The organism is Pseudomonas sp. H2_A10 (assembly GCF_054680085.1).
In genome coordinates, this window is sequence record NZ_CP162821.1 from 3,491,338 (window position 1) to 3,548,222 (window position 56,885).

Sequence of the window (56,885 nt, forward strand, 5' to 3'; positions counted from 1 at the left end):
GACGCTCAAGGGAGGTGTGCATCTGCTGCGGCGTGCCCTCGAACAGGCGGCCGCAGCCGGCGGCGAACAGGGTGTCGCCGCAAAACAGCACGCCCTGGTGATAGAAGGCGATATGACCGAGGGTGTGTCCGGGCACGCTATATACGTCGAAGTTCCAGCCGAGCACCGAGAGGCGATCGTTGTCCTGCAGGGCGACGTCCCGCGCCGGGATCTGTTCGTTGGCCGGGCCGTAGACCGTGGCGCCGGAGGCCTTTTTCAGCTGTTCGACACCGCCGACGTGGTCATGGTGGTGGTGAGTGATCAGGATGTCGCTGAGAGCCCACTCGGGGTTTTGTTTCAGCCAGGCAAGCACCGGCGCGGCATCGCCGGGGTCGACCACGGCGCAGCGTTGGGTGGCAGGGTTGCGTAACAACCAGATGTAGTTATCGGTGAAGGCGGGCAGGGCACTGATCTGTATCATTCTTCGATTCGCCAAGCTGAACACATTGGTGCATCTTAGAACGTCTAGGCGAGTTGGAGAATGCAATGACTGATAAAGCGTTCGCCCAGGCCGATCCTGAGTGGCTGGCCCTCATCGGTGCGGCCCGTGAATGGCTGTCCGGGCCTGTCGGGCAATTTCTGTTGGACGAAGAACGCCGCATGCTCGAAGACGAGCTGGAGCGTTTCTTTGGCGGTTACCTGGTGCATTACGGCCCTTCCGCGCAAACGCCGCCCTCTGCGCCGCAGGTGCAACGCAATGTGCGCCTGGGCGCGCCATTGCCGGGGGTGGAGATCGTCTGTGAAGAACAGGCCTGGCCTTTGAGCGAGCATGCGGCCGACGTGGTGGTGTTGCAGCATGGCCTGGACTTCTGCTTGTCGCCCCACGGTTTGCTGCGCGAAGCGGCGAGCAGCGTCCGGCCGGGTGGCCATTTGCTGATTGTTGGCATCAACCCCTGGAGTTCCTGGGGCCTGCGCCGCGTGTTCGCCCATGATGGCTTGCGTCGGGCGCGCTGCATCGCGCCGTCGCGGGTAGCGGACTGGTTGAACCTGCTGGGCTTCGCGCTGGAGAAACGCCGCTTCGGGTGCTATCGTCCGCCGCTTGCCTCGACCACGTGGCAGGGCCGCCTGGCCGGCTGGGAACGCCGCGCTGGCGCCTGGCAGCTGTCGGGCGGCGGCTTCTATCTGTTGGTGGCGCGCAAGATCGTGGTCGGGCTGCGGCCGGTGCGCCAGGTCGCGCGCCAGCCCATGGGCAAGCTGGTGCCGATGCCGATGGCCAAGGTCAACCGCAAGCAAAGCCAACCGTAAACCTCTTTCTGATTTCAGACCTGCCTGCTTTGATGGATGTAACCGATGACCGATAGCGTTGAACTCTTCACCGACGGCGCCTGCAAGGGCAACCCCGGCCCTGGCGGCTGGGGCGCCTTGCTGGTATGCAAGGGCGTCGAGAAGGAACTGTGGGGCGGCGAAGCCAATACCACCAACAACCGCATGGAGCTGATGGGCGCCATTCGCGGCCTGGAAGAACTCAAGCGTCGCTGTAGCGTACTGCTGGTGACCGACTCGCAATATGTGATGAAGGGCATCAACGAGTGGATGGTCAATTGGAAGAAGCGCGGCTGGAAAACCGCAGCCAAGGAACCGGTCAAAAATGCCGACCTGTGGCAGTTGCTCGATGAACAATGTAATCGCCATGACATCACCTGGAAGTGGGTGCGCGGCCACATCGGCCATCCCGGCAACGAACGCGCCGACCAACTCGCCAACCGTGGCGTGGACGAAGTGCGGGGCTACAAGCAGAGCTGACGTCGGCTGACGTGTTAACATCGCGCCCTTTGACGCACACCACACTGCACACCACACCGTTGAGAGCTGAACCCTGATGGCCATCCGATCTGTTGTACTCGATACCGAAACCACCGGCATGCCGGTGACCGACGGCCACCGGATCATTGAAATCGGCTGTGTTGAACTCATGGGTCGGCGCCTCACCGGGCGCCATTTCCACGTTTACCTGCAACCGGACCGCGACAGTGACGAAGGCGCGATCGGCGTCCACGGCATCACCGACGAATTCCTCAAGGGCAAGCCGCGTTTTGCCGAAGTGGCCGATGAGTTCTTCGAATTCATCAACGGCGCCCAGTTGATCATCCATAACGCGGCGTTCGACGTCGGCTTCATCAATAACGAATTTGCCCTGATGGGGCAGACCGATCGCGCGGATATCTCCAAGCACTGCTCGATCCTCGATACCTTGATGATGGCCCGTGAACGTCACCCAGGCCAACGCAACAGCCTCGATGCCTTGTGCAAGCGTTATGGCGTCGACAACTCCGGCCGTGAACTCCACGGCGCCTTGCTCGACTCCGAGATTCTCGCCGACGTTTACCTGACCATGACCGGCGGGCAGACCAGCCTGTCCCTGGCCGGTAATGCCTCCGACGGCGCGGGTTCGGCGGAAGGCTCGGGCAACCGTCCTTCGGAAATCCGTCGTTTGCCGGCCGATCGCAAGCCGACGCCCATCATTCGTGCCAGTGAGCAGGACCTGGCCGAGCACGCGGCACGGTTGGAAGCGATTGCAAAGTCGGCGGGTGCGCCGGCGCTCTGGACTCAACTGACCCAACACTGAGAGTGAGGTCAAGACGGTGGGAGGGAGCTTGCTTGCTCCCACAGTCGATCTCCCTTGCCGATGAAATCTTCATTCGCCACATCCGCGCCTAGCTTCTACCCTTGAGTGCATAGCCCTCAGGACTCCACGCCCTCATGTACAAAGACCTGAAGTTCCCTGTTCTTATTGTGCATCGCGACATCAAGGCCGACACCGTTGCCGGCGACCGGGTTCGAGGCATCGCCCGCGAGTTGGAACAAGAGGGCTTCAGTATTTTTTCCGCCGTGGACTACGCCGAAGGCCGGCTGGTGGCGTCCACCCATCATGGTTTGGCCTGCATGCTGATCGCCGCCGAAGGCGCCGGCGAAAATACCCACCTGCTGCAAAACATGGTTGAGCTGATCCGCCTTGCGCGGGTGCGGGCGCCGAACCTGCCGATCTTTGCCCTCGGCGAGCAAGTCACCCTGGAAAACGCTCCGGCCGATGCCATGAGCGAGCTCAACCAGTTGCGCGGTATTCTCTATTTGTTCGAAGACACCGTGCCGTTTCTAGCCCGGCAAGTGGCCCGCGCCGCACGCACCTACCTTGATGGCCTGCTGCCGCCATTCTTCAAGGCCTTGGTGCAGCACACCGCCGACTCCAATTATTCCTGGCACACCCCCGGCCATGGCGGCGGCGTGGCTTATCGCAAAAGCCCGGTAGGGCAGGCGTTCCACCAGTTTTTTGGGGAAAACACCCTGCGTTCGGACTTATCCGTATCAGTGCCCGAACTGGGGTCGCTGTTGGACCACACCGGGCCTCTGGCCGAAGCCGAGGCGCGTGCCGCACGCAACTTCGGCGCCGACCACACCTTCTTCGTGATCAATGGCACATCGACCGCCAACAAGATCGTCTGGCACTCCATGGTCGGCCGCGATGATCTGGTGCTGGTCGACCGCAACTGTCACAAATCGGTGTTGCACTCGATCATCATGACCGGCGCCATACCGCTGTACCTATGCCCTGAGCGTAACGAATTGGGCATCATCGGCCCCATCCCCTTGAGCGAATTCAGCCCTGAGTCGATCCGCGCCAAGATCGACGCCAGCCCCCTGGCCCGTGGCCGTTCGTCGAAAGTGAAGCTGGCCGTGGTCACCAACTCCACCTACGACGGCCTGTGCTATAACGCCGAGCTGATCAAGCAGCAACTGGGCAACAGTGTCGAGGTATTACACTTTGACGAAGCCTGGTACGCCTATGCGGCGTTTCACGAATTTTTCGCCGGGCGCTACGGCATGGGCACTTCGCGTACCCCGGAGAGCCCGCTGGTGTTCACCACCCATTCCACGCACAAGCTGCTGGCGGCGTTCAGCCAGGCTTCGATGATCCACGTGCAGGACGGCGGCGCGCGCCAGCTGGACCGTGACCGTTTCAACGAAGCCTTCATGATGCATATTTCCACCTCGCCCCAATACAGCATCATCGCCTCGCTGGACGTGGCCTCGGCGATGATGGAGGGCCCGGTCGGCCGTTCGTTGCTGCAGGAAATGTTCGACGAAGCCCTGAGCTTTCGCCGCGCCCTGGCTAACCTGCGTCAGCATATCGCCGCCGAGGACTGGTGGTTTTCCATCTGGCAGCCGCCCTCGGTGGCGGGTGTCGACCGCGTTATTACGGCGGACTGGCTGTTGCAGCCGCAGGATGATTGGCATGGCTTTGGGGATGTGGTCGAAGACTATGTGCTGCTCGATCCGATCAAGGTCACCCTGGTGATGCCCGGCCTGAATGCCGGTGGTGCCTTGAGCGATTGCGGGATTCCCGCGGCGGTGGTCAGTAAATTCCTTTGGGAACGCGGGCTGGTGGTGGAAAAGACCGGGCTGTATTCCTTCCTCGTGCTGTTTTCCATGGGTATCACCAAAGGTAAATGGAGTACCTTGCTCACCGAGTTGCTGGAATTCAAGCGCAGTTACGACGCAAATGTCAGCCTGGCCAGTTGTTTGCCTTCGGTGTTTGCCCAGGGCTCGACACGCTACCAGGGCCTGGGGTTGCGCGACCTCTGCGACCAGCTGCACAGCTGTTATCGCAGTAACGCCACCGCCAAACACCTCAAGCGCATGTACACGGTATTGCCGGACATTGCGATGAAACCGGCCGACGCCTACGACCAATTGGTCAGGGGCGAAGTGGAGGCAGTGTCCATTGATGCCTTGCCAGGGCGCATCGCAGCCGTGATGCTGGTGCCCTATCCGCCGGGCATCCCGTTGATCATGCCGGGCGAGCGCTTTACCGAGTCGACGCGCTCGATCATCGACTACCTGGCGTTTGCGCGCACGTTCGATAACAGTTTTCCCGGTTTTGTCGCAGACGTTCACGGGCTACAACACGAAGATGACGGCAGTGGTCGTTGTTACACCGTCGATTGCATCAAGGGTTAAGGATGTTTATGCAAGCTGTAATGAACCCGAAGTATCCAGGGCTCAGTGTGCGGGTCGCCGATGAAGGCTTCGACGCCTATGTGTGGGGCAATGATTTCAGTTTCGAGGTCAGCGCCTATGGAGTGCCGCAGATGGGCGCGCGCGTCGATAAGTGGCCAGTGGAACGCATTGTGCCGTACCGCAAGTGCTATGGGATTGACCCGGAGGAATTCGCCAGCTTTCGCGACGCCCCAGACAGTGCCATCTTCATGGCCTTCCTGGACGACTGCCCGGTGGGGCATATCGTGGTCAGCACCAATTGGAACGGTTTTGCCCATGTCGATGAACTGGCCGTGGCCTTGCCCGCGCGTCGCCACGGCGTCGCCAAGGCATTGCTGGACGTGGCGCAGTTCTGGAGCCGCAAGAAAAACCTGCCGGGCATGATGCTCGAAACCCAGAACAACAACCTTGGCGCCTGCCGTCTGTATGAACGTTGTGGCTATGTGATGGGCGGCATCGACCACTTGCGCTATCGCGGCATCGACCCGCAAACCCGTGAAGTGGCGATTTTCTGGTATCGCCTGTTCAAGACCGAAGCCGACCGGGGTTAGCTCACCAGCAGGCTTTCGGCCTTCTGGGTGACGATCTCCAGCAGCGCATTCAAGGCGGGTGAGGCTACGCCCTCCTTGAGCGTCAACGCATACAGGCTGACCATGATCGGCGGCGACACGGGGCACGCGTCCAGCCCGGCCTCGCGCGCGCCAAAGGCCGTAAACGGGTCGACAATCGCCAAGCCTTCTCCCGCCTCCACCATGCTGCGCATCATCTGGTAGGTCTGTACCCGTGTCTGCACCACCGGCAACGGTCGCAAGGCTTGCAGCTTGGCATCCAGCAGGCGGCTCAGCGGGTCGTGGCCCTCCAGCCCGATCATCGACTGCCCGGCCAGGTCCGGCAGCGCAATGTACTTCTGCTTGGGTTTGAGCCAGCCATGGGGCGCCAGCAATTGCAGTTTGCCCTGGGCCAGCACCGTGCTGTGGATTTGTGGATGTTCCGGATCATGCAGGCCCAGGCCCACATCGGCTTCGTGCAACAACAGGCTTCTGACGATTTCCCGGGTCGGCTGGCTCGACAGGTTGCACGGAGTGTCCTGGAAACGCCGGCGCAGCACGGCGATGCTTTGCGGTAGCAGTTGATTGGCCAGCGGCGGGGTGCACAGGGCGCGCAAGGTGGGGGCGTGATGGTGTTTGAGGCGGCCGGCCAGGCGTTGCACCGGCTCCAGCGCTTCGTACACATGGGCGATTTCTGCCTGCAGCTCCAGGGTTTCCCGGGTCGCCTGCAAACGTCCGCGCACGCTGGCGAACAACATGAAGCCCAATTGCAGCTCAGCCTCCTTGAGCGCTGCGTCCACATCGCCCACGGAGAGTTGCAACCATTCGGCGGCCGTGCCGAGGTGTCCGGTCTGCAAGATGGCCTGAATCACTTCGATATGACGTAAACGCATGGCCGGAGTCTATGTGCAGCGCGGTGGGTATTCAATGGCGCGAACCCGCCTGTGAAAAAAAGTGTGCGTAAAAAAGACGGTGTGGGTCGCTCAAGCCTATGGCGTTCGGTCGCGACCCCACTAAAATGGCGGGTCTGATCATCAACGACCAATGCCGGGTACCGGCACATACAACAAAAACAGGTCTGGTCTCATATGCTGATTCCCTCGACGTTCTTCGGGGTAACGGCCAAGCAACTGATGGTCCTGGTGACCGTGGGATGCGTGGCTGCTTATCTCTTGCGTAATCAAGACGACACCCCGCCGGAAAACCTCGCGCTTGAAGCGTTTATCCGTTCCCAGGAACAGGTGAGCGAGCAGGTGGGGACAGTGTTGGGGCTCACGCTGCTCAGGCAGGTGCAGGCGTACCCCGCGTACAACACGTCGGGCTACACGCGTTCGATGTACGCCGTGGAAGGGGAGCGGGGGCATTTGACGGTGACGCTCAAGCAGGATGAGCAGGGCATTGAACTCACGCAGATCCGCAGTCCCTGATCACGCCAGCCCAGTCAATGCCATCAATGGCCAGGACTGAGCAGGTCGTTAAGGCGAGATCTTATGACGCGAGGGTGGTTTGCGACTCGCGGACAAGAATAGTGCCCGACTGAATCAGTTTGAATTCATCGCCTTCCAGTTTTTCTACACGATCGCCAATGGCCAGCTTGTAGGTAGTGGTGGGCGCCGAGCCAGCCACGTCGCCTTGCGCCGGGTTGGATTCCTGGAATTCATGCACGGAATACACGCGGCCTTCCGCGTCTCTGGCATGGAACTGTCCGACAAGTACTGCTGCCATCTGTTTAGAACCTCTGGAGATAAAACACTCGATATATGGTTGTGTAGACCGTCATAAAGAGGCGTAGTTTGCCTACGGAAAAAAAATACTATTCGTTGAGGTTTTTGGACGTTTCCTACAGGGCATAGCCTGAGCCAAACGTCTGAAAGGTTCTCAAAACCTGCTGGTGATCACGCCACGAAGCCTCTATAACTACAAGCTCCTTTAATCAGACGTCGGGAACCCCCAATGAGCAAGGTCTACACGATTGCCGTCCTGGTTGGCAGCTTGAGAAAACAGTCGATCAACCGCAAGGTCGCCCTGGCATTGGCCGAACTGGCCCCTGCCAATCTGAAATTGAATATTGTGGAAATTGGCGATTTGCCGCTCTACAACGAGGACATCGACGGTGATTCACCGCCGGCAGCCTACAGTACTTTCCGCCAGCAAGTGAGCTCATCCGACGCGGTGCTGTTCGTGACCCCGGAATACAACCGTTCGGTACCGGCCCCGTTGAAAAACGCAATCGATGTAGGCTCGCGCCCTTACGGGCAAAGTGCCTGGAGCGGCAAGCCGGGCGCTATCATCAGCGTGTCGCCGGGTGCGATTGGCGGTTTCGGCGCCAACCATCACCTGCGCCAGTCCCTGGTATTCCTGGACGTGTGGTGCATGCAGCAGCCCGAAGCCTACCTGGGTGGCGCGGGCAGTGTGTTTGATGAGTCGGGCAAGGTATCGGAAAAGACCAAGCCGTTTTTGCAGGCGTTCATCGATGCCTACGGCCAGTGGGTGGAAAAACACAAGGGCTGACAGACGCAGGCGCCAAATGTGGGAGGGGCCTCCCACATTTGAATCAGCTTTGAGTCAGCGCAGCCAGTTGGTGCGTGCCAGCTCGATCACTTCATCCCCGCGCCCACTCATCACCGCCTTGAGCATATACAGGCTGAACCCCTTGGCCTGTTCCAGCTTGATGCTCGGCGGCATCACCAGTTCCTGGGTGGCGGTCACCACGTCCACCAGCACCGGGCCGTCATGGGCCAGGGCGCGGCGCAAGGCCGGTTCCAGCTCTTCGGATTGCTCCACGCGGATACCGAGAATGCCCATGGCGTTGGACATGGCCGCAAAATCCGGGTTTTTCAGCTCGGTGCCGGCCTCCAGATAACCGGCGGCCTTCATTTCCATGGCGACAAAACCCAGGGATGAGTTATCGAACACGATGACTTTTACCGGCAATTTCAACTGCGCCAGTGAGATGAAGTCGCCCATCAACATGGCGAAACCGCCGTCGCCCGACATCGAAATCACCTGCCGGCCCGGGAACGCAGCCTGCGCGCCAATGGCCTGGGGCATGGCGTTGGCCATGGACCCATGGTTGAACGAGCCGATCAGGCGGCGCTTGCCGTTCATTTTCAGATAGCGCGCCGCCCACACCGTGGGCGAACCGACGTCGGCGGTGAAGATTGCATCCTCGTCCGCCAGTTCGCTGAGCAACCGCGCCACATATTGCGGATGAATCGGCCGATTGGCCTTGGACGGTTGGGCCAGGTCATCCAAGCCCTGGCGGGCTTTTTCATAATGCTTCAAGGAGGTGTCGAGAAAGCGGCGATCCGTCTTGCGGGTCAGGCGCGGCAACAGGGCGTCGAGGGTTTCACCTACATCGGCGGCGATCCCTAGGTCCAGCGTGGCGCGACGGCCGAGGGCCTGCGGGTTGCGGTCGACCTGGATGATTTTCGCGGCGGTGGGGTAGAACTGGCGATAGGGGAAGTCAGTGCCGAGCATGATCAGCGTGTCGCAATTGAGCATGGCGTGATAGCCCGAGCTGAAGCCGATCAGGCCGGTCATGCCCACGTCGAACGGGTTGTCCCATTCCACATGCTCCTTGCCGCGCAGGGCATGCACCACTGGGGCGCCCAGCGTATCGGCCAGCGCCACCACTTGTGCATGGGCGCCGGCGCAACCGCTGCCGCACAGCAACGTGACTTTGTCACTGCCCTTGAGGATTTCGCTCAATTGCACCAGGTCGGCTTCGGCCGGCAACGTGCGCGGCGCGTTCAGTACCGGCCAAGGCTTGAGCGTGTCTTCGACTTCCAGCAACGACACGTCCCCCGGAATCACCACCACCGCCACGCCGCGATTGAGGATCGCCGAGCGCATGGCACGGTGCAGCACGTGGGGCATCTGTTCGGGGTTGGTCACCAGTTCGATAAAGTGGCTGCACTCCTTGAACAATTCCTGGGGATGGGTTTCCTGGAAATAGTTGAGACCAATCTCTGAGGAGGGGATCTGCGCGGCAATCGCCAGCACCGGCACATGGTTGCGATGACAGTCGAACAGGCCATTGATCAGGTGCAGGTTGCCCGGCCCACAACTGCCGGCGCATACCGTCAGCTCACCGGTGGTCGCGGCCTCGGCACCGGCGGCGAACGCGGCGACTTCTTCGTGGCGCACGTGCATCCATTCGATGCTGTCCATGCTGCGCAACGCATCGGTGAGGCCATTGAGGCTGTCGCCGGTCAGGCCCCAGATGCGCTTGATACCCGCCTGTTCAAGGGTGGTCGCCAGTTGCTGGGCCAGGTTGATTTTCGCCATGAGGCACTCCAATCGTCAGTGAGGTTAAGAACAGCTGATCAATAGGGGACAGTTCGATCACGGCGAATGCTGCGCCTTTAATGTGAAGATTGCTTCATGGCCGCACGATATTGCCGGGTGCGGCGCGCGGTAAACCACTGGTCGCACGCCAGGGCCAGCCAAGGGGCGACGTTGGGGTTGGGGCGGCGGCCACGGCTCAAGCGGCGCATCTGGTCACGCACCACGGCCAGGGTGGCGAGTGAGGCGAGGGGCTTGCGCTTCCAGTCGATAGGCTTGAGTTGCGGGTCGAGGTCGCGACCTGCGCGCCACTGTTTGATCAACTGCGGTTCCAGGGTCAGGGCGGTGGCGATCCCGGCCATGGCGATGCCGCTATCGAGTACTTGCTGCACGATTGGTAGGCGTCGGATGCCGCCGGTGACCATCAGCGGCATGCGAGCGACACTGGCCATTTGCGCGGCAAATTCGAGGAAGTACGCTTCTCGGGCCAGCGTGCGGCCGTCCCGCGCTTCGCCTTGCATGGCCGGCGCTTCATAGCTGCCGCCGGACAATTCCAATAAATCGATGGGCAATGGATTGAGCATCTCTACCACCGCGCGCGCATCGGCCTCATCGAAGCCGCCGCGTTGGAAATCCGCTGAATTGAGTTTTACCGACACGCAAAACGCCGGGCTGACGCTAGCGCGCACGGCGTGGATCACTTCCAGCAACAGCCGCGCGCGGTTCTCCAGCGTGCCGCCCCAGCAGTCGGTGCGGTGGTTGCTCAGCGGGGAGAGGAACTGGCTCAGCAAGTAGCCGTGCGCCCCGTGGATCTGCACCCCGCTGAACCCGGCTTTCTCGGCCAGGCGCGCACTGGTGGCGAAGCGCTGGATCACGTCCTGGATCTCGTCTTCGCTCATGGCCTTGGGTGTGGCGAACATCTTGGAAAAACTGCCCAGGTCAAGGGCGAGGGCCGATGGCGCGAGGGCTTGTTGACCCAGGTTGGCCATGGTCTGGCGCCCTGGGTGGCTCAGCTGTACCCAGAAGTGCACGCCCTTGGCCCTGGCCACGTCGGCCCATTCGCGAAAGCTGCCCAAGTGTTGTTCGTTTTCCAGCGCAACGCCGCCGGGGCCGGTCATCGCACGCCGGTCGATCATCACGTTGCCGGTGATCAGCAGGCCGGGTTCGCCGTCCGCCCAGGTCTTGTACAACTGCTTCAATTCGCGGGACGGTGCCTGATTGATATCGGCCATGTTTTCTTCCATCGCCGCCTTGGCGATGCGGTTTGAAATGATTTGGCCATTGGGCAGTTGCAGCGCTTCAAAGGGTGACATGGGTTGACTCCTTAGCGGGGGAGGCCCCAGGCTAAGCTTAAAGTTAACTTTAATGTCAAGCAGGTGTTGTGATGAATATTGGTGAGCTGGCAAAACAGAGCGGCCTGGCAGCATCGCGTATCCGCTTTTATGAAGCCGAAGGGCTGATCAGCCAGGTGGGCCGCCAGGCCAACGGTTATCGGCGCTATGCGCCCGAAGCCTTGCAGACGCTGCAATTGATCCAGAGCGCGCAACAGGCCGGGTTCACCTTGCAGGAACTCAAGGCGTTGATGCCGGCTCCCGGCGAGCACAAGCGCGAGGAATTGATTGAGGCATTGGAGCGCAAGGTGGCGCAGATCGAAGTGATGCAGGCGCAGTTGGCGCACAACAAGGCGCAATTGCTGGGCGTGATCGAAGCGGTACGGGCGCAGCCGGAAGGCGTGCCGTGCTCCATGGGGCAGAAACAGGTGCTGGCGTCGATCAAGATCAACCCGCCATCCTGAACGTGAGGAGTTTGCACTGTGAGAGGGGGCTTGCTCCCGATGACGGAGTTTCAGTTACCGGATAAGTAGCTGAACCACCGCTATCGGGAGCAAGCCCCCTCGCACATTTGTTACTCAGCGTCGGCGAAAGAGTGGTAGCGGTTCGTCCGTTGCGGCCTGATAGGTCACCGAGAAGTCCTTGAGGCTTTCCAGCGCTTCGTACGGGTCTTTGTCGGCGCGCAGGGCGAAGGCATCGAACCCGCAGCGGCGCAGGTAAAACAGTTGGTCGCGCAGCACATCGCCAATCGCACGCAGCTCGCCTTTGTAACCGTAGCGGTCACGCAGCAGGCGTGCGTTGGAGTAGTTGCGCCCATCGGTAAAGGCCGGGAAGTTCAGGGCGATGACTTGGAAGTGCTGCACGTCATCACCGATTTCTTCGGCTTCTTCATCCGCGTCCAGCCACACACCCAGGCCACCGTCACGGGCCTTGAGGGCGTGGCCGTGTTCGCGCCACAGCGCCAACGGCACGATCAGGTCGTCGCAGTTGGAAATACCGTCGAAGCTCGCGTCCTTGGGCAGCAGGTGCCAGGTTTCGTCGACGACTTCGTTGTTCTTAATGATTCGCTGCATAGACGCGCTCCTTGAACAGGTCAATGCCGATGCGCTGGTAGGTATCGATGAAACGCTCATCTTCGGTGCGCTGTTCGATGTACACATCGATCAGTTTGCCGATCACCTCGGGCATGGCTTCCTGGGCGAAGGACGGGCCGAGGATCTTGCCCAGGCTCGCGTCGCGGCTGGCGCTGCCACCCAGGGACACTTGGTAGAATTCTTCGCCTTTCTTGTCCACGCCCAGGATGCCGATGTGGCCGACGTGGTGGTGACCACAGGCGTTCATGCAACCGGAGATGTTCAGGTCCAGCTCGCCGATGTCGAACAGGTAGTCCAAGTCGTCGAAACGGCGTTGGATCGATTCGGCGATCGGGATCGACTTGGCGTTGGCCAGGGAGCAGAAATCACCCCCCGGGCAGCAGATGATGTCGGTCAGCAGGCCGATGTTCGGCGTGGCGAAGCCGCCTTCACGCAGTTCGCCCCACAGGGTGAACAGTTGGCTCTGCTCAACGTCTGCCAGGATGATGTTCTGCTCGTGGGAGGTGCGCAGTTGGCCGAAGCTGTAGCGTTCGGCCAGGTCGGCCACGGCGTCCAGTTGCTTGTCGGTGATATCGCCAGGGGCGACGCCGGTGGGCTTGAGCGACAGGGTCACGGCCACATAGCCCGGCTTTTTGTGCGCCAGGGTGTTGCGCACACGCCAGCGGGCAAAGCCTGGGTGCTGTTGGTCGAGCGCGGCGAGTTCGGCGTCCTGGTTGCTCAGGGCCTTGTACTCGGGGTCGACGAAATGCTTGGCGACGCGATGCACTTCGGCTTCGGTCAGGGTGGTCTGGCCGCCGCGCAGGTGTTCCATCTCGGCGTCTACCTTCTGGGCGAACACCTCGGGGGTCAGCGCCTTGACCAGGATCTTGATCCGGGCCTTGTATTTGTTGTCGCGACGGCCGTAGCGGTTGTAGACCCGCAGGATCGCGTCGAGGTAGCTCAACAGGTCCGGCCATGGCAGAAACTCGTTGATGAACGCGCCGACCACTGGCGTACGGCCCAGGCCGCCACCCACCAGCACACGGAAGCCCAGTTCGCCTGCGGCGTTGTACACCGGCTCCAGGCCGATGTCGTGGACTTCGATGGCCGCACGGTCCGAGGTCGAGCCGTTGATGGCGATCTTGAACTTGCGCGGCAGGTAGGCGAATTCCGGGTGGAAGGTGGTCCATTGACGGACGATTTCGCACCACGGGCGCGGGTCGATCAGTTCGTCGGCGGCAACGCCGGCGAATTGGTCGGTGGTCACGTTACGCAGGCAGTTGCCGCTGGTCTGAATGGCGTGCATCTGCACGGTCGCCAGCTCAGCCAGGATGTCCGGCACATCTTCCAGTGCCGGCCAGTTGAACTGCACGTTCTGGCGGGTACTGATGTGGGCGTAGCCTTTGTCGAAGTCGCGGGCAATCTTGGCCATCATGCGTGTCTGGCGCGAAGTCAACTGGCCGTAGGGCACGGCCACCCGCAGCATCGGCGCAAAGCGCTGCACATAAAGGCCATTTTGCAGGCGCAGAGGGCGGAACTCTTCTTCGCTCAGTTCACCTGCCAGATAGCGTCGGGTCTGATCACGGAACTGCTTGACGCGGTCCTCGATGATGCGCTGATCGTATTCGTCGTATACGTACATATAGGTCCTGTTCTCGGCAAATCTGCGCGCACGGCCGCGCACTCCCAACGGAGCCGGCGCACGATACCAGTTTGCGTTTATGCGCAAAAGTGATGTTTGAGTATATGCACATAACCAAAATGACTAATGAGAAGGTTTATCGCGATACCCACATTTGTCATGCGGGCAATCCTGGACTTTACTGTGCTCGTGTCTTAGTGCAATCACCTATAAAACCGACAAGAGGCGATGCGATGAGCAATCCGACTAAAGCCCGTAAACCCGACAGTACCGTGGACGCCTGGGCCATCCTGTTCTTGATCATCCTGGTAGTGGGAACCGCTGTGTTCTGGGTCAGCCATCAATAAGCAGGGTTGCCTGAACCTCGATTGACAGCCGCATTGCCACTATCATGGCGGCTTCTTTTGAAGGTTCAAGCCAGCATGTTGAAGGTTCTGATTGCGTCTGTGGGGTTGTGGGGAGCGACCTTCGGGTTGATGGCCCATGCGACATCGGTGGTGTTTCTCAACCCAGGCACGTCGACGGAAACCTTCTGGGTCGGCTACACGCAGTTCATGCAGGCCGCGGCCAAGGACCTCGGCCTGGATTTGCGTGTGCGTTATGCCGAGCGCGATAACCAGAACACCTTGAGCCAGGCGCGTGAAGCTCTTCAAGGCGGCCGGCGGCCCGATTACCTGGTGCTGGTCAATGAGCAATACGTGGCGCCCCAGGTCCTGCGCATGGCGCAGGGCAGCGGGGTGAAGTTGCTGATGGTCAACAGCACGCTGACGGCCGACCAGGCGCACCTGTTGGGCGCCCAAAGCGGCATTGATGTGATCGGCAGCCTGGTCGCCGATGACGAACGGGCCGGCTACCTGATGCTCGTTGACCTGTTGCGTCAGCACGGCCCCATTGCACCGGGCGAATCCCTCGACCTGTTGGCGTTTTCCGGGGTCAAGACCACGCCGGGCGCGCAGCTGCGCGAGCAGGGCTTGCGCCGGGCGCTGGCCGAACATCCCCAGGTGCGACTGCGCCAGTTGGTTTACGGCGAGTGGACCCGCGAACGCGCCTTTGAGCAGGCCACGCAGCTGTTCAAGCGCTATCCGCAGACCACGCTGGTGTGGTCTGCCAATGACCAGATGGCGCTGGGTGCCATGCAAGCGCTTGAGGACAGCGGGCGATCGCCGGGCAAGGACGTCCTGTTCAGCGCGGTCAACAGCTCGCCGCAGATCCTGCAGGCGCGCCTGGACGGGCGCTTGTCGAGCCTGGTCGCCGGGCATTTCACCCTGGGCGGGTGGGCCATGGTGCTGATCAACGATGATGCCAAGGGCATAGATATCCGCCGTCATCGGGACCACGAACCGCAGGTGGCGCTGTTCGAACTGATAGACCCGGCCCAGGCGCGACAGCTGCTTGAACTCCAGGCCAAACACCACTATCGCGTGAACTTCAAGGCGCTTTCGGCGCAGGTCAAGCCCGAGGGTTATCGTTACCCGTTCGGCTTGGAATTGTTGATGCGTTAAGCGTGCGCCTGTGTGCCTTAAACCCCGGCCAGGTGCAGCACCAGTTTGACGATACCGAATAGCGTCAGGGCAAACACCCCCGTGAATAGAATGCCCAGCATCACAAAGTGGCTGGGCTTGCCGTGGGTAAAGTCGCGGGCGCGGTTCTTGCCGCTTTGCACGCCGAAGGCGGCGGCCACCACGCTGTGCAGCATCTGCCAGAAGGAAGGCGGTTTGTTATTGACTGGATCGTCCATAAGTCCCTCGACACCCGGTGTGTGAGGGACAGCATAGACAATCCTGGCGGGCTTAGTTGTCGTAGCCCAGGTTGGGCGCCAGCCAGCGCTCGGTCACGGCCAGGTCCTGGCCTTTGCGCGCGGTGTAGCTCGTGACTTGGTCTTTGTCGACTTTACCCACCGCAAAGTACTGCGCCTGCGGGTGGGCGAAGTACCAGCCGCTCACCGCCGCCGCCGGGAACATCGCGTAGTGTTCGGTCAGGAACACACCGCTGCGACCGGCCTGCATTTCGCGGGCCTCGGGGTCGAGCAATTGGAACAGCTGGGCCTTCTCGGTGTGATCCGGACACGCCGGGTAACCGGGGGCAGGGCGGATGCCGCTGTATTGCTCTTTGATCAGCGCCTCGTTATCCAGCTGCTCGTCTTTGGCGTAGCCCCAGTAATCTTTACGCACTTGCTGGTGCAACCATTCGGCGCAGGCTTCGGCCAGGCGGTCGGCGAGGGCCTTGACCATGATCGAGTTGTAGTCGTCGCCCGCGTCCTGGTAAGCCTTGGCCACTGCCTCGGCGCCGATGCCGGCGGTGGTAATGAAACCACCGATGTAGTCGGTGATGCCGCTGTCCTTGGGCGCGACGAAGTCGGCCAGGGAGAAGTTCGGTTTGCCGTCGGTCTTGATGATCTGTTGGCGCAGGTGGTGCAGCCTGGCAATCGGCTGGCCGTCGTCACCGTAGACTTCCAGGTCATCGTCCCGCACCTGGTTGGTCGGCCAGAAACCGAACACGGCACGTGCGCTGATCAGCTTTTCATCGATCAGCTTGCGCAGCATTTCGCGGGCGTCGGCATACAGCGCGGTGGCGGCTTCACCCACCACTTCGTCAGTGAGGATGCGCGGGAATTTACCGGCCAGGTCCCAGGAGATAAAGAACGGTGTCCAGTCGATGTACTCGGCCAGAACGTTGAGGTCGATGTTGTCCAGCACCTTGGCGCCGGTAAACGTCGGCACAACCGGGGTATAGCTGCTCCAGTCGAACTGCGGCTTTTTGGCGATGGCCGCCGGGTAACTCAGGCGTTCGGTGCGGGCGCTGCGGTTGGAGGTGCGCTCGCGTACGTCGATGTATTCCAGGCGGGTTTTCTCGACGAAGCCGGCCTTCAGTTCCTTGGACAGCAACTGCGTGGCCACGCCCACTGCGCGCGAGGCGTCGGTGACGTAGATCACCGCATCGTTGCTGTACTTGGGCTCGATCTTCACCGCCGTGTGCGCCTTGGAGGTGGTCGCGCCGCCGATCATCAGCGGCAGGTGGAAATCCTGGCGCTGCATCTCACGGGCCACGTGCACCATCTCGTCCAGGGACGGCGTAATCAGCCCGGACAGGCCGATAATGTCGCACTTCTGCTCTTTGGCGACTTGCAGGATCTTCTCTGCCGGTACCATCACGCCCAAATCGACGATGTCATAACCGTTGCAACCGAGCACCACGCCGACGATGTTCTTGCCGATGTCGTGTACGTCACCCTTTACCGTGGCCATCAGGATTTTGCCCTTGGCCTGCGGCTTGTCGCCTTTTTCCAGTTCGATGAACGGGATCAGATGGGCCACGGCCTGTTTCATGACACGGGCGGATTTGACCACCTGCGGCAGGAACATTTTGCCGGCGCCGAACAGGTCGCCGACGATGTTCATGCCGGACATCAGCGGACCTTCGATCACTTCGATCGGGCGCGCGAACGACAGCCGCGACTCCTCGGTGTCCTCGACGATATGCGTGGTGATGCCCTTGACCAGCGCGTGTTCCAGGCGCTTGTTCACCGGCCAGCCACGCCATTCTTCGGTTTCGGCTTCCTTGACGCTGCCGTCGCCCTTGTACTTGTCGGCGATGGCGAGCAGGGCGTCGGTGCCGTCCGGGGTGCGGTTGAGCACCACGTCTTCCACCGCGTCGCGCAGCTCGGCCGGGATCTGGTCGTAGATCTCCAGCTGGCCGGCGTTGACGATGCCCATGGTCAGGCCGTTGCGAATGGCGTACAGCAGGAACACCGAGTGGATCGCCTCGCGCACCGGGTTGTTGCCGCGGAACGAGAACGACACGTTGGACACGCCGCCCGAGGTCAGCGCGTACGGCAGTTCGTCACGGATATAGGCGCAAGCGTTGATGAAGTCGACGGCGTAGTTGTTGTGCTCCTCGATGCCTGTGGCGACCGCAAAAATGTTCGGGTCGAAGATGATGTCTTCCGGCGGGAAGCCGACTTCATTCACCAGGATGTCGTAGGAGCGTTTGCAGATCTCTTTCTTGCGTGCTTCGGTGTCGGCCTGGCCGGCTTCGTCGAAGGCCATCACCACCACCGCGGCGCCGTAGCGCTTGCACAGCTTGGCATGGTGAATGAACTGCTCCACGCCTTCCTTCATGCTGATGGAGTTGACGATGCCCTTGCCCTGGATGCACTTGAGGCCGGCTTCGATCACGTCCCACTTGGAGGAGTCGATCATGATCGGCACGCGGGAGATATCCGGCTCGCCGGCGATCAGATTGAGGAAGGTCACCATGGCCTTCTTCGAATCGAGCATGCCCTCGTCCATGTTGATGTCGATCACCTGGGCGCCGGCTTCAACCTGCTGCAGCGCGACTTCCAGGGCTTCGGTGTAGTTGTCCTCGCGAATCAGGCGGGCGAACTTGGCGGAACCGGTGATGTTGGTGCGCTCGCCGACGTTGACGAACAGCGAGCTGCGATCGATGGTGAACGGCTCCAGGCCCGACAGGCGGCAGGCCTTGGGAATGTCCGGGATCGGGCGCGGGGCATAACCGGCCACGGCCTTGGCGATGGCTTCGATGTGGCCTGGGGTGGTGCCGCAGCAGCCGCCGACAATGTTCAGGAAGCCGCTCTGGGCGAACTCTTCGATGACCTTGGCGGTTTGCGACGGCAGTTCGTCGTACTCGCCGAATTCGTTGGGCAGGCCGGCGTTGGGGTGCGCCGAGACGTGAGTGTTGGCCTTGTTGGACAGCTCTTCCAGATAAGGGCGCAGTTCGCTGGCGCCGAGTGCGCAGTTCAAACCGACCGAGATCGGCTTGGCGTGGGCCACGGAGTTCCAGAACGCTTCGGTGGTCTGGCCCGACAGCGTACGGCCGGAGGCGTCGGTGATGGTGCCGGAGATCATGATCGGCAGTTCGATGCCCAGTGCTTCAAACACCCCTTGCACGGCGAAGATCGCAGCCTTGGCATTGAGGGTGTCGAAGATGGTCTCGATCAGGATCAGGTCGGCGCCGCCTTCGATCAGGCCTTTGGTGGCTTCGGTGTAGTTTTCCACCAGCTCATCGAAGGTCACGTTGCGGTAGCCGGGGTTGTTCACATCCGGCGACAGCGAGCAGGTACGGCTGGTCGGGCCGAGCACGCCGGCGACGAAGCGTGGCTTGGCCGGGTTCTCGGCGGTCTTGGCGTCGGCGATCTTGCGTGCCAGGCGTGCGCCTTCGACGTTCAGCTCGTAGGCCAGCTCTTCCATGCCGTAGTCGGCCATGGAAATGCGCGTGGCATTGAAGGTGTTGGTTTCGAGGATGTCGGCGCCGGCATCCAGATAAGCCTTCTCGATGCCGCCGATCACGTCCGGACGGGTGATCACCAGCAGGTCGTTGTTACCCTTGACGTCGCTCGGCCAGTCGGCGAAGCGTTTGCCACGGTAATCGTGCTCTTCCAGTTTATAGCTCTGGATCATCGTGCCCATGCCGCCGTCGAGGATCAGGATGCGTTCCTTGAGGGCGTGGTGAAGGGCTTGCAGACGAGCGCTACGATCGGACATGGGACTACTCTGGTCAGGCATTACGGAGGGGGTGGATCATAGCAAACCTGTGCGGATTTGCGGCATGTGCGGGTTTTGCATGAATATCGCTCATGTTGGGCGGAGTCATGGCCCGGTAGAATCACCGCCACTTTTTTACCGCACGTATTGATCGGGACCGGATACATGTCACTTCGTCTTATCGTCAGCGCCTTCCTGGCCTTGATTGCCAGCGCTGCCCAGGCTGAAGGTCCCGCGCCGGCGATCTCCTACACCCGCGATATCCAACCGATCTTCACCGAAAAGTGCGTGGCCTGTCACGCCTGCTACGACTCCGCCTGCCAGCTCAACCTGGGCAGCGCCGAAGGGGCGGCGCGCGGCGCGAGCAAAGTCCCGGTGTACGACGGCGAGCGTAGCCAGGCCACGCCGACTACCCGTTTGTTCTATGACGCCTTCGGCAAACAGGCGTGGCGGCAGAAGGGCTTTTATTCGGTGCTCGACGCCCAGGGCAGCCAGGCCGCGCTGATGGCGCGCATGCTGGAGTTGGGCCATAACGCGCCGTTGCAACCCAACGCCAAGCTGCCCGAAGACATCGTGCTGGGCTTGAATCGCGAAAACACGTGCGCCATGCCCGCCGAGTTCAACGCCTACGCCGGCAGCCATCCCAAAGAAGGCATGCCGTTGGCGGTCACCGGCCTGACTGACCAGCAATATCAAACCCTGCAACGCTGGCTGGCCTCCGGCGCGCCCATCGATGAACAGGGCCTGGCGCCGAGTGCCAGCGAAGCCTTGCAAGTGCAGCAGTGGGAAAACCTGTTCAACCAGCCAGGCGCCCGTGAAAGCCTGGTGGCGCGCTGGCTGTACGAGCATTTGTTTCTCGCCCATCTCTACTTTGAGGGCGGCGAGCCGGGGCATTTCTTCCAGTGGGTGCGCTCGCGTACGCCAAGCGGGCAGCCGATCGACTTGATCAATACCCGCCGTCCGAATGACGACCCCGGCACCCGCGTGTATTACCGCCTGTGGCCGGTGCAGGGCGTGATCGTGCATAAAACCCACATCACTTACCCGTTCAGTGCGCAGAAGATGGCGCGCATCAAGGCGCTGTTCTACGCCGGCAACTGGCAGGTCAGCGCCTTGCCGGGCTATGGGCCGGGGCGTCGGGCCAACCCGTTCGACACGTTCGAAGCTATCCCGGCCAAGGCCCGTTACCAGTTCATGCTGGATAACGCCGAATATTTCGTGCGCACCTTCATTCGCGGGCCGGTGTGCCGGGGGCAGATCGCCACGGACGTGATCCGCGACAATTTCTGGGCGCTGTTCCAAGACCCTGACCATGATTTGTATATCACCGATGCGCGGTATCGCGGCCAGGCGACGCCGTTGTTGGCCATGCCGGGGCAAAACGACGACGTGGGCAGCGTGCTGAGCCTGTGGCTGGCTCTACCGCGACAAGCGCAACGAATATGAAGCGCTGCGCCGCGACAGTTACGCCGATTTGCCACCGCCGAGCTGGTCAAGCCTGTGGGCGGGTAACGACAATGCCTTGCTGAGCATCTTCCGTCACTTTGACAGCGCGTCGGTGACCAAGGGCCTGATCGGCGAAGTGCCGCAGACGATGTGGTTATTCGATTACCCCCTGTTGGAGCGCACCTATTATCAGTTGGCGGTGAATTTCGATGTGTTCGGCAACGTCTCGCACCAGGCCCAGACCCGCCTGTACTTCGACCTGATCCGCAACGGCGCGGAGCAGAACTTCCTGCGCCTGATGCCTGCCGACACCCGCGACGGGTTTATGGACGACTGGTACCAGAACAGCGGCAAGATCAAACTCTGGCTGGACTACGAAGCCATCGACGACGACAAGCCGAGCGGTCTGCACCTGGATGAAAAAGACCCCAAGCGCGACTTTGCCAACCAGTTGCTCACCCGTTACGGCGATTTGAATGCCAGCCCGGACCCGATCAACCGTTGCGCGGGCGCCTATTGCTCACGCAACGGTATCTCCGCGACGTTGCAGGATGTGGAACAGGCCCTCAGTCGCCTGACCTCGCGCCCGGCGGCGGGGCTCAAGGTGATCGATCAATTGCCCGAAGCGACGATGTTGCGTATCGAGACCGCCAGCGGCCAGCGCATGGTCTACAGCCTGCTGCGCAACCGTGCCCACAGTAACGTGGCGTTCCTGCTGGGTGAGGCCTATCGCTATCAGTCGGGCCTGGATACCTTGACCGTTTACCCGGGCGTGCTCAGCAGCTACCCCAACTTCATGTTCAATATCCCGGCCCGGGAAGTGCCTGCATTCGTTGCGCAGATGGAACAGGCCAAGGACGCCAAGCAGTTCGAAGCCATCGTTGATCGTTGGGGCGTGCGCCGCAGCCATCCGCTGTTCTGGCAGTATTTCCATGATTTGTCGCAGTACATCCGCGAGACAACGCCTGTGGAAGAGGGGGTGTTGGACATGAATCGTTATGAAAACCTCTGACAGGCAGGTCGACGCTTTTCCGACAAAAATACTCGGACTTTGTACCTGCGTAATATTTTGGCGTAAACTGCCGGCAAGCCTGTGAGGAGTTTCCATGACTGCCATAACCATTACCGACGCCGCCCACGATTACCTGGCCGACCTGCTGTCCAAGCAGAACACCCCAGGAATCGGTATCCGCGTCTTCATCACCCAGCCCGGCACCCAGTACGCCGAGACCTGCATTGCCTACTGCAAGCCTGGTGAAGAGAAGCCTGAAGACACCGCCCTGGGGCTGAAAAGCTTCACCGCGTACATCGACAGCTTCAGCGAAGCCTTCCTTGATGACGCCGTGGTCGACTACGCCACCGACCGTATGGGCGGCCAGTTGACCATCAAGGCGCCCAACGCCAAGGTGCCGAATGTCAACGCCGACAGCCCGGTCAACGAGCGCATCAACTACTACCTGCAGACCGAGATCAACCCGGGGCTTGCCAGCCACGGCGGCCAGGTCAGCTTGATCGACGTCGTCGAAGACGGCATCGCTGTCCTCAAGTTCGGCGGCGGCTGCCAAGGCTGCGGCCAGGCCGACGTGACCTTGCGTGAAGGCATCGAGCGCACCTTGCTCGAGCGTATTCCGGAGCTCAAGGGTGTACGTGACGTGACCGACCATACGCAGAAAGAAAACGCCTACTACTGAGTAAGGCGTTCACTGCGAAAATAAAAAACGGCGCCCCGTGAGCGCCGTTTTTTATACTTTTAATTCAGTGGGTTACGTTGTTTATCTCAGACGGAAGATTAGGTGTGGGGCTTGCTTCCGATAGCGGTGCCTCAGTCGCCTCGACCGCTGGCTGATACACGCATCTGGTAAAAAAGCTAAGGTCGATAAAGATGCGCATGCCCAGCCCGATACAGCGATGACTCGCTGAAACTGTCATTGGCCAGCACCCGACCCACCACAATCAGCGCCGTGCGCCGAAAGCCCTTGGCGGCGACTTTGCCGGCGATATCAGCGAGCGTGCCGACCGCCCAATCCTGGTCCGGCCACGTCGCGCGGTGCACCACGGCAATCGGGCAATCCGCGCCGTAATGCGGCAACAGCTCGGTGACGATCTTTTCCAGATGATTGACCCCCAGGTGAATCGCCATGGTCGTGCCGTGGCGGGCCAGGCTGTCGAAGTCTTCGCCGACCGGCATGCTGGTTTTATCGGCGTAGCGCGTCAGGATCACGCTTTGGGCGATGTCCGGCAGGGTCAGTTCGGCCTCCAGCAACGCAGCGCAGGCCGCCACTGCGGTGACGCCGGGGATGATCTGGAAGGGAATGTCCCATTCGCGCAACTGGCGGATTTGCTCGCCAATCGCGCCGTACAGGCTCGGGTCGCCGGAATGCACACGTGCCACGTCCTGGCCTTTGGCATGGGCGGCCTTGATCAGGTCGATGATTTGCTCCAGGTGCAATTCGGCGCTGTTGACCACCTGTTCCGCCTGATGGCCGTCCAATACCGCTGCGGGCACCAGGGAGCCGGCGTAAATGATCACCGGGCAACTGCGGATCAACCGTTGGCCCTTGATGGTAATCAATTCCGGGTCGCCGGGGCCGGCGCCGATGAAGTAGACGGTCATGGAGAGTTCCTGTCGAAAAACGGGCGAGCATGAAGGATGCTCATGATCGGAAAGCGCGATTATCGGGATTTTAGCCGGCGCAGGCCAACGCAAAGGTGGCCTGGGCGGTTTTCCGGCGGGTGATCAACAAGCGGGCAGGGCCGCCGCAGAGCTGTTCGGCCAGGGCCAGGGCGGCGCTTTCGGCGATGCCGTAACAGCCGGTATGGGCGAAGGCAACTGCGGATTTATGGCTCAGCCGCGCTTCATAAACGGCCAGTTGCCCGGCGCTGAAGCACCGCAAGGGCAGGTCGAGCCATCGGGCCAGGGCGAGTAGCCCCGGCTCGTTTTGTTTACGGTCGATGCTGGCCAGTGCCGTGACACGGTGACGCTCGATGCCGCCCTCGGCGAGGGCCGCATCAAACAGGCTCAACAGGGTGGCTGCATCACAACCGCGCTGGCAGCCCAGGCCGACCACGTAGGTCATGCCGAGTAGCGATCATCGCGGTTGCGACGGAACAGCCAGGCGCTGATCAGGCCCAGGGCCAGCCAGAACGCCATATTGGTCAGCTGCGAGGCGATCTTGAACTGCGCCTCCAGGGCTTGCGGCGCGAGCATTGAATGCACTAGCGGCTGCGGCGCGCCGAGTATGTGCGGCACCGCGAGGATGGCTGCGCCCAGCACTTTGAGCAGCCCATTGCGGCCGAAAACGATCAGCGCAATACCGGCGGCAGTAGAGGCGGCGGTGCCGATCCACCATGCCTGGCGTAGCGCCAAGTCAGCGGCGGCAGTGCCCGGCAACTCCGGTGGCAGGCCGAGGGTTGGCGCCAGCACAAAGGTCGCGTAACCCGCCAGGCCCCACAGCAGGCCCTGGGCGGTGCGAGTCGGCGTGCGCAAGGTGTAAAGGCCAGCCAGCATCAGCGCAAAACCGACGGCTACCACCAGGTTGGCGCCCGTGGTCGAGAGCACGCGCTGCCAGCCGTCTTCCGGCTCCCAGGCTTCGGCGTCATGGGTGTGCGCGGCAGCGCCGGCGGCGTGCTCATGCACAACCTCTGTGGCGGCCGGGGCTTTTTCAAAGGTTTCCCCCTGCAGAATCAGCGGGGCAACCCAGAAGCTTTGCAGCAGGGTCAGCAGCAGGGCGGCCAACAGGCCGCTGAACCCTGCGGTTTGCGCAATACGCTTGATCATGTCGGCAGGTCTCAATGGCACGGGAACGCGGCGCTGTGGCGGGTATCGTGGGCAGCGTTGTGCACCGCCTCAATGTGCGAGAAACCGGCGAAATACACCAGGCACGCACCGAGGATCGACGCGCCGATAGCGGCGCTCAGGCGTTGGCTCAGGGTGGAGGTGCTGCTGGCGGTGTGCGAGGTGCTGCTGATGATCGACATGGCGCGTCCCTTTCAGGTGTCAGGGTGAAACGAGCGCATGAAAACCCCGCGAGCCAGGCCCACAGGGTTCTGAACAGCGCCCGCCCACCGCGGGTTTGTTATCTGAAGTTTTCGGGCCGGTCTCCGGGCTTGCGAGGGACACTGGGTCTAGAAAGCATCGCCTTCCCATGCCGTACAGGCACAGTGGATCTGACGCTTCGCTCGCTTACCGTTGCGGGGGCAGCACCGGACTTGCCATACGGATATGACGTACCGGTTTCCCGTTTCACCCTGTGAAGGGCACCCGAAACAAGGCTTGTAGGAAAGCATGCAGAGCGGCGGTAGTCAAATTGACCGAGCCCCTGTAGCCTTGCACCCTTCGAGGTTCTTCGGCCCAGGCCGAAGCTAAGAAGGGAACGCGGTTCAAGCCGCGGCTGCCCCCGCAACTGTGAAGGGTTTACCGACTGCCATGCCACTGCCGATCAGGCGGGAAGGCGCAGCCGGCGCCGGTCGTACGGCCCGCAAGCCCCAAGCCAGGAGACCTGCCTCGCAACCGATTTTCCAATTCAACCGGGCGGGGTGATCCGGTGACGAAATCCGCTGCTGCGCGCTGTCGCAGGGCCAATCGTCCCGTATGCCCGCCCCAAAAGGGCATCCGATGAAAACACTGGCCAAACTTCCCGTCACCATCGTTACCGGCTTCCTCGGCTCGGGCAAAACCACCTTGCTGCGCCATATGCTCGACAACGCCCAGGGCCGTCGTATCGCGGTGATCGTCAACGAATTCGGCGAGCTGGGTATCGACGGTGAAATCCTCAAGCAGTGCTCCATCGGTTGCACCGAAGAAGAAGCCAACGGCCGTGTCTACGAATTGGCCAACGGCTGCCTGTGCTGCACGGTGCAGGAAGAGTTCTTCCCGGTGATGCGCGAACTGGTGGCCCGTCGTGGCGACCTCGACCATATCCTCATCGAAACCTCGGGCCTGGCCCTGCCAAAACCGCTGGTGCAAGCGTTCCAGTGGCCGGAAATCCGCAGCGCCTGCACGGTTGACGCGGTGATCACCGTGGTCGACAGCCCGGCCGTGGCCGCCGGCACCTTTGCCGCGTTCCCGGACCAGGTCGACGCCCAGCGCAAACTCGACCCGAACCTGGACCACGAGTCGCCGCTGCACGAGCTGTTCGCCGACCAACTGGCCAGCGCCGACCTGGTCATCCTCAACAAGTGCGACCTGATCAGCCCTGAAGACCTGGCCCGCGTGCGCCTGGAAGTCGCCGAAGAGCTGCCGCCGGCCGTCAAGGTCATTGAAGCGAGCAGCGGTCGCCTGCCGCTCGACGTGCTGATCGGCCTGGGTGCCGGCTCCGAGGAGCACATCGATGGTCGCCACAGCCATCACGATCACCACCATGAAGGCGAAGACGATCACGACCACGATGCGTTTGATTCGATCTCCATCGACCTGCCGCAAGCCGACGAAGCGCTGCTGCTCGACGCCCTGACCCAACTGGTGGTGCAACACGGCATCCTGCGCATCAAAGGGTTCGCCGCGATCCCCAACAAGCCGATGCGCCTGCTGATCCAGGGCGTGGGCACGCGTTTTGACAAGCATTTCGACCGCGCCTGGGGCGCAGACGAAGCGCGCATTACGCGCCTGGTGCTGATCGGCCAGGAGCTGGATGCCGCCGCCCTTGAAGCGCAATTGCGCGCCGCGCTCAGCGCTTAACCCATGCACCTGCTCAGGACTCAGCCCGGTGGTTTCGTCGCGGACGACAATATTGCCGACCTTGGTCAAACCCCCGCCGAACTGGTGATCCTGTGTAGCGGCGATTCGAGCCTGGCGCTGCTGGCCGAAGCGGCGCAGCAACTGCCCGAGGATTACCCCAGCCTGCGCCTGGCCAACCCGATGCAGGTGCAGAACCACGCCTCGGTCGACCTCTACGTTGACGAAGTGCTGCGCCACGCCAAGGTCATCCTGATTTCGTTGCATGGCGGCATCGCTTATTGGCGTTACGGCATCGAACGTCTGGTGGCGTTGGCCGAGCGCGGCGTCACGCTGATCCTGGTGCCGGGCGATGATCGTCCCGACCCCGAACTCAGTGGTCTCAGCACGGTCAACGCCGAGCAACGCGAGCGCCTGTGGCAATTTCTGCGTCAGGGCGGCTTGGGCAATGCGCTGGATTTCTATCGCTGCCTGGCCAGCGGTTATCTGGGCCGTGATTACCCGTGGGCCGAGCCGCAACCCCTGGCGCGCACCGCGATCTATCACCCGCGTAAAGCCAACGCCCGGCTCAATGACTGGCAGGCCGATTGGCATGCCGAACGGCCCGTGGTCGCGGTGTTGTTCTACCGTTCGCATTTGCAGGCGGCGAATACCGGTTTTATCGACGTGTTCTGCCAACGCTTGCAGGTGGCGGGCCTGAACCCGTTGCCGATGGCGGTGGCCAGCCTGAAAGAGCCCGGTTGCCTGACGGTGGTCGAGGACCTGCTGGACGAGGTCGGCGCGGCGCTGATTCTCAACACCACCGGCTTTGCTCAATCAAGCCCCGAAGCTCCGCACCTGCGCCCGTTTCGCCGCAATATCCCGGTGATCCAGGCCATTTGCGCCCAAGACAACAGGCCCGGCTGGCAGGCCAGCGAACAGGGCCTGGGCCCGCGCGATTTGGCCATGCACATCGCTTTGCCGGAGCTGGATGGGCGCATCATCAGCCGCCCCATCAGCTTCAAAGACCTGGCCTGGCGCAGCGAGCGTAGCCAGTCGGACGTGGTGTGCTACCGCGCAGCGCCCGAGCGCATGGATTTTGTCGCCGAACTGGCACGGCGCTGGGTCGAGTTGGCGCGGGTACCGAATGCAGACAAGCGCATCGCGCTGATCCTTGCCAATTACCCGACCCGCGACGGGCGCATCGGCAACGGTGTGGGCCTGGACACCCCGGCGGCGGCGCTGAATATCCTGCGGGCGCTGCAAGCCGAAGGGTATTCGCTGCCGGATGCATTGCCGGACAGCGGCACGGCATTGATCCATGAGCTGCTCGGTGGCGTCACCAATGATCTGGACAGCCTTGACCTGCGCCCTTGCCATCAAAGCCTGGGCCTGGATGACTACGAGGCGATGTTCCTGCGCTTGCCCGAGGCCAATCGCCAGGCCGTGCTGGAGCGCTGGGGTACGCCCCACAACGACCCGATGTTTCGGGATGGCCGCCTGATGATTGCCGGGCTGCGCCTGGGCCTGACTTTTGTCGGCATTCAACCGGCGCGGGGTTACCAGGTGGATGCCAGTGCGGTGTACCACGACCCGGACCTGGTGCCGCCGCATGGTTACCTGGCGTTCTATTTTTGGTTGCGCCACACCTACGGCGCCCATGGCGTGATCCACGTGGGCAAGCACGGTAACCTCGAGTGGCTGCCGGGCAAGGGCGTGGGCTTGTCGGAAAACTGCTGGCCCGACGTGCTGCTGGGGCCGCTGCCGAATATCTACCCGTTTATCGTCAACGATCCGGGCGAGGGCGCCCAGGCCAAGCGGCGCACCCAGGCGGTGATCATCGACCACCTGATGCCGCCGCTGACCCGCGCCGAAACCTATGGCCCGCTGCGTAACCTGGAGCTGTTGGCGGACGAGTACTACGAAGCTCAATTGCTCGACCCGCGCCGCGCCCGTGAGCTGCAAAAAGACATTCTCAAGCTGGTGCGCGAAACCCGTATCGACCAGGAGCTTGAACTGGACGGCGACGCCGATGCCGATGCCGCCATCTGGCTGCCGCGCCTGGACACCTACCTGTGTGACTTGAAGGAGTCGCAGATCCGCGACGGCCTGCATATCTTTGGCGAGTCGCCCCAAGGCCGTCTGCGCATTGATACCTTGCTGGCCTTGCTGCGTATTCCCCGTGGGGATGGCCGTGGCCCGCAATCGAGCGTGCTGCGGGTGTTGGCCAAGGCGTTCGAGCTGGGCTTCGACCCGCTGGACTGCGCCCTGGCCGAGCCCTGGACCGGACGCCGCCCGGGCGTGTTGCAAAAGATCGATACGCAACTGTGGCGTACCGCCGGTGATACTCGCGAGCGCCTGGAGTTGTACGCCGCGCGCTTGATCGAACAGGCGCTGGAAGGCCCGGTGGAGCAGTTGCAAGCGCCCGGTTGGGAGGATGTGAACGCGGTGATCGAAAGCCTGCGCAGCGTCGTGGCCCCGCGCCTGGATGCCTGCGGCCCCGCCGAAATGCGCGGCCTGCTGGACGCCCTGGGTGGTCGTTTCGTACCCGCGGGGCCGAGCGGCGCGCCGAGTCGCGGGCGCCTGGATGTACTGCCCACGGGGCGCAATTTTTTCACGGTCGACGTGCGCAACCTGCCCACCACCACGGCATGGCGTATCGGTTTTCAGTCGGCCAACCTGGTTCTTGAGCGGCACTTGCAGGATCACGGCGACCACCTGCGCCAACTCGACCTCGTCGGTGTGGGGCACAGCCACCATGCGTACCGGCGGCGACGATATCGCTCAGGCCATGGCGCTGATGGGCGTGCGTCCGGTCTGGGCCACGGGCAGCCAGCGAGTGGACGACTTTGAAATCCTGCCGATCAGCCTGCTCGACCGCCCGCGTGTCGATGTGACGCTGCGCGTGTCCGGGTTTTTCCGCGATGCGTTCGCCAACCTGATCCGCCTGTTCGATGCGGCGGTGCAAGCGGTGGCTGCCCTGGATGAACCGGATGACATGAACCCGTTGGCCGCCAAGGTGCGCAGCGAGCGCGAAGCCTTGCGTTTGTCGGGCCTGGACGAAGACGCGGCCGCGAAACAGGCCGGCTGGCGTATTTTCGGCGCCAAGCCCGGTGCCTATGGCGCGGGCGTGCAAGGGGCGATTGACGGCCGCCTGTGGCAAAGCCGCGAGGATCTGGCCGAGGTCTATCTGAACTGGGGCGGTTACGCTTACGGTGGTTCCGACGAGGGCACCGCCGCCCGTGGGCAATTTGCCCAACGCCTGAGCCAGGTGCAGGCTGTGCTGCAAAATCAGGACAACCGCGAGCATGACCTGCTCGACTCCAACGATTACTACCAATTCCAGGGCGGCATGCTCGCCGCCGTGGAGACCCTGAGCGGCGACAAGGCCGCCAGCTACCATGGCGACCATAGCCAGCCGGACCTGCCGAAGATCCGCACCTTGAAGGAAGAGCTGAACCGGGTGATCCGTTCCCGCGCGGCGAACCCCAAGTGGATCGACGGCGTGAAGCGCCATGGTTATAAAGGCGCCTTCGAGATGGCGGCGACGGTGGACAACCTGTTCGCCTTCGATGCCACTACCGCGCTGATCGACGATCATCAATACGCCTTGCTCGCCGACGCCTACCTGCTCGACCCGGATACCCGGGCGTTTGTGCAACAGCACAACCCTGCGGCACTGCGCGACATGACCGAACGCATGCTCGAAGCCCAGCAGCGCGGCCTGTGGCAGGAGCCGGGGGCGTACCGCGAGGCCTTGGAAAACCTGTTGCTGGATATAGAAGAAGACAGCTGATGACTGACATTCCCCATTTTCCGCTGTCCGCCGTGGTCGGCGCCGATGACCTGAAGCTGGCGCTGTGCCTGACTGCCATCGACCCGAAGATCGGCGGTGTGCTGATCGAAGGACCGCGCGGCATGGCCAAGTCGACCCTGGCCCGTGGGCTGGCCGACCTGTTGGCCAGCGGCCAGTTCGTGACATTGCCCTTGGGCGCCACCGAGGAGCGCCTGGTGGGCACCCTTGATCTCGACGCGGCACTCGGCGAAGGCCGCGCACAGTTTTCCCCCGGTGTATTGGCCAAGGCCGATGGCGGCGTGTTGTATGTCGATGAGGTCAACTTGCTGGCTGATCACCTGGTCGACCTGCTGCTGGATGTCGCTGCCAGCGGCACCAACCTGATCGAGCGTGACGGTATTTCCCACCGGCACGCGGCGCGCTTTGTGCTGATCGGCACCATGAACCCGGAGGAGGGTGAGTTGCGCCCGCAACTGCTCGACCGCTTCGGTTTCAATGTGGCGCTGGGCGGGCAGACGTTGCCGGCCGAGCGCGGGCAAATTATCCGCCGTCGCCTGGATTTCGACAGCGACCCGGTGGCGTTCTGCGCGCAGTGGGCCGCGCCGCAGGCAGCCTTGCGTGAACGGTGCACGGCCGCGCGGGCACGCTTGGGCGGCATCGCGATGGACGACCAGGCCCTGGCGCGGATTACCGAGCGCTGCTTTGCCGCCGGTGTCGACGGGTTGCGCGCCGACCTGGTCTGGTTGCGCGGCGCCAGGGCTCACGCGGCATGGCGTGGCGCAGATGAAATTGGCGAAGAGGATATCGAGGCCGTGGCCGAATTTGCCCTGCGCCATCGCCGCCAGGAGCACTCGCCACCGGCCAGCCCGCCAGAACAAGGGCAATCACCCAAGCCGTCGGACACCTCTCCCGGCCAAGGCCAATGGGGCGATATGCCCGCACCGGCCTTGCCCACCGGCGCCCGCCGCGATGTGCCCACCTGGCCAAAAAAAGCCCTAGGCATCCGCCCCCGGCCTGACACGGGGGCGGATGCCCGTCCCAAGGCGGGGCGCTTGAATGCTGGCAGGCAGGGCAAGGCCCGCAGCGCACAACAGGGGGCGGTCAACTGGCCAGGCACCTTGCTTGGCGGTCGGCCGCAGGCCCGTGAAGACCTGTTGTTTCACCTGCGCAGTCGTTCGGCCCAGGCGTTGTGGCTGGTGATTGTCGATGCGTCGGCCTCGACTCGCCGGCACCGCGCATTGACCGATGCCAAGGGCTTGTTGGCCCAACTGTTTGATGATGCCTACCGCCAACGCGCGCGCATGGCGTTGCTGACGGCCAGCGGGCCGTCGCCGAAATGGCAGGTGCAGGGGCTCAAAGCCGCGAAAAGCTTGACCGGCTGGCTGGATCAGCTGGGTGCCGGCGGCGGTACGCCGTTGCTGGCGGCGTTGAGCGAGGCGCAGCAGTGGTTGGCGGCGCGGCGCAAGCGCTATCCCGCCGAGCAGCAACAGCTGTTGGTGATTACCGATGGGCGACTCAAGGACATCAGCGGGCTGCCGTTACTGGCGTGTGCGGGGGTGCTGGTGGATATCGAGCGTGGGCCGATCAGGTTGGGGCGGGCCCAGGCGTTGGCGGCGGGGTTGCAGTTGGATTATCGGCATATCGATGAGATGTAGTGCCTGTACCGCCGCCATCGGGGCAAGCACTGCAAGACCATCAGCCCGCCCCCGGCACATTCGGCCAAAGATCCGCTACCAGGAACAAGCGCTCCGCTTCCTGCCAATCCTCGCCGGTGCGCACCATCCGTACCAGCAACTGCGCGGGTGCCATCGGGTCGAGATCGGTCAGCCATGCCTGCATGCGCTCTTCGCTCCACACCTCATCCGCCAGGTAATGCGCCGGCGCCAGCCATGCATGCCGGGGCAGGGGTTGCCAGCGCCCGGGCGGGCTGGCACTGACAAAGGCCTTCCAGTCCCGTTGATGCAACCAGCGCCCGCGCAAATGCTGCGGGTGGGCGCCGTGAGGCGAGGTGGCAAGGCCCGGCCAGGGGTAGAGCAAATACCCGCCCAGCCACAAGTGCGCATCGAACTGCTGGATATCCAGCGCCGCCAGCACTTCGCGGCTCTCCGGGCGGGCCGAAATCGGCAGTTGGTGCTGCGCCAGGTGCGCCAGTTTACGGTCGAGCCGGTCATGGCAGCCGGGGCCCAGCCACTGGGCGGTGTCCAGGCCGTCGCCGTTCTGCGGCCCGAGGTAGAGTTTGATCGCCAGTTCCAGGTGGTGCACGCCATCACGGTCCCGCAGCAGCATGTCCAACTCGCCCAGGGTGTGCCCGGCGCGGCGGATCGGCAGGTTGGCGGCCAGCAACTCCACACCCGGCGCATGCTGCACCGCGAACTGCCACAAACGCTCGTAATACAGGCCCAGGCGGCGCGTGCGTGACAGGCTCAGCCACTGCTGCAAGGCGCGGCTGTCCTGGTCCAGTTGTCGCAGCCAGTGCTCGAGCCGGTCGGGCGCCTGCACCCAGTCGCTGCCGGCCAGCGGGTGGCGCTGCGGCCAGGGCGTGTGCGCGAGCATCGGCGGGGCGAGCATCACCCACGCCAGGTCGCGCACTTCGGGGTGGCGCAATTGGCGGGGCAAGGTGTGCAGATCGGGGAATAGAGTCATGGTCCGAGCATAGCCTTTCAAGCCGGGAGCGGAGGCCGCAGGACCCCTGAGAACCATTGTCATCAAGGCTTCACGGCGACAAAGGATTTTGCCTCAAGCGGCCTTTCGCCCATAATCGTTTCTTTTTTGCCACACCCCACATCCCGCAGGAGCCCCATGGAGCAATTTCGCAATATCGGCATTATCGGTCGCCTGGGCAGTACCCAGGTGCTGGACACCGTCCGCCGGCTGAAAAAATTCCTGCTGGAACGCCACCTGCATGTGATCCTCGAAGACACCATCGCCGAGATTCTCCCCGGCCACGGCCTGCAAACCTCGTCGCGCAAGATGCTCGGTGAAGTCTGTGACATGGTCATCGTGGTGGGCGGTGACGGCAGCCTGCTCGGCGCGGCGCGGGCGTTGGCGCGGCATAACGTGCCGGTGCTGGGGATCAACCGGGGCAGCCTGGGGTTTCTGACCGATATCCGCCCCGATGAGCTGGAAGTGGAAGTGGCCAAGGTGCTTGACGGCCATTACCTGGTGGAAAACCGCTTCCTGTTGCAGGCCGAAGTGCGCCGTCATGGTGAAGCCATCGGCCAGGGCGATGCGCTCAATGACGTGGTGCTGCACCCCGGTAAATCCACGCGCATGATCGAGTTCGAGCTGTATATCGACGGCCAGTTCGTGTGCAGCCAGAAGGCCGATGGCCTGATCGTCGCCACGCCCACCGGGTCGACTGCCTATGCGCTGTCGGCCGGTGGCCCGATCATGCATCCCAAGCTCGATGCCATTGTGATTGTGCCGATGTATCCCCATATGTTGTCCAGCCGGCCAATTGTGGTCGACGGCAACAGTGAGCTGAAAATCGTGGTGTCCAAAGACATGCAAATCTACCCGCAAGTCTCCTGCGACGGGCAAAACCATTTCACCTGCGCCCCCGGTGACACCATCACCGTGAGCAAAAAAGCGCAGAAACTGCGGTTGATCCACCCACTGGATCACAACTACTACGAAGTGTGCCGCACCAAGCTTGGCTGGGGCAGCCGCTTGGGGGGTGGAGGCGACTGATGCTCGATCCCGCGCGTAGCTACGACCTGATTGGTGACGTGCACGGATGCGCCCATACCCTTGAGCACCTGCTCGACCAGATGGGTTATCACAAGCAGGGCGGCACCTGGCGCCATCCGTCGCGCATGGCGGTGTTCCTCGGCGATATCATCGACCGTGGCCCGCGCATCCGCGAGGCGCTGCACATCGTGCATGACATGGCCGAAGCCGGCCAGGCGCTGTGCATCATGGGTAACCACGAGTTCAACGCCCTGGGCTGGGTCACACCCGCACCGCCCGGCAGCGGCCGCCAGTTCGTGCGTGAGCACACGCCGCGGCATGAACGGTTGATCCACGAGACCCTGACGCAGTTCGAGCACCACCCGACTGACTGGCATGACTTCCTTGGCTGGTTCTACGACATGCCGCTGTTTGTCGACGCCGGGCGTTTTCGCGTGGTGCACGCGTGCTGGGATGAGGGCTTCATCCAACCGCTGCGCGCGACCTTCCCGGATGGCTGCATCGACCAGCACTTCCTGCAAGCCGCCGCCGTGCCGGGCAGTTTTGCCTGTAACGCATTCGACCGCCTGCTGCGCGGCACGGATATGCGCCTGCCCGATGGGCTCACACTCACCGGCGGCGATGGCCTGACGCGTTCGTTTTTTCGCACCAAGTTCTGGGAAGACGACCCGAAAACCTACGGCGACATTGTGTTCCAGCCCGATGCATTGCCGGAGCCGGTGGCGCGTACGCCGTTGTCATCGACGCAAAAAAATTCCCTGCTGCGCTACGGCGTCGACGAGCCCTTGTTGTTCGTCGGCCACTACTGGCGCAGCGGCACACCGGCGCCGATCCGCCCGAACCTGGCCTGCCTGGATTACAGCGCGGTGCTGTACGGCAAGCTGGTGGCGTATCGACTGGACCAGGAAACCCGCCTGGACCCGCGTAAATTCGTATGGGTCGACGTTGAGCGGCCTGAGGTCATTAAATGAGCACCGTGGCTGTATTGCGCTTGCCCCTGAGCGTCGACCTGGGTGGTTTCGTCAACTTGCTGCAACGCATGCAAGTGCCCCACCGTGTCAGTGAGGAGGCGGGGGAACAAGTGTTGTGGGTGCCCGAGAGCATCAGCGATGACGTGCGCGTGTTGTACCAGCAGTTTCCCGCCGGTGATCCGGACCGGCAATTGGACATTCCCGAACAGGCGCCGTCGACTCGACCCGGCTTTGCCCAACAGGTGCGGCACAGCCCGGTGACGGCGCTGGTGCTGCTGGCCAGCCTTATCGTCGGCGCGGTGACCCTGCTCGGCGAGAACCTGCAAGCCATGGCCTGGCTGACGTTCCTGCCATTCCGGGTGATGGGGGAGTACATCCAGTTCACGCCGTTCGCCGACATGTTGGCGTCGGGGCAGTGGTGGCGGTTGGTCACGCCGATGCTGATCCACTTCGGCATCCTGCACCTGGCCATGAACGGCATGTGGTACTGGGAATTGGGCCGGCGCATCGAAAGTCGCCAGGGTGGTATCAACCTGCTGGGCCTGACGCTGTTGTTCAGTCTGGTCTCCAACTACGCTCAATACGCCTATGGCGGCCCTGGCCTGTTCGGCGGTTTGTCCGGCGTGTTGTATGGCCTGCTCGGGCATTGCTGGATTTTTCAATGGTTGTCGCCCAACCCGGCTTACCGCCTGCCCCGTGGGGTGCTGGTGATGATGCTGGTGTGGCTGGTGCTGTGCCTGTCGGGGCTGGTCTCGATGATCGGCTTCGGTGAAATCGCCAACGCGGCCCATGTGGGCGGCTTGGCTATCGGTTGCCTGACCGGTTTGCTCGGCGGTGTGTACAACCGTCGCAAGTCGTCTATTTGATAAGGAAGAGCCGCATGTCCTCTTTTGCTGAAATGATCGAAAACATCACGCCCGACATCTATGAGAGCCTCAAGCTCGCCGTGGAAATCGGCAAGTGGTCCGATGGGCGCAAGCTCACCGCCGAACAGCGCGAGCTGTCGCTGCAAGCGGTGATCGCCTGGGAAATCCAGAACCTGCCGGAAGACCAGCGCACCGGCTACATGGGCCCGCAGGAGTGCCAGTCCAAATCGACCACCGTGCCGAACATCCTGTTCAAGTCGGATGCGATCCATTGATTGAGATTGGTCGCGGTGCAGTCAGCAAAATGTCGGCGCAACTCGGTGAGCCGACCGTTCAATACGCGTTTCGTCTGGGCGATACCGAGGTGCCGGTCAACCCGCTGATCGGTACCCATATACGCCTGGAGTACCTCGGTGCCATCCATTGCAGCCATTGCGGCCGCAAGACCAAGACCAGCTTCAGCCAGGGTTATTGCTACCCGTGCATGACCAAGCTGGCCCAGTGCGACCTATGCATCATGAGCCCCGAGCGTTGCCATTACGACGCTGGCACCTGCCGCGATCCAGGCTGGGGCGAGCAATTTTGCATGACCGACCACGTGGTGTACCTGGCCAACTCGTCAGGCATCAAAGTCGGTATCACCCGCGCCACCCAGTTGCCCACGCGCTGGCTGGACCAGGGCGCGAGCCAGGCGTTGCCGATCATGCGTGTGGCCACGCGCCAGCAATCGGGCTTCGTCGAAGACGTGCTGCGCAGCCAGGTGGCCGACAAGACCAACTGGCGCGCACTGCTCAAGGGCGATGCCGCGACGGTGGACCTCAAACAGGTGCGCGATGAACTGTTCGCGTCCTGTGCCGATGGCCTGTTGCAATTGCAGGAACGCTTTGGCCTGCAGGCCATCCAACCGGTTACCGACATCGAGCCGCTGGAAATCCGCTACCCGGTGGAGCAGTATCCGGCCAAGATCGTCAGCTTCAACCTGGACAAGAACCCGATTGCCGAAGGCACGCTGCTGGGGATCAAGGGCCAATACCTGATCTTCGACACCGGCGTAATCAATATTCGTAAGTACACGGCCTACCAGCTCGCCGTGCATCAGTAAAAGGATGCCACCCATGCGCACCGAACAACCGAAGATGATTTACCTGAAGGACTATCAGGCGCCGGACTACCTGATCGACGAGACGCACCTGACCTTCGAGTTGTTCGAGGACCACAGCCTGGTCCACGCGCAGTTGGTGATGCGCCGTAACCCCGAGCGCGGCGCCGGTTTGCCGCCGCTGGTGCTGGACGGTCAGCAACTGGAGCTGTTGAGCGTCAATTTGGCCGATCTGGAATTGACCGACGCTGACTATCAGTTGACCGACAGCCACCTGACCGTGCACCCAAAAAGCGCCACGTTTACCCTCGACACCACGGTCAAGATCCACCCGGAAAGCAACACCGCACTGGAAGGCCTGTACAAGTCCGGCAGCATGTTCTGCACCCAGTGCGAGGCCGAAGGCTTTCGCAAGATCACCTATTACCTCGACCGCCCGGACGTGATGAGCACCTTCACCACCACGGTGATCGCCGAACAGCACCGCTATCCGGTGCTGCTGTCCAACGGCAACCCGATCGCCAGCGGCCCCGGCGAAGACGGCCGCCACTGGGCGACCTGGGAAGACCCGTTCAAGAAGCCGGCCTACCTGTTCGCGCTGGTCGCCGGTGACCTGTGGTGCGTCGAAGACAGCTTCACCACCATGACCAATCGTGAGGTGGCGCTGCGCATCTACGTCGAGCCGGAAAACATCGACAAGTGCCAGCACGCCATGACCAGCCTGAAAAAATCCATGCGCTGGGACGAAGAAACCTACGGCCGCGAGTACGACCTCGACATCTTCATGATCGTCGCGGTCAATGACTTCAACATGGGCGCCATGGAGAACAAGGGCCTCAATATCTTCAACTCCAGCGCCGTGCTGGCCCGCGCCGAAACCGCCACCGATGCCGCGCACCAGCGCGTCGAGGCGATTGTTGCCCACGAATACTTCCATAACTGGTCGGGCAACCGCGTGACCTGCCGCGACTGGTTCCAGCTGTCGCTCAAGGAAGGCTTTACCGTGTTCCGTGATTCGGGCTTCTCGGCCGATATGAACTCAGCGACGGTCAAGCGCATCCAGGATGTGGCGTACCTGCGTACCCACCAGTTCGCCGAAGACGCCGGCCCCATGGCCCACGCCGTGCGCCCGGACAGCTTTATCGAAATCTCCAACTTCTACACCCTCACCGTGTACGAAAAGGGCTCGGAAGTGGTCGGCATGATCCACACCTTGCTCGGTGCCGAAGGCTTCCGTAAAGGCAGCGACCTGTACTTCGAGCGCCACGACGGCCAGGCCGTGACCTGCGACGATTTCATCAAGGCCATGGAAGATGCCAACGGCGCTGACCTGAGCCAGTTCAAGCGCTGGTACAGCCAGGCCGGCACCCCACGCTTGGCGGTGAGCGAGTCCTACGACGCCGTGGCCAAGACCTACAGCCTGACCTTCCGCCAGAGCTGCCCGGCAACCCCGGACAAGGTGGAAAAACTGCCGTTCGTGATCCCGGTGGAATTGGGCCTGCTGGACGGGAAGGGCGCGGGCATTGCCTTGCGCCTGGCCGGTGAAGCCGCCGCCGCTGGCACCTCGCGGGTGCTTTCGGTGACCGAAGCCGAGCAGACCTTCACCTTTGTCGATATCGCTGAACAGCCGCTGCCTTCGCTGCTGCGCGGTTTCTCGGCACCTGTGAAACTGAGCTTTGCGTACAGCCGTGATCAACTGATGTTCCTGATGCAGCACGACAGCGATGGCTTCAACCGCTGGGATGCCGGCCAGCAACTGGCGGTGCAGGTGTTGCAGGAGTTGATTGGCCAGCATCAGGCCGGCCAGCCGCTGAAGCTTGACCAACGCTTGATCGACGCGCTGCGCACGGTGTTGAGCGATGAGCGCCTGGATCAGGCGATGGTCGCGGAAATGCTGTCGTTGCCCGGCGAAGCCTACCTGACGGAAATCAGCGAAGTGGCGGATGTCGACGCCATCCACGCCGCCCGCGAGTTTGCCCGCCAGCAACTGGCAGAGCACCTGTTCGAAGCGCTGTGGCTGCGTTATCAAGCCAATCGTGAACTGTCCAAGCAGACGCCTTATGTCGCAGCGGCCGAACACTTTGCCCGGCGTGCGTTGCAGAACATCGCGCTGTCGTACCTGATGCTCAGCGGCAAGCCTGAAGTGTTGGCGGCCACCCTGGACCAGTTCGACACCAGCGACAACATGACCGAACGCCTGACCGCGCTGGCGGTGTTGGTGAACTCGCCGTTCGAAGCGGAAAAGGCCAAGGCACTGGCGGTATTCGCCGAGAACTTCAAGGACAACCCGCTGGTCATGGACCAATGGTTCAGCGTACAGGCCGCCAGCACCCTGCCGGGCGGCTTGGCGCGGGTGCAGGCGTTGATGGAGCACCCGGCGTTCACCCTCAAGAACCCGAACAAAGTGCGCGCATTGATCGGCGCGTTTGCCGGGCAGAACCTGATCAACTTCCATGCGGCCGATGGTTCGGGCTATCGCTTCCTGGCCGACCTGGTTATCCAACTGAACGGCTTCAACCCGCAGATCGCATCGCGCCAATTGGCGCCACTGACCCGCTGGCGCAAATACGACAGCGCGCGCCAGGCGCTGATGAAGGCCGAGTTGGAGCGCATTCGTGCTTCGGGCGAGCTGTCGAGTGATGTGTTCGAAGTGGTCAGCAAGAGCCTTGCGTAAGCATGCGTAAATGCACTTGAACCTGTGGTGAGGGCGCTTGCTCGCGTGACGGCCGGGCAGGCGATCAAGTTGCAAGACAAGTAAGCGGTTCAAATGTGGGAGCGGTGCATCAGGTCAGTACCGGGGCGCCAGTCAACTCGTCACGGGAGCAAGTGCCCTCGCCACAGGCTCAACCTGGCACCTGAGATACGTAGATACCCATGCTTGCATGAGCGTAGCCATTGAAAAAACGGTCATGACAGGCCGTTTTGTTCTTTAACCGAAAGGCCTACCTTGCTGCTGACACTTTCTGTCAGGGCGCTCTGCTAAGCTGCGGCACTTTTGGCTTTTTCGGTGGGATCAACGTGTCGCGTACCGCTCGCTTACTGACCTTGCTGCAGGCCCTGCGGGGTAAGAAACGTCCTGTCACCGCCGCCGCGCTGGCGGCGCAGTTGGAGGTGTCCGAACGTACGCTGTACCGCGATATCGCCGAGTTGACCGCCCTGGGAGCGCCTATCTTCGGGGAGGCCGGCGTGGGTTACGTGTTGCGCAATGGCCTGTTTTTACCGCCGCTGATGCTCAATGCCGAGGAAACCGAAGCCGTGGTGCTGGGCTTGCGTTATGTGGACCAACGTGGGGACGAGGTGCTCAGTCGCGCGGCTGCCAACGCGTTGGCCAAGATTGCCGATGTACTTGACCCCGCCGCCCAGGAGGCCTTGCGCAACCCGACGCTGTTGCCCGGCCCGCCGGGGTTTGGTTACCCGGAAAACCGCGTGCCGCTCAATGTGTTTCGCGAGGCCATTCGCACTCAGGCCAAGCTGCATATCGATTATGCGGACGCCAGCCAGACCCAGAGCCAGCGACTGATCTGGCCGCTGGCCCTGGGCTTTCTCAATGAAGTGCGGGTGATCGTGGCGTGGTGTGAGTTGCGCGGCGCTTATCGCACCTTTCGCACCGACCGTGTGGCGAGTGCGCAGGTTCAGGGCGAGCGTTATCCGGGGCGGCGTAGCGACTGGTTGCGAGCCTGGCGCAAGCTGATGGAGCAGAACGAATCCGCGCCGTTCACTCCTGACAAAAACTGACACACCCTTGGCATAGCATGGCGCTATAAATCACCAACAAGGAGTTGTGCCATGTCCCTTCCCGAATTGACCCCCGCCATCGCGGCCTATCTCGTGGCGACCAATACCCATGACACCTCGGCCGTCGCCCAGTGTTTTGCCGACGACGCCAATGTGTTCGATGAAGGCCAGCACCAGGTCGGAACCGCCGCCATTGCGCGCTGGATGGAAGACACCGCGCGGCGCTACCAGCCCCGGGTGGAGGTGCTCAAAGTGCAGCATCGCACCGGCAAGGTGTTGGTCAGCAACGTGGTCTCCGGCAATTTCCCCGGCAGCCCTTTGGAGCTGCGCTACACCTTCCGTCTCAACGAGCAGGGCAAGATTTCACGGCTGGATATCTCGCTGTAGGTCATAATCGCGGGCATGACTTTCGACTCGCCCCTCGCCGCCTATCAACACGCCATCGCCCAACAGGGCTTCGTCGCCGACGCTGCCCAGCGCCGGGCGGTGGACGCCCTGCAAAGCTGTCATCAGGCCCTGCATCAAGGTCATGCGCCGATCAACGGCGTTTACCTGTGGGGGCCGGTGGGGCGCGGCAAAACCTGGTTGATGGACCAGTTCTACCAAAGCCTGCGGGTACCCGCGCGTCGTCAACACTTCCACCACTTCATGGCGTGGGTGCATCAGCGCTCGTTCCAACTGACCGGCACCCCCGACCCGTTGCAGGCCCTGGCGCGTGAACTGAGCCAGGCTGTGCGTGTGCTGTGTTTTGACGAATTGTTCGTCAATGACATTGGCGACGCGATCATCCTTGGTCGCCTGTTCCAGGAGATGTTCGCGCAAGGCGTGGTGATGGTCTGCACGTCCAACCAGCCGCCGGACCAGCTGTACGCCGGAGGTTTCAACCGTGAGCGGTTTTTGCCGGGTATCGCGGCGATCACGCGGCACATGCAGGTGGTGGCGGTGGATGGAGCTGAAGACCACCGGTTGCATCCAGGCATCGGCCTGCAGCGCTATTGGGTGAATCAGCCTGACGCGCTGGCCGGCGTATTCAAGCAATTGGCCGCAGGGCAGGGGGGCGGCAGCGGGCCGGTGGTCGTCGGCCATCGTTGCATCACTGCCGTGCACGCCAGTGACAGCGTGCTGTGGTGCCGCTATGCCGACCTGTGCGAGCAGCCCTTGGCGGCGATGGACTTTATGCTGCTGTGTGATCGCTTCAAGGCGATTTTGCTGGGTGAAGTGCCCGACCTGAGTGCGCAACAGCGCCCGGGCCGAATTGCCCGTGGTACCGAAGATGGCGTTCAGCGTGTAGCGGCGGGCGACCGCGAATTGCCGCAATTGTCGGTGCACGATGACAGTGTGCGCCGGTTCATTGCCCTGGTGGATGAGTGCTACGACCGCAAGGTGCCCTTGTTTATCGAAGCGCGGGTACCGTTGGAACGCCTCTATACCGAGGGCTACCTGGCGTTTCCTTTCCGACGCACCCTGAGCCGCTTGCAGGAAATGCAGCTACAGCGTTTCGGCTGAGTGCTGTGCGAAAAACACCGGGCGTGTGCAGCCGGCGCGTTTTTATCGGCGTATCTTTCGTGCTTTCGGGCCGACATTTGTAGTTAATCTCCTTCATCCGCTGCCGACTCCGCGCTTACAATCGAGGCCCCAAAGGGAGACGATTCCCTTGTTGTGATCGAGGAAGGCAATGGAAACCCCAGATATCCTGGTGCTGCAAGCCAGCTACACCAACCCTGTGCATGCCGAGGCGATTGGCCGCGTGCTCAATAACTACGCTGAAGACCCGATGGGCGGTGGCCATAGCCTGCCCGCTGATTTATTGGCGCAACTGCCCGGCGAACTGGCCAAGCGCCCCCATGCCTTCAGTGTCCTGGCGTTTGTGGGTGGTGAGCCGGCGGGGCTGGTGAATTGCTTTGAAGGGTTTTCCACGTTCGCCTGTCGGCCGTTGGTCAATATCCATGATGTGGCGGTAATGGATGAGTTTCGTGGCCTGGGCTTGAGCCAGAAGATGTTGCAGAAAGTCGAAGAGATTGCTCGCCAGCGCGGCTGCTGCAAGATCACTCTGGAAGTACTTGAAGGTAACGCTGTGGCTCAGTCTGCGTACAAAAAGTTTGGTTTTGATGATTCAAGATTTGATCCGGCGTACGGGCGTATGTTGTTCTGGAATAAATCGCTTTTATAAATAACCGGCAAAAAAAGGGCGCCACTTAATGGCGCCCAGAGGTACCGATGCCAAAGGAGCGGAATGGCAAAGGGGAGTGCGGATTAACTAAGTATTAAATTAACTTTTCGGTTGTGCCTGATCAGCGGTGTCGCTCTTCAGTGTTTTGCCGTCGGCGGATGCCATTTGTTCGGCGGTGCCATGAAGTTCTTGCTGGACGAAGGCGAAGTCGTTATAGAACGCCTTGGAACGCTCCGAGCCGCCCTCGGCAAACGCTGCGGCGGAGGTCAGGGTGATCAGGCTGGCAAGCATCAAGGTCGACAGTTTCATAGCAATGTTCCCATTAAGAGTGATAGGTACCCGGTCACGTCGTGATCAGATTCATGGCGCGACTATGGGGCTATCTTATTAAGTGGGAGTTAACCCCGGGATGACCCGACGTTAACTATTTTGTTAGCGGTGCCGAGCGTGTTTACAGTGTCCAGTCCAACGCGAGCGTGAGGGTGCGCGGTGCTCCCCAATAAACGCCGTTATAAAAACCGACACGCTCGTAATATTTTTTATCCAGTAGATTATTAATAGTCAGCGAAGTGGAAAGATGCTCGTCGAATTGGTAGCGGGACATCAGGTTGACCACCGTATAAGCCTGTTGAGTGATCTTTGTCGATTGCGTGTTCAGATTGCCGTCGGCGTCTCGCCCACCGGTAGGGCGTTGGGCAAATTCAAAGAAATCGCTCTGCCAATTCACGCCGCCACCCACCGTCAACCCGCGCCATGTACCCGGCAGGCGATAGGTGGTCGAGGCCTTCAGCATATTCAGGGGCAAGTTGGTGTTGTTGCGTTGCTTCTCGCCGTTGAGTGAATGGGTATAGGTGTAACCCGCCGTGAGGTTCCAGTCCGGCATGACCTCGCCGGATATCTCCATTTCAAAACCCTGCACCTTGTTGCCCTTGCCGCCGGTTTTATAGAACTGCTCGCCGGTTTTGGGATCCGGCGGGGCGGTGTTGTCGAGTTCCGCCACGTTATCCTGGGTGCTCCAGAAAAACGCGGTGGCCAGGTTCAAGCGCTCGTTCAGCAGGCTGCCCTTAAGGCCTATTTCGTAATTGCTGCCCACCACCGGTTCCAGGTATTTCTTGCCGGCGTCGCGTTCGTCCTGCGGGTTGAAGATGTCGGTGTAGCTGGCGTACACCGTGTATTCGGGCGTCAGGTCGTAGAGCACACCCGCATAAGGGGTCCACATATCATTGTGGGTCTGGCTGGTTTTGCTGGAGGAGGTCAGTTGGTTTGCGAGGTTGTAGTCCGGGGAAGTGCTTTGGATCTCCCAACTGCCATATCGGCTGCCCAGCACCGCGTGCAGTTTGTCTGTAAGGCTCAGGCGTGTGGCCAGGTAGCCGGCCTTCTGTTTTTTGCTGCTGTGTTCGCCCTTGAGGCCGGTGGTGCGATCGGCAAATTTGCCGATGCCGCCCATGTGTTTCCAGTCTTGAATTGTTTCATAGCCTGCCGGCGTCGAAAAACGCTGGAAGGGCGACGAGTCCCGTTGCGCGGACTCACCATAACCCACCATTAACTCGTGCTCGCGCCCCAGCAATGAATAGGCGCCGGCAAGGTTGAAATCGAGCGCATCCATTTTGGAGGTGCCGACCATCTGGCTGGTCCAGGCGGTCATGCCGCTGCCGTCCGCGTTTGGAAACCCCGAGCCGCCGTAATACACCTTGCCGTCGCTGTCGCTTTGCCGGTGGGTATAGGCCGCTTTGAGGCGCCAGTTCGCGGTGAGTTTGTGGTCAATCGAGGCGAAGGTGGTTTGGTCTTTCAGCGGCCAGGAACTCCACGTTGTCGCCAGGTTCGCCGAGCGCGATAGCCGAGCCTTGCTGCCGTCACTGTTCCAGTACGGTAGCGTGCCCCAGGAGGAGCCCTGGACGTGCTTGTTCTGGTAATCGAAGCCGACGGCCACCACGGTATCGTCCGTCATGTCGGCTTCAAGAATGCCGTAACCCACCTCGCGTTGTTGCGCGTAATTGTCGCGATAGGACTGGCTGTCGCGGTAGGCGAACACCGTGCGCCCGCGCAGGCGTCCGTCAAAGGCCAGGGGGCCGCCCACATCCAGGTAGCTGTAGTAATTGTCATGGCTGGCGCCGCTGACGCCGGCCTTGGCCTGCCACTGTGAGGTGGGGCGTTTGCGGATCATGTTGACCGTGGCGGATGGATCGCCCGCGCCGGTGGTCAAGCCCGTGGCCCCACGCACCACCTCGATACGGTCGTAAATAATGGTGTCGGAGTCGGACTTCATGCGCCCGAACGTATTGAGCATGCCGTCGACCTGGAAGTTATTGATTGAATAACCTCGGGCGGAATAACCCGCGCGGTCCGAATCCATATGTTGCACGGTCACGCCGGTGGTCTGGCGCAGCACGTCGGTCAGGGTATTGAGGTTGAAATCATCCATCTGCTGGCGAGTGATCACCGAGATCGATTGTGGGGTTTCCTTGACGGACAGGTTCAAGCGCGTGGCGGTGCTCATCGAGCCGGTGGTGTATGCCCCGGTGTGCTCGGTAGTGGCGCCCAACCCTTCGGCGGTGATGCTGGTGGCATCGAGTTCAAGGGCTTTGGTGGTGGCTTCAGCCAGCAGAACCGGGCTCAGGGCTACGCTGAAGAGGCCAAGTGTGAAGCGCATGGTACGGGTGGAAGGCACGAACATCGCGGGAGACTCCTTGTCGTCTTTGCGGCCTTCCCGGTAGGGAAAGGCCATGGTTCAAAGACGAAAGGAGTGGTGGAACTTTAGGCTTAAACGAGAATGATTGTTATCTTTGTGTTACGGAGCGGGTTTTTCCTGGAGCACCACATCAGTCGGATTGGGCTTTTTCGGCTTGATCAGGCTGAAATCAATCAAGGCTTTCTGCTGACGCTGGTAAGGGTCGCCGATCAGCAGCGGGCGTGGCTTGAAGCTGTCACTTACCAGGCTTTTGCTACGGTCCAGTTCGTTGAAACTCAGCCCGGCCAGGTCGGCCCAGGTGTGTATCAGTTGCGAGCTGCTGTAGGGGCGCTGCAGGTCGCCGGCAAAATTCCAACTGTGGCTTTCGCGCCATTTGGGCGAGGCATAGGCCATGAACGGAATGGTGTACATCGGTGCCGTCGGTTTGCCTTCGTTACGGCCCAGCGTGGTATGACCGGCCGAGTCGAATACGTCTTCGCCGTGGTCCGACAGGTACAGAAGAAAACCGTTGGGGTCAGTCTTGGCGTAGTCCTTGATCAGGCTTGACACCACGAAGTCGTTGTATAGCACCGCATTGTCGTAGCTGTTGTAGACCGGCAGTTGATCGTCGCTGATCCCGGCCGGTACGCCTTGGCGGTCGGTGAACGTGTCGAAGGTCGGCGGGTAGCGGTACTGGTAGCTCATGTGGGTGCCCAGCAGATGCACCACGATGAACTTGCGCTCAGCCGGATCGGCCAGGGCCTTGGCAAACGGTGCGAGCACGTCGCCATCGTATTGGCGGGCGTTCTGGTTGCGGTTGTTGTTCAGGTACACCTGCTCATCGGCTTGTTCGGAGAACGTGGTGAGCATGGTGTTGCGCTTGGTCATGGTCTGCTGGTTGGTGATCCAGTACGTCTTGTAGCCGACCTGCTTCATTACGCTGACAATCGACGGCGTTTTGAGGTACAGGTCCGGGTTCTCCTCGTCGGCGAACGTCAGTACCTGTTGCAGCGCTTCGATGGTGTAGGGGCGCGGGGTGATGACGTTGTCGAACACCGCCAGTTGGTCGCGCAGTTTGTCCAGTTCCGGCGTGGTGTTGCGCGGGTAACCGTAGAGGCTCATGCGCTGGCGATTGGTGGACTCGCCGATCACCAACACCAGGGTCGAAGGCTGGTCTGCCATGCTGTCTTTAAAACCAGTCAAAGGCGGGATCTGGCTGGCGCTGTCGAGCATGCCCTGCATGTTGTCCAGTTGCTCGGTGTAGCGGCGATACGCAACGATCATCTGCCAAGGCACGGCGGGCTCGATACGGGTTTCGAAACCGTCGATGGCGTGTTCCAGGTTGTCGTTGGTGGCGATCTGCTTGACCAGCGGGTAACCGACCACCGCGAGCACGATTGCCGCCGCTGCCAGCATGGCCTGGCCACGGGGCAAGTACACCGGGCGCAGGCGGGTCCACAGGAAAATCGCCATGGCGGTGTGGGCAATAAAGGCCAATACGATCCACCAGGCGAAGTACTGGGTGGCGTATTCACCGGCTTCAGAGATGTTCGACTCGAACATGATGAAAATGACGCTTTGCGAAAATTCCTGCTGGTAGATGAAGAAATAACCCAGGCTGGCCATTGAGCAGGCCCACAGGACTACGCCGATCAGTGCCGCGAGCAAGCGCGTGCGGCGCGGGAACAGCAACATGGGGGCGAGCCAAAGTGCGCTCATGAAGAAGGCTTGGCGAAAGCCACTGAAGCCGGAAGTGCCGCTGAGCTGGATCAGCAGTTGGGTGATACCCGAGAAATACCAGAAAAACAGGAATAGCCAGCCAAGACCGGCCCAATCAAAGCCTTTCGCAGACGTGGTGCTGCGTTCGAACATCGCCATCCAGCGCTCCAACCCGATAATTTGTCAGTTGACGCGCAGGTGTGCACGCAACAGAGGCCATCCTGCGTGGGATGGCCCTTGGGGGCGGGAGTATCGAGAACAGCGTGTGAAAACTTTGTGAGATTTTTGTAGCCGTTATCTTACAAAGTGATGACGGGACTCAGCAGAGCGCTGGCTGCACACCGGCGGGCTGGTCCAGTTGGGCCTGGATGATATGCGCGCGCAGGCGCAGGATTTCCTGCTGCAGGTGATCGCGTTCGTCTTTCAACTGGCGCAACTCATCGCGACGGATAGAGACGTAGAGAGTCTGTGGGGGGCGGGTCATCTGTGCTGTGCTCATTGCTTGCCTCGCAAATAGGCGGTGTGTCGCGGCGTGCCAGAACGCTTGAGTCGAGGTTCTCGGCAACAGTCGGAAGCAATTCTGAATTCTTTTTCGCGGCAATGGAACTTTTTTATTTTTGGCGGTCGTGTGACTTTGGTGGCAGTGATGGTGAAACGATGGCAACTTTTTTGCCATGAAACTACACGGATCTGGCCCTGACTAACCCTCATTAGCCTCATTGCGCTATAAACTATGTCACACATTTTTTAGTAGTTAGGAGCATCAGCACATGCAACTGGGGATTATCGGACTAGGCCGCATGGGCGGGAATATTGCACGGCGCCTGATGCTCAATGGGCATACCACCGTTGTCTACGACCGTAACGAAGCATTTGTCAAAGGCTTGAGCGAGGAGGGCGCCACCGGCGTCGCCAACTTGCAGGCCCTGGTTGCCGGGCTGCAAAAGCCTCGCGCCGTCTGGGTGATGTTGCCGGCAGGCGACCCCACCGAAAGCACCATTAATGAACTGAGTGAGCTGCTGGAGCACGGTGACGTGATCATCGACGGCGGCAACACCAACTACAAGGACGACGTGCGTCGCGGAAAAGCACTCGCCGAGAAGGGCCTGCATTACGTGGATGTCGGCACCTCCGGCGGCGTCTGGGGCCTGGAGCGTGGCTACTGCATGATGATCGGTGGCGACACCGAGACCGTGCAACGCCTGGACCCGATCTTCAAAAGCCTGGCCCCTGACCTGGGCAGCATCCCGCGTACCAAAGACCGTTCGGCCGCTGCCGACCCGCGTGCCGAGCAGGGCTACATCCACGCCGGCCCTGCAGGCTCAGGGCATTTCGTCAAGATGATCCATAACGGCATCGAGTACGGGATGATGCAGGCGTTTGCCGAAGGCTTTGACATCCTCAAGACCAAGAACTCGGAAAACCTGCCGGAAGATCAACGCTTTGACCTGAACGTTGCCGACATTGCCGAAGTCTGGCGCCGTGGCAGCGTGGTCTCGTCCTGGCTGCTGGACCTGACCGCCGACGCCTTGGCCACCGACCCTAAACTGGACGGCTACTCCGGTTCCGTGGCCGACAGTGGCGAAGGCCGCTGGACCATCGAGGCTGCGATGGAGCAGGCCGTGCCGGTGCCGGTGTTGTCCACGTCGTTGTTCGCGCGTTTCCGCTCGCGCCAGCAGAGCACGTACGGTGACAAGATGCTGTCTGCCATGCGCTTCGGCTTTGGTGGTCATGTGGAGACCTCCAAAAAATGACCGCCAACGGCAAGAAACCCAAGGCCGAACCTGCTCCACCCACCACCTTGTTTCTGTTTGGCGCCCATGGCGACCTGGTCAAGCGCCTGCTCATGCCGGCGCTGTACAACCTCAGTCGTGACGGTTTGCTGGGCGATGGCCTGCGTATTGTCGGCGTCGATCACAACGCGATCAGCGATGCCGACTTCGCCGCCAAGCTCGAGGCGTTTATCCGCACCGAGGCCGCGAGCAAGGTCAAGGGCAATGCCGATAACGCCCTTGACCCGGCTTTGTGGGCGCAACTGGCAAAGGGCATCAGCTATGTCGAGGGTGACTTCCTCGACGACCGCACCTATGCCGACATCGGCAACAAGATCGCCCAAAGCGGCACCGGCAACGCGGTGTTCTACCTGGCCACCGCACCGCGTTTCTTCAGTGACGTGGTGCAGCGCCTGGGCAGTGCGGGCCTGTTGACCGAGACCGATGACAGTTTCCGTCGCGTGGTCATCGAAAAACCGTTCGGTTCAGACTTGGCCACCGCTGAAGCCTTGAACGCCTGCCTGCTCAAGGTAATGAGCGAGAAGCAGATCTATCGCATCGACCATTACCTGGGCAAGGAAACGGTGCAGAACATCCTCATCAGCCGTTTCTCCAACGTGCTGTTCGAGGCGTTCTGGAACAACCACTACATCGACCACGTGCAAATCACCGCCGCCGAAACCGTCGGCGTGGAGACCCGGGGCAATTTCTTCGAAAAAACCGGCACCCTGCGCGACATGGTGCCTAACCACCTGTTCCAGTTGCTGGCGATGGTGGCCATGGAACCGCCGGCGGCGTTTGGCGCCGATGCGGTGCGGGGTGAAAAGGCCAAGGTCATCGGCGCGGTACGCCCCTGGTCGCCGGAGGATGCGCGGGCCAACTCGGTACGGGGCCAGTACACTGCGGGTGAAATCGCCGGCAAGCCCTTGCCGGGCTATCGCGAAGAGGCCAACGTCGCGCCTGACAGCAGCACCGAGACCTTCGTGGCGCTCAAGGTGATGATCGACAACTGGCGCTGGGTTGGCGTGCCGTTTTACCTGCGCACCGGCAAGCGCATGAGCGTGCGCGACACCGAGATCGTGATCTGCTTTAAACCGGCACCGTATGCGCAGTTTCGCGACACCGAAGTCGATGAGCTCAAGCCTACCTACCTGAAGATCCAGATCCAGCCCAATGAAGGCATGTGGTTCGACCTGTTGGCGAAAAAGCCCGGGCCGACCCTGGACATGGCCAACATCCAACTGGGGTTCGCCTATAAGGACTTCTTCCAGATGCAGCCTTCGACCGGGTACGAAACCCTGATTTACGACTGCATGACCGGTGACCAGACCTTGTTTCAGCGCGCCGACAACATCGAGAACGGCTGGCGTGCGGTGCAGCCGTTCCTGGATGCGTGGAAGCAAGACGATGGGATCCAGGCCTACAAGGCCGGTGAAGATGGCCCGGCGGCGGCCGATGCGTTGCTGGCCCGCGATGGCCGTACCTGGCACACGCTCGGATGAGTGACGCCGCGATCCATCCCATCCGTTTTATCCTGAGTGACGTGGACGGCACTTTGCTGCATCCCGATCACCGCTTCAGCCCACGTACGTTGGATGCGGTACACCAGCTGCGCGAGGCTGGGGTGTTTTTCAGCCTGGCCAGCGGGCGCCCGCCCAAGGCCATGCTGCACTTGGTCGAGGCGTTCGGCATCGATATTCCGGTGGCGGGCTTCAATGGCGGCACACTGATCAACCCGGATGGCAGCATCCTGGTTGCCCACCATCTGCCGGCCGAGGCGGCGCTGATTACGCTGGCGCTGTTTTCGGCCGAGCCGGAGGTGGAAGTCTGGGTGTTTGCTGACGGTGACTGGTTGCGCCGTGATCCACCGGGGCCGATGGTGCAGCGCGAAGCCGACGGCCTGGGGTACGGGCCGGTGGTGGTGGAGAGTTTCGAGCCCTACCTGGACCGGGTCGACAAAATTGTCGCGGCCAGCAACAACGCCCAATTGCTGGTGGAGCTCGAAGCACGGCTGCAGCCCAAGGTGCAGGGGCTGGCCCAGGTGTCGCGTTCGCAACCGGTGTATCTGGATGTCACCGCCATGTTGGCCAACAAGGGCGAAGCCTTGAAGACCTTGGCACACCATCTTGGCGTACCACTGGAGCAAACGGCGGCGATCGGCGATGGCGGCAATGACCCGGCGATGTTTCACGTGGCCGGGTTGTCGATTGCCATGGGGCAGGCCGAAGAAACGGTCAAGCGCCAAGCACGCGTGGTCACCGGCAGTAATGTCGACGATGGCGCGGCCGAGGCGATTGAACGGTTTATTCTGGCGGCGCGACGAGCACCATAAGTGATACGACGCAACTTTCGATCACTGTTTTGCAGTGATCGAAAGTGTGCACGTTGACTTACTTGGGCATTGCCCAGGACTGCAACTGGTGGCCATCTTTGTCGAGCTCGGCGCGGGCTTGCAACAGCAAGTTTTCCAATTGCGCCGGGTCGCTATAAGTATGCGACGACAGTTGTTTGCGCCCGATACGGGTATTGGTACGGTCGATGACGCTCAGGCTGAGGGCGCCGTTGCCATCGTGCCAGGCCACGCACTGAAAGGGTTGGAAAGCACGGTCTGCGATCAAAAGAGCTTCGTTGATGCGGAGCGGGGCGTTCATGTGGGTCTCTCTCTAAATGCCCATTCAAGTGAGTACCGGCGGTTGGGCGGACCGTGCGGTGGGTTACTTGTACTGATGCACGATGGCGGGGTACGGGTCACATGTTAGCGCCACAATTTTCAACTTTCTGTGATTGGCGTCAGGTAAGCGGCTGTTTTAAAAGCTGAATGAAAGTTTCCAAGGCCTGCAACTTTTTTGTCTGAAGTCTGCGCAAGTGGCTTTTTGCCAACTCTTATAGCAAAACGGTACAAGCCCCGCGTCAATAGCTTGCTAGTGTTAGCGCCAGGCATCACAAACCGTTGTTTCTAAATACTTTTAACAATTTTGACGCCAAGGAACAGTCATGGGTGTGCCCGCCGTCCAACGCCGTTTGCTCGTGGTCGACCCCTGCGACGATTGCCATGGCTTATTGCCCGGCTTGCGCACCGCCGGCTGGGAAGTCGATAGCTGTGCGTTGGAAGCGGTAGGTGACCGATCCTGCGATATCGGCCTGCTGCGCCTGCAGCCCTATCACCTGGAACGACCCGAAGCCGTCAAGGAACTGATTGGCCGCAGCGGCACCGAGTGGATCGCCGTGCTCAGCCAGGATGTGCTGCGCTTGCAAAACGTCGGTGACTTTGTGTGCGAATGGTTTTTCGACTTCCATACCTTGCCCTTCGACGTTGCCCGCGTGCAGGTCACCCTGGGCCGCGCTTTCGGCATGGCGCGCCTACGCGGCAAGGGCCATACCCCGGTGGACGAGGGCCATGAACTACTGGGTGACAGCCGGCCCATCCGCGAACTGCGCAAGTTGTTGTCCAAGCTGGCACCGACGGAGTCCCCCGTGTTGATCCGGGGTGACAGCGGTACCGGCAAGGAATTGGTGGCCAAGACCCTGCATCGCCAATCCCAGCGTCACGCCAAGCCCTTTGTGGCGATCAACTGCGGGGCGATCCCTGAACATTTGATCCAATCGGAATTGTTCGGCCATGAAAAGGGCGCGTTTACCGGTGCCCACCAGCGCAAGGTCGGGCGTATCGAAGCGGCCCACGGCGGTACCTTATTCCTCGATGAGATCGGCGATCTGCCGATGGAACTGCAAGCCAACCTGCTGCGTTTCCTGCAGGAAAAACACATCGAGCGCGTGGGCGGCAGCCAACCCATTCCGGTGGATGTGCGCGTGCTGGCGGCCACCCACGTCGACCTTGAGGCTGCGGTGGCCAAGGGCCGATTCCGCGAAGACTTGTATTACCGGCTCAACGTGTTGCAAGTGGTCACTGCGCCCTTGCGGGAGCGCCATGGTGACGTGGCGATGCTGGCCAACCACTTTTCACGTTTCTACAGTCAGGAAACCGGCCGTCGGCCCCGCAGCTTCAGCGAAACCGCGCTGGTGGCCATGGGGCAGCACCCGTGGCCCGGCAATGTGCGTGAGCTGGCCAACCGTGTGCGCCGTGGCTTGGTACTCGCCGAAGGGCGCCAGATAGAAGCCGTTGATCTGGGCTTGCAAGGCGAGCAGGCAATTTCACCCCCGATGGCTACACTGGAAGACTACAAGCACCGCGCCGAACGCCAGGCGCTGTGCGATGTACTCAACCGGCACAGCGACAACCTGAGTGTCGCGGCCCGCGTGCTGGGAATTTCCCGGCCCACGTTCTACCGGTTGCTGCACAAACACCAGATCCGCTAGGGCGGGTAAACCGAAAAGCCCCGCAACGACCCTTATCGTTGCGGGGCTTTTCCTTGTGTGAACCTCAGTTAGAAGTAGTAAGGGAATTTCAGGCTGAACGTAAAGTCCGGCGCATCGTCGGTCATGCCGATCGCCAGGTTCGGCACGATCGTCAGGTTATCCGAGGCCGCAATCGTCATCCCCACGTTGAAATACCCGGCGTTGGCATCGCTGGATACCACCGACTGCCAGTCTCCGCCATCGGGCTTGAGTTTGCTTTTGCGCTGCACCAGGTCGGACACCGAGAACGACATACTCATCTTCTCGTTGAGGGCAAAGGCTACGCCGACGCCGAACTGGAAGCTGTCGCCCAGCCTGACTTTGCCGCCGACTTTCTGGTTGACGTCACTGCTGATGTCATCGAACGAGTCTTCGAAGTTGTGGGTGTAGGACACCGAACCAAACAACACCGCCGGGTCGAAGGTCTTGACCAGCGAGATCCCCGGGGTGACCGACCAGACGCCGTTGCCCGTGGGCAGGCTTTCCGGCACGAACAGGTTGTCGTTGCCCGGCTTGTTGACCAGCTTGATGCCAAACGGCTCTTTACCTGTGGGCGCCTTGACCCGCACCGACACCACGGCATCGGGCAGGGTAGGGGTTTCGTCGAGGAACTTGTAGGCCACGCCGAAGTTGACGTCGCCAATGGTCGGGTCGCGGGTGACCGACTGTTCGGAGGTGGCGGTGCCGTTGTTACCCGCGCCGGCAGACTGGTAGGTAGAGTCGCGGTAGACCACCGGCACGTTCACGTCGAACTGCCAGCGGTTATCGACGTTGTAGCGGCCGGTGAGGTCCAGGGTCCAGTTGTCGGACTTGATGCGGTCCAGGTTGATATTGCCGAGGAAGATCGAGTCCAGCGCCAGGAAACCGTTGAGCGTCAACTGGCGAGCGTCGTAGCGGGCGTAGGTGATGCCGGTTTCAAAGCTGAACTTGCCGTTGCCGAAAAAGCCGCTGGCTTCGTTATACAAGTTGCTCACACTTTGCGCGGGGGCCGAATCGTCCTTGAGGGACTGGCCATAGGAACTGCCGCCACCGGCGCCGCCGGATGCCGCCGCGGCGCCTGTGCCCGCCACCGTGGTGCCGTTGGCTTTTTGAAAGTCTGCCGGGGATTTGGCCAGGCGCCGTGGCGCGGGAGTCGCCGGCTGGTCTTCGACTTGACGCACCCGTTGTTCCAGCACGGCCAGGGCTTTTTGCTGCACTTCGTACCGCTGCTTGAGTTCCAGGAGTTCCTGTTTGAGGGTTTCGATATCGGCATCCGGCGCGGCATACAAAACGGATGCGGGCAAGAGCGTACTTAAACAGACCACCGCACGGAGCGATAACGATCGATGCATGAAATAAGCCGTCCTTTTCTAATGCGTAAGTGTCGAGGGTCAGCGTAGTTCAATAACCGAGGGTGCGTAGGCCTTTGAGTTGATCCAAATTGCAGTTCAATGCGCCGTTGTTCAAACCGTTATTGTTCATTACCACGTTGAGTTGGGTCATGTTGTTGACGAAGTTGGTGTTGCCGGTCAAAACCGTGCCTTGCAGCACGTTTCCACCGCCGATCTGTTGCAGGCTGTTGCCCTGGTTATGGTTGGCCTGGATCGCCATCTGTAACCCGCCGTTATTGGCCGACACGCTTACACGGCCAGCCGCGCTGTCGCCGGTCACCGTACCGCCGGCCACCAGCACCTGCCCCGATTGCGCGAGGTTGGCGGGGGCAAGGCCGTTCTCGACGGTGATCCCCACGTTGTTGTAGGCGGTGTTGCCGTCGCCGGCGGTGCGCACGCTTTGCGTCACCCCCTGGCCGCTGCCCAGGCCGGCGCCGCCGGTGACAGTGCCGGTACCGGTGTTCGGGTTCGTACCGTTGCCGGTCGAACCGGTGGTTTGCACATAAAATTGCGGAGTGAGGGTGGACGAGTCGACCTGCATGCTCGCCTTGCCGGTGATGCTGTCGCCCACGGCATTGGTCCAGGTGCTGCTCATGACAATGCCGAAACTGATGATGCGCCCCGGCATGACATAACGGCCGCGCAGGTCGGCCATTTCCGAATCCTTGAGTTCGATCGGTTTGAATGCCGATGAAGCATAAGCGGGCATCGAGGCTGCCAGACACATGACCGTCAGCCAACGGGAAGTGTTCATCTTCTGCTCCTGGAGCGTCCTGCCCCTTATTGCGCTTCTTAAAAGAAGTCGCTCTGTATGAAACCGAAATCCATCAGCTCGGCATCGCCTACGGGCCTGAACTCATTCAACTGGTTCTTGGCGGTCAGCGGCGCAGGTGGGTCGAGCAAGACATTGGCCTTGTCGTAACCCTCACCCAGCACGGCGAAGACGATGCCATTCCAGCCCTTGACGAAATCATCGTGGGAATAGCGCTTATGGCCCAGCACCGGGTCGCCGATATAGACCCAGTCCTTGTCGGCTCGCTGCAGCACCACGAAGTGCTTGTAGCCACGAATTTCCAGCAGCACCACCACGGGGATCTTCACGGTAACCAGAGTGTCTGGCGCAATTTTGTAGCCCCGGGCACGCATGCCGATACTTTCGAGGTAGCGCTTCATGTCCAGCATGGAAAAACCCTGGGTACGCACCAGGTTCTGGTCGGCGGTGACCAGCATGCCTTTGATGATGTGATCTTCGTCGACGTCCAGCCAGTAGGCTTGGCGCAGGATGGTGGCGAGTGCCGCGGCACCGCAGCTGAAATCGGTTTTCTGTTCCACCAGGTTGGCGAACCGGCGTTCACGAATACTCTCGACCTTCTTGAAAATCACTGCACCGCCAGGCATGGCGGAGATCGCCATGGTGCCTGCCCACGTGGGGCCGGTGAGCAACATCAGGAGGGTGAGGGTCGCGAGGCGCATGATCGTATGACCTGCTGGACACGGGAATAAAAAAGGGCCTTGTCGCCAAGGCCCCGTTGGATCAGAAGCGCACGCCGCTGGCGCAGACGGTGCAACCTTGACCGATCGACAGGCTGTTGCTGCCTTGGTTGCCCGAGCCCGATTGCAGGTTCACACCCACGTTGCCGGAGTTGCGGTTAACCGAGTTGTCGAGGCTGGAGTTGTTGGACACGTATTGGGCCTTGCCGCCATGGCCATAGCCGTGGCTGGTAGCGGCCGTGTTGAGGTAGCTGTTGGCGAGCGAGTTTTGCTCGGTGTTGGCGGCCGCGGCGATGTTTTTGCCGTCGGCGGTCACGATTGCCAGGTTGTTTTTACCCTGGTTGCCTTGACCGGCCTGGCCGTTGTAACCCAGGTTGCCGGAGTTACCGTTAACCGAGTTATCCAGCGAAGCGTTGTTTTGGGTGCCTTTGTTGACGAAGCTGTTCGCCGCGCTGTTTTGGTTCACATCGACCACGCCGAAGACGGTGGCGGCATCACCTTTGGCGCTGGAGATGGCGGCTGAGTTGTCTGCCTGGTTGCCACTGCCTGACTGGACGTTGACCCCAACGTTACCGCTGTTGCCGTTTACCGAACCATCGGCCGAGGCGTTGTTTTCGGTTTTGGTGTCGTCAAACTTGTTGATCGCGCTGTTTTGTACATCCGTCAC

Annotated in this window: 49 protein-coding genes, 3 pseudogenes and 2 riboswitches (2 of these 54 only partly in view); of the genes and pseudogenes, 29 read left to right on the top strand and 23 right to left on the bottom strand. The window is 61.4% G+C overall.

Going from position 1 to position 56,885, the window contains the following annotated elements:
* Positions 1–460, bottom strand: the 5' portion of a protein-coding gene (gloB, locus tag AB4O23_RS16305) for a hydroxyacylglutathione hydrolase (protein ID WP_017528575.1). It extends 308 nt beyond the left edge of the window; only the first 460 of its 768 coding nucleotides appear in the window; it begins with the start codon at positions 458–460; its stop codon lies off the left edge, out of view.
* Between the two features lie 65 nt (positions 461–525).
* Here gloB and AB4O23_RS16310 point away from each other — a divergent pair, with 65 nt between their 5' ends.
* The 5 genes from AB4O23_RS16310 (at position 526) to AB4O23_RS16330 (ending at position 5,585) form a co-directional block, all read left to right on the top strand.
* Positions 526–1,284, top strand: coding sequence for a class I SAM-dependent methyltransferase (locus AB4O23_RS16310; RefSeq protein ID WP_017528574.1), 759 nt, complete (start codon positions 526–528; stop codon positions 1,282–1,284).
* Between the two features lie 45 nt (positions 1,285–1,329).
* On the top strand, positions 1,330–1,782 hold the full coding sequence (rnhA, locus tag AB4O23_RS16315) for a ribonuclease HI (RefSeq protein WP_017528573.1): 453 nt from the start codon (positions 1,330–1,332) through the stop codon (positions 1,780–1,782).
* 82 nt (positions 1,783–1,864) lie between these two features.
* On the top strand, positions 1,865–2,605 hold the full coding sequence (gene dnaQ, locus AB4O23_RS16320) for a DNA polymerase III subunit epsilon (protein ID WP_175404218.1): 741 nt from the start codon (positions 1,865–1,867) through the stop codon (positions 2,603–2,605).
* 134 nt (positions 2,606–2,739) lie between these two features.
* Positions 2,740–4,995, top strand: a complete 2,256-nt coding sequence (locus AB4O23_RS16325; RefSeq protein ID WP_460069516.1) for an Orn/Lys/Arg family decarboxylase — start codon at positions 2,740–2,742, stop codon at positions 4,993–4,995.
* Positions 4,996–5,015: 20 nt separating this feature from the next.
* Complete coding sequence (locus AB4O23_RS16330; protein WP_017528570.1) at positions 5,016–5,585, top strand: GNAT family N-acetyltransferase; 570 nt, start codon at positions 5,016–5,018, stop codon at positions 5,583–5,585.
* Here the strand turns inward: AB4O23_RS16330 and AB4O23_RS16335 are convergent.
* Complete coding sequence (locus AB4O23_RS16335) at positions 5,582–6,475, bottom strand: LysR substrate-binding domain-containing protein (protein ID WP_017528569.1); 894 nt, start codon at positions 6,473–6,475, stop codon at positions 5,582–5,584. The genes AB4O23_RS16330 and AB4O23_RS16335 overlap by 4 nt on opposite strands.
* Before the next feature lie 195 nt (positions 6,476–6,670).
* On the opposite strand from AB4O23_RS16335, the gene AB4O23_RS16340 reads away from it, so the two are divergent.
* Positions 6,671–7,009, top strand: a complete 339-nt coding sequence (locus AB4O23_RS16340; RefSeq protein ID WP_017528568.1) for a hypothetical protein — start codon at positions 6,671–6,673, stop codon at positions 7,007–7,009.
* Positions 7,010–7,070: 61 nt separating this feature from the next.
* On the opposite strand, the gene AB4O23_RS16345 is transcribed toward AB4O23_RS16340, so the two are convergent.
* Complete coding sequence (locus AB4O23_RS16345; RefSeq protein WP_068937269.1) at positions 7,071–7,307, bottom strand: hypothetical protein; 237 nt, start codon at positions 7,305–7,307, stop codon at positions 7,071–7,073.
* A 228-nt stretch (positions 7,308–7,535) separates the two neighbouring features.
* Here AB4O23_RS16345 and AB4O23_RS16350 point away from each other — a divergent pair, with 228 nt between their 5' ends.
* Positions 7,536–8,093 (top strand): NADPH-dependent FMN reductase, encoded by a 558-nt coding sequence (locus AB4O23_RS16350; RefSeq protein WP_017528567.1) that lies wholly within the window; start codon positions 7,536–7,538, stop codon positions 8,091–8,093.
* Positions 8,094–8,147: 54 nt separating this feature from the next.
* On the opposite strand, the gene poxB is transcribed toward AB4O23_RS16350, so the two are convergent.
* Positions 8,148–9,872, bottom strand: coding sequence for a ubiquinone-dependent pyruvate dehydrogenase (poxB, locus tag AB4O23_RS16355; RefSeq protein ID WP_460150195.1), 1,725 nt, complete (start codon positions 9,870–9,872; stop codon positions 8,148–8,150).
* Positions 9,873–9,949: 77 nt separating this feature from the next.
* Complete coding sequence (locus AB4O23_RS16360; RefSeq protein WP_116078523.1) at positions 9,950–11,182, bottom strand: NADH:flavin oxidoreductase/NADH oxidase family protein; 1,233 nt, start codon at positions 11,180–11,182, stop codon at positions 9,950–9,952.
* A gap of 71 nt (positions 11,183–11,253) precedes the next feature.
* On the opposite strand from AB4O23_RS16360, the gene AB4O23_RS16365 reads away from it, so the two are divergent.
* Positions 11,254–11,664, top strand: a complete 411-nt coding sequence (locus AB4O23_RS16365) for a MerR family transcriptional regulator (RefSeq protein WP_017528564.1) — start codon at positions 11,254–11,256, stop codon at positions 11,662–11,664.
* 114 nt (positions 11,665–11,778) lie between these two features.
* On the opposite strand, the gene AB4O23_RS16370 is transcribed toward AB4O23_RS16365, so the two are convergent.
* Both AB4O23_RS16370 and AB4O23_RS16375 read right to left on the bottom strand, forming a co-directional pair.
* On the bottom strand, positions 11,779–12,273 hold the full coding sequence (locus AB4O23_RS16370) for a DUF934 domain-containing protein (protein ID WP_017528563.1): 495 nt from the start codon (positions 12,271–12,273) through the stop codon (positions 11,779–11,781).
* Positions 12,257–13,915, bottom strand: a complete 1,659-nt coding sequence (locus AB4O23_RS16375; protein ID WP_065878862.1) for a nitrite/sulfite reductase — start codon at positions 13,913–13,915, stop codon at positions 12,257–12,259. The genes AB4O23_RS16370 and AB4O23_RS16375 overlap by 17 nt, the downstream gene beginning before the upstream one ends.
* A 422-nt stretch (positions 13,916–14,337) precedes the next feature.
* On the opposite strand from AB4O23_RS16375, the gene AB4O23_RS16380 reads away from it, so the two are divergent.
* Entirely contained in the window at positions 14,338–15,417 is a 1,080-nt protein-coding gene (locus AB4O23_RS16380) for an ABC transporter substrate-binding protein (RefSeq protein ID WP_460069509.1), read from the top strand.
* A gap of 17 nt (positions 15,418–15,434) precedes the next feature.
* Here the strand turns inward: AB4O23_RS16380 and AB4O23_RS16385 are convergent, their stop codons facing one another.
* Together AB4O23_RS16385 and metH are read right to left on the bottom strand one after the other, a co-directional pair.
* A complete protein-coding gene (locus AB4O23_RS16385; protein WP_065878864.1) occupies positions 15,435–15,653 on the bottom strand; it encodes a DUF2970 domain-containing protein in 219 nt (72 codons plus the stop codon).
* Positions 15,654–15,705: 52 nt separating this feature from the next.
* Positions 15,706–19,416 (bottom strand): methionine synthase, encoded by a 3,711-nt coding sequence (gene metH, locus AB4O23_RS16390; protein ID WP_135196818.1) that lies wholly within the window; start codon positions 19,414–19,416, stop codon positions 15,706–15,708.
* 165 nt (positions 19,417–19,581) lie between these two features.
* Between metH and AB4O23_RS16395 the strand changes: the two are divergent.
* Positions 19,582–21,874: pseudogene (locus tag AB4O23_RS16395) on the top strand (fatty acid cis/trans isomerase).
* A gap of 94 nt (positions 21,875–21,968) precedes the next feature.
* A complete protein-coding gene (gene nfuA, locus AB4O23_RS16400) occupies positions 21,969–22,553 on the top strand; it encodes a Fe-S biogenesis protein NfuA (RefSeq protein WP_017528557.1) in 585 nt (194 codons plus the stop codon).
* A 176-nt stretch (positions 22,554–22,729) separates the two neighbouring features.
* Here the strand turns inward: nfuA and cobM are convergent, their stop codons facing one another.
* From cobM to AB4O23_RS16420, 4 genes are all read right to left on the bottom strand, one after another.
* Entirely contained in the window at positions 22,730–23,476 is a 747-nt protein-coding gene (gene cobM, locus AB4O23_RS16405) for a precorrin-4 C(11)-methyltransferase (RefSeq protein ID WP_017528556.1), read from the bottom strand.
* Between the two features lie 70 nt (positions 23,477–23,546).
* Positions 23,547–23,939, bottom strand: coding sequence for a cobalamin biosynthesis protein (locus AB4O23_RS16410; protein WP_065878870.1), 393 nt, complete (start codon positions 23,937–23,939; stop codon positions 23,547–23,549).
* A complete protein-coding gene (locus tag AB4O23_RS16415; protein WP_460060002.1) occupies positions 23,936–24,640 on the bottom strand; it encodes a CbtA family protein in 705 nt (234 codons plus the stop codon). The genes AB4O23_RS16410 and AB4O23_RS16415 overlap by 4 nt, the downstream gene beginning before the upstream one ends.
* An 11-nt stretch (positions 24,641–24,651) precedes the next feature.
* A complete protein-coding gene (locus AB4O23_RS16420; protein WP_017528553.1) occupies positions 24,652–24,840 on the bottom strand; it encodes a CbtB domain-containing protein in 189 nt (62 codons plus the stop codon).
* A 97-nt stretch (positions 24,841–24,937) separates the two neighbouring features.
* A riboswitch (cobalamin riboswitch) is annotated at positions 24,938–25,142 on the bottom strand.
* A 42-nt stretch (positions 25,143–25,184) separates the two neighbouring features.
* Positions 25,185–25,383: riboswitch (cobalamin riboswitch) on the top strand.
* Positions 25,384–25,477: 94 nt separating this feature from the next.
* On the opposite strand from AB4O23_RS16420, the gene cobW reads away from it, so the two are divergent.
* The 4 genes and pseudogenes from cobW to AB4O23_RS16440 all read left to right on the top strand — a co-directional run bounded on the left by cobW (position 25,478) and on the right by AB4O23_RS16440 (position 31,966).
* Complete coding sequence (gene cobW, locus AB4O23_RS16425; protein WP_017528552.1) at positions 25,478–26,539, top strand: cobalamin biosynthesis protein CobW; 1,062 nt, start codon at positions 25,478–25,480, stop codon at positions 26,537–26,539.
* Between the two features lie 3 nt (positions 26,540–26,542).
* Positions 26,543–30,311: pseudogene (cobN, locus tag AB4O23_RS16430) on the top strand (cobaltochelatase subunit CobN).
* Positions 30,311–31,303, top strand: a pseudogene (locus tag AB4O23_RS16435) (ATP-binding protein); the annotation flags it as partial. The pseudogenes cobN and AB4O23_RS16435, both read left to right, overlap by 1 nt.
* Positions 31,283–31,966 carry a vWA domain-containing protein gene (locus AB4O23_RS16440; RefSeq protein ID WP_460150532.1) on the top strand — a complete coding sequence of 228 codons (684 nt, stop codon included), beginning with the start codon at positions 31,283–31,285 and terminating at the stop codon, positions 31,964–31,966. The pseudogene AB4O23_RS16435 and the gene AB4O23_RS16440, both read left to right, overlap by 21 nt.
* A gap of 40 nt (positions 31,967–32,006) precedes the next feature.
* On the opposite strand, the gene AB4O23_RS16445 is transcribed toward AB4O23_RS16440, so the two are convergent.
* Positions 32,007–32,954 carry a DUF1853 family protein gene (locus AB4O23_RS16445; RefSeq protein ID WP_065878879.1) on the bottom strand — a complete coding sequence of 316 codons (948 nt, stop codon included), beginning with the start codon at positions 32,952–32,954 and terminating at the stop codon, positions 32,007–32,009.
* A 156-nt stretch (positions 32,955–33,110) separates the two neighbouring features.
* Between AB4O23_RS16445 and AB4O23_RS16450 the strand changes: the two genes are divergently transcribed.
* From AB4O23_RS16450 to AB4O23_RS16495, 10 genes are all read left to right on the top strand, one after another.
* Positions 33,111–34,001 carry an NAD(+) kinase gene (locus tag AB4O23_RS16450; protein WP_003217892.1) on the top strand — a complete coding sequence of 297 codons (891 nt, stop codon included), beginning with the start codon at positions 33,111–33,113 and terminating at the stop codon, positions 33,999–34,001.
* Positions 33,998–34,972 (top strand): metallophosphoesterase, encoded by a 975-nt coding sequence (locus AB4O23_RS16455; RefSeq protein ID WP_161979896.1) that lies wholly within the window; start codon positions 33,998–34,000, stop codon positions 34,970–34,972. Before AB4O23_RS16450 ends, AB4O23_RS16455 begins: the two co-directional genes overlap by 4 nt.
* Positions 34,969–35,838, top strand: a complete 870-nt coding sequence (locus AB4O23_RS16460) for a rhomboid family intramembrane serine protease (protein WP_460069501.1) — start codon at positions 34,969–34,971, stop codon at positions 35,836–35,838. Before AB4O23_RS16455 ends, AB4O23_RS16460 begins: the two co-directional genes overlap by 4 nt.
* A 14-nt stretch (positions 35,839–35,852) precedes the next feature.
* Complete coding sequence (locus AB4O23_RS16465) at positions 35,853–36,113, top strand: YeaC family protein (protein ID WP_017528545.1); 261 nt, start codon at positions 35,853–35,855, stop codon at positions 36,111–36,113.
* A complete protein-coding gene (locus tag AB4O23_RS16470; RefSeq protein WP_017528544.1) occupies positions 36,110–36,940 on the top strand; it encodes a DUF2797 domain-containing protein in 831 nt (276 codons plus the stop codon). The genes AB4O23_RS16465 and AB4O23_RS16470 overlap by 4 nt, the downstream gene beginning before the upstream one ends.
* Before the next feature lie 13 nt (positions 36,941–36,953).
* A complete protein-coding gene (gene pepN / locus AB4O23_RS16475) occupies positions 36,954–39,611 on the top strand; it encodes an aminopeptidase N (protein WP_065878884.1) in 2,658 nt (885 codons plus the stop codon).
* Positions 39,612–39,955: 344 nt separating this feature from the next.
* The gene (locus AB4O23_RS16480) at positions 39,956–40,672 is read left to right on the top strand and encodes a helix-turn-helix transcriptional regulator (protein WP_026067310.1); all 717 of its coding nucleotides are present in this window, start codon (positions 39,956–39,958) and stop codon (positions 40,670–40,672) included.
* Between the two features lie 51 nt (positions 40,673–40,723).
* Complete coding sequence (locus tag AB4O23_RS16485) at positions 40,724–41,059, top strand: nuclear transport factor 2 family protein (RefSeq protein ID WP_460150197.1); 336 nt, start codon at positions 40,724–40,726, stop codon at positions 41,057–41,059.
* Positions 41,060–41,074: 15 nt separating this feature from the next.
* Positions 41,075–42,178 (top strand): cell division protein ZapE, encoded by a 1,104-nt coding sequence (gene zapE, locus AB4O23_RS16490; protein WP_017528540.1) that lies wholly within the window; start codon positions 41,075–41,077, stop codon positions 42,176–42,178.
* Between the two features lie 169 nt (positions 42,179–42,347).
* On the top strand, positions 42,348–42,842 hold the full coding sequence (locus tag AB4O23_RS16495) for a GNAT family N-acetyltransferase (RefSeq protein ID WP_017528539.1): 495 nt from the start codon (positions 42,348–42,350) through the stop codon (positions 42,840–42,842).
* Positions 42,843–42,941: 99 nt separating this feature from the next.
* On the opposite strand, the gene AB4O23_RS16500 is transcribed toward AB4O23_RS16495, so the two are convergent.
* The 4 genes from AB4O23_RS16500 to AB4O23_RS16515 all read right to left on the bottom strand — a co-directional run bounded on the left by AB4O23_RS16500 (position 42,942) and on the right by AB4O23_RS16515 (position 47,713).
* The gene (locus AB4O23_RS16500) at positions 42,942–43,151 is read right to left on the bottom strand and encodes a hypothetical protein (RefSeq protein ID WP_017528538.1); all 210 of its coding nucleotides are present in this window, start codon (positions 43,149–43,151) and stop codon (positions 42,942–42,944) included.
* Positions 43,152–43,293: 142 nt separating this feature from the next.
* Positions 43,294–45,516: a TonB-dependent siderophore receptor gene (locus AB4O23_RS16505; protein WP_017528537.1), complete on the bottom strand. Its 2,223-nt coding sequence runs from the start codon at positions 45,514–45,516 to the stop codon at positions 43,294–43,296.
* A 114-nt stretch (positions 45,517–45,630) separates the two neighbouring features.
* Positions 45,631–47,388, bottom strand: a complete 1,758-nt coding sequence (locus tag AB4O23_RS16510; protein WP_460089174.1) for a phosphoethanolamine transferase CptA — start codon at positions 47,386–47,388, stop codon at positions 45,631–45,633.
* Between the two features lie 160 nt (positions 47,389–47,548).
* A complete protein-coding gene (locus AB4O23_RS16515) occupies positions 47,549–47,713 on the bottom strand; it encodes a DUF6026 family protein (protein ID WP_017528535.1) in 165 nt (54 codons plus the stop codon).
* A 286-nt stretch (positions 47,714–47,999) separates the two neighbouring features.
* Here AB4O23_RS16515 and gnd point away from each other — a divergent pair, with 286 nt between their 5' ends.
* From gnd to AB4O23_RS16530, 3 genes are read left to right on the top strand one after another with little or no spacing between them, the layout of a single operon-like run.
* On the top strand, positions 48,000–48,983 hold the full coding sequence (gene gnd, locus AB4O23_RS16520; RefSeq protein WP_460150199.1) for a phosphogluconate dehydrogenase (NAD(+)-dependent, decarboxylating): 984 nt from the start codon (positions 48,000–48,002) through the stop codon (positions 48,981–48,983).
* Positions 48,980–50,503, top strand: coding sequence for a glucose-6-phosphate dehydrogenase (gene zwf / locus AB4O23_RS16525; RefSeq protein WP_460060009.1), 1,524 nt, complete (start codon positions 48,980–48,982; stop codon positions 50,501–50,503). The genes gnd and zwf overlap by 4 nt, the downstream gene beginning before the upstream one ends.
* A complete protein-coding gene (locus tag AB4O23_RS16530; protein WP_017528532.1) occupies positions 50,500–51,333 on the top strand; it encodes a Cof-type HAD-IIB family hydrolase in 834 nt (277 codons plus the stop codon). Before zwf ends, AB4O23_RS16530 begins: the two co-directional genes overlap by 4 nt.
* Before the next feature lie 58 nt (positions 51,334–51,391).
* On the opposite strand, the gene AB4O23_RS16535 is transcribed toward AB4O23_RS16530, so the two are convergent.
* Positions 51,392–51,652 carry a hypothetical protein gene (locus tag AB4O23_RS16535; protein WP_017528531.1) on the bottom strand — a complete coding sequence of 87 codons (261 nt, stop codon included), beginning with the start codon at positions 51,650–51,652 and terminating at the stop codon, positions 51,392–51,394.
* A gap of 343 nt (positions 51,653–51,995) precedes the next feature.
* On the opposite strand from AB4O23_RS16535, the gene AB4O23_RS16540 reads away from it, so the two are divergent.
* Entirely contained in the window at positions 51,996–53,318 is a 1,323-nt protein-coding gene (locus tag AB4O23_RS16540; RefSeq protein ID WP_017528530.1) for a sigma-54 dependent transcriptional regulator, read from the top strand.
* A gap of 68 nt (positions 53,319–53,386) precedes the next feature.
* Here the strand turns inward: AB4O23_RS16540 and AB4O23_RS16545 are convergent, their stop codons facing one another.
* The 4 genes from AB4O23_RS16545 to AB4O23_RS16560 all read right to left on the bottom strand — a co-directional run.
* Positions 53,387–54,688, bottom strand: a complete 1,302-nt coding sequence (locus AB4O23_RS16545) for a coiled-coil domain-containing protein (protein ID WP_065878888.1) — start codon at positions 54,686–54,688, stop codon at positions 53,387–53,389.
* A gap of 49 nt (positions 54,689–54,737) precedes the next feature.
* Positions 54,738–55,481, bottom strand: coding sequence for a hypothetical protein (locus AB4O23_RS16550; RefSeq protein ID WP_017528528.1), 744 nt, complete (start codon positions 55,479–55,481; stop codon positions 54,738–54,740).
* Between the two features lie 38 nt (positions 55,482–55,519).
* The gene (locus tag AB4O23_RS16555; RefSeq protein ID WP_017528527.1) at positions 55,520–56,200 is read right to left on the bottom strand and encodes a C39 family peptidase; all 681 of its coding nucleotides are present in this window, start codon (positions 56,198–56,200) and stop codon (positions 55,520–55,522) included.
* 61 nt (positions 56,201–56,261) lie between these two features.
* Positions 56,262–56,885: the 3' portion of a hypothetical protein gene (locus AB4O23_RS16560; RefSeq protein ID WP_065878893.1), read on the bottom strand. It continues 120 nt past the right edge of the window; the window shows 624 of its 744 coding nt (coding positions 121–744); its start codon lies off the right edge, out of view; its stop codon occupies positions 56,262–56,264.

Excerpts from the sequence above, each read along its gene's own strand:
- AB4O23_RS16310 (WP_017528574.1), top strand. The coding sequence starts at position 526 with ATGACTGATAAAGCGTTCGCCCAGGCCGATCCTGAGTGGCTGGCCCTC.
- rnhA (WP_017528573.1), top strand. The coding sequence starts at position 1,330 with ATGACCGATAGCGTTGAACTCTTCACCGACGGCGCCTGCAAGGGCAAC.
- AB4O23_RS16325 (WP_460069516.1), top strand. The coding sequence starts at position 2,740 with ATGTACAAAGACCTGAAGTTCCCTGTTCTTATTGTGCATCGCGACATC.
- AB4O23_RS16330 (WP_017528570.1), top strand. The coding sequence starts at position 5,016 with ATGAACCCGAAGTATCCAGGGCTCAGTGTGCGGGTCGCCGATGAAGGC.
- AB4O23_RS16335 (WP_017528569.1), bottom strand. The coding sequence starts at position 6,475 with ATGCGTTTACGTCATATCGAAGTGATTCAGGCCATCTTGCAGACCGGA.
- AB4O23_RS16340 (WP_017528568.1), top strand. The coding sequence starts at position 6,671 with ATGCTGATTCCCTCGACGTTCTTCGGGGTAACGGCCAAGCAACTGATG.
- AB4O23_RS16345 (WP_068937269.1), bottom strand. The coding sequence starts at position 7,307 with ATGGCAGCAGTACTTGTCGGACAGTTCCATGCCAGAGACGCGGAAGGC.
- AB4O23_RS16350 (WP_017528567.1), top strand. The coding sequence starts at position 7,536 with ATGAGCAAGGTCTACACGATTGCCGTCCTGGTTGGCAGCTTGAGAAAA.
- poxB (WP_460150195.1), bottom strand. The coding sequence starts at position 9,872 with ATGGCGAAAATCAACCTGGCCCAGCAACTGGCGACCACCCTTGAACAG.
- AB4O23_RS16360 (WP_116078523.1), bottom strand. The coding sequence starts at position 11,182 with ATGTCACCCTTTGAAGCGCTGCAACTGCCCAATGGCCAAATCATTTCA.
- AB4O23_RS16365 (WP_017528564.1), top strand. The coding sequence starts at position 11,254 with ATGAATATTGGTGAGCTGGCAAAACAGAGCGGCCTGGCAGCATCGCGT.
- AB4O23_RS16370 (WP_017528563.1), bottom strand. The coding sequence starts at position 12,273 with ATGCAGCGAATCATTAAGAACAACGAAGTCGTCGACGAAACCTGGCAC.
- AB4O23_RS16375 (WP_065878862.1), bottom strand. The coding sequence starts at position 13,915 with ATGTACGTATACGACGAATACGATCAGCGCATCATCGAGGACCGCGTC.
- AB4O23_RS16380 (WP_460069509.1), top strand. The coding sequence starts at position 14,338 with ATGTTGAAGGTTCTGATTGCGTCTGTGGGGTTGTGGGGAGCGACCTTC.
- AB4O23_RS16385 (WP_065878864.1), bottom strand. The coding sequence starts at position 15,653 with ATGGACGATCCAGTCAATAACAAACCGCCTTCCTTCTGGCAGATGCTG.
- metH (WP_135196818.1), bottom strand. The coding sequence starts at position 19,416 with ATGTCCGATCGTAGCGCTCGTCTGCAAGCCCTTCACCACGCCCTCAAG.
- nfuA (WP_017528557.1), top strand. The coding sequence starts at position 21,969 with ATGACTGCCATAACCATTACCGACGCCGCCCACGATTACCTGGCCGAC.
- cobM (WP_017528556.1), bottom strand. The coding sequence starts at position 23,476 with ATGACCGTCTACTTCATCGGCGCCGGCCCCGGCGACCCGGAATTGATT.
- AB4O23_RS16410 (WP_065878870.1), bottom strand. The coding sequence starts at position 23,939 with ATGACCTACGTGGTCGGCCTGGGCTGCCAGCGCGGTTGTGATGCAGCC.
- AB4O23_RS16415 (WP_460060002.1), bottom strand. The coding sequence starts at position 24,640 with ATGATCAAGCGTATTGCGCAAACCGCAGGGTTCAGCGGCCTGTTGGCC.
- AB4O23_RS16420 (WP_017528553.1), bottom strand. The coding sequence starts at position 24,840 with ATGTCGATCATCAGCAGCACCTCGCACACCGCCAGCAGCACCTCCACC.
- cobW (WP_017528552.1), top strand. The coding sequence starts at position 25,478 with ATGAAAACACTGGCCAAACTTCCCGTCACCATCGTTACCGGCTTCCTC.
- AB4O23_RS16445 (WP_065878879.1), bottom strand. The coding sequence starts at position 32,954 with ATGACTCTATTCCCCGATCTGCACACCTTGCCCCGCCAATTGCGCCAC.
- AB4O23_RS16450 (WP_003217892.1), top strand. The coding sequence starts at position 33,111 with ATGGAGCAATTTCGCAATATCGGCATTATCGGTCGCCTGGGCAGTACC.
- AB4O23_RS16460 (WP_460069501.1), top strand. The coding sequence starts at position 34,969 with ATGAGCACCGTGGCTGTATTGCGCTTGCCCCTGAGCGTCGACCTGGGT.
- AB4O23_RS16465 (WP_017528545.1), top strand. The coding sequence starts at position 35,853 with ATGTCCTCTTTTGCTGAAATGATCGAAAACATCACGCCCGACATCTAT.
- pepN (WP_065878884.1), top strand. The coding sequence starts at position 36,954 with ATGCGCACCGAACAACCGAAGATGATTTACCTGAAGGACTATCAGGCG.
- AB4O23_RS16485 (WP_460150197.1), top strand. The coding sequence starts at position 40,724 with ATGTCCCTTCCCGAATTGACCCCCGCCATCGCGGCCTATCTCGTGGCG.
- zapE (WP_017528540.1), top strand. The coding sequence starts at position 41,075 with ATGACTTTCGACTCGCCCCTCGCCGCCTATCAACACGCCATCGCCCAA.
- AB4O23_RS16495 (WP_017528539.1), top strand. The coding sequence starts at position 42,348 with ATGGAAACCCCAGATATCCTGGTGCTGCAAGCCAGCTACACCAACCCT.
- AB4O23_RS16500 (WP_017528538.1), bottom strand. The coding sequence starts at position 43,151 with ATGAAACTGTCGACCTTGATGCTTGCCAGCCTGATCACCCTGACCTCC.
- AB4O23_RS16505 (WP_017528537.1), bottom strand. The coding sequence starts at position 45,516 with ATGTTCGTGCCTTCCACCCGTACCATGCGCTTCACACTTGGCCTCTTC.
- AB4O23_RS16510 (WP_460089174.1), bottom strand. The coding sequence starts at position 47,388 with ATGGCGATGTTCGAACGCAGCACCACGTCTGCGAAAGGCTTTGATTGG.
- AB4O23_RS16515 (WP_017528535.1), bottom strand. The coding sequence starts at position 47,713 with ATGACCCGCCCCCCACAGACTCTCTACGTCTCTATCCGTCGCGATGAG.
- gnd (WP_460150199.1), top strand. The coding sequence starts at position 48,000 with ATGCAACTGGGGATTATCGGACTAGGCCGCATGGGCGGGAATATTGCA.
- zwf (WP_460060009.1), top strand. The coding sequence starts at position 48,980 with ATGACCGCCAACGGCAAGAAACCCAAGGCCGAACCTGCTCCACCCACC.
- AB4O23_RS16530 (WP_017528532.1), top strand. The coding sequence starts at position 50,500 with ATGAGTGACGCCGCGATCCATCCCATCCGTTTTATCCTGAGTGACGTG.
- AB4O23_RS16535 (WP_017528531.1), bottom strand. The coding sequence starts at position 51,652 with ATGAACGCCCCGCTCCGCATCAACGAAGCTCTTTTGATCGCAGACCGT.
- AB4O23_RS16540 (WP_017528530.1), top strand. The coding sequence starts at position 51,996 with ATGGGTGTGCCCGCCGTCCAACGCCGTTTGCTCGTGGTCGACCCCTGC.
- AB4O23_RS16545 (WP_065878888.1), bottom strand. The coding sequence starts at position 54,688 with ATGCATCGATCGTTATCGCTCCGTGCGGTGGTCTGTTTAAGTACGCTC.
- AB4O23_RS16550 (WP_017528528.1), bottom strand. The coding sequence starts at position 55,481 with ATGAACACTTCCCGTTGGCTGACGGTCATGTGTCTGGCAGCCTCGATG.
- AB4O23_RS16555 (WP_017528527.1), bottom strand. The coding sequence starts at position 56,200 with ATGCGCCTCGCGACCCTCACCCTCCTGATGTTGCTCACCGGCCCCACG.